The 57,671-nt window shown below is 42.9% G+C and carries 56 protein-coding genes and 3 pseudogenes (1 of these 59 cut by a window edge); 34 read left to right on the top strand and 25 right to left on the bottom strand.

Going from position 1 to position 57,671, the window contains the following annotated elements; genetic code table 11:
- The 4 genes from ACM0OZ_RS06195 to ACM0OZ_RS06180 all read left to right on the top strand — a co-directional run.
- A protein-coding gene (locus tag ACM0OZ_RS06195) for a PQQ-dependent sugar dehydrogenase (protein ID WP_414581919.1) crosses the window boundary here: on the top strand, positions 1–86 show its final stretch. The gene continues 1,354 nt to the left of window position 1, outside the view; the window shows 86 of its 1,440 coding nt (coding positions 1,355–1,440); its start codon lies beyond the left edge, outside the window; the stop codon is at positions 84–86.
- On the top strand, positions 28–1,716 hold the full coding sequence (locus ACM0OZ_RS06190) for an iron uptake porin (protein WP_414581918.1): 1,689 nt from the start codon (positions 28–30) through the stop codon (positions 1,714–1,716). Before ACM0OZ_RS06195 ends, ACM0OZ_RS06190 begins: the two co-directional genes overlap by 59 nt.
- A gap of 318 nt (positions 1,717–2,034) precedes the next feature.
- Positions 2,035–2,880 carry an SMP-30/gluconolactonase/LRE family protein gene (locus tag ACM0OZ_RS06185; protein WP_414581917.1) on the top strand — a complete coding sequence of 282 codons (846 nt, stop codon included), beginning with the start codon at positions 2,035–2,037 and terminating at the stop codon, positions 2,878–2,880.
- Positions 2,870–3,886 (top strand): hypothetical protein, encoded by a 1,017-nt coding sequence (locus ACM0OZ_RS06180; RefSeq protein ID WP_414581916.1) that lies wholly within the window; start codon positions 2,870–2,872, stop codon positions 3,884–3,886. Before ACM0OZ_RS06185 ends, ACM0OZ_RS06180 begins: the two co-directional genes overlap by 11 nt.
- 27 nt (positions 3,887–3,913) lie before the next feature.
- On the opposite strand, the gene crtW is transcribed toward ACM0OZ_RS06180, so the two are convergent.
- Complete coding sequence (crtW, locus tag ACM0OZ_RS06175; protein ID WP_414581926.1) at positions 3,914–4,681, bottom strand: beta-carotene ketolase CrtW; 768 nt, start codon at positions 4,679–4,681, stop codon at positions 3,914–3,916.
- A gap of 372 nt (positions 4,682–5,053) precedes the next feature.
- Positions 5,054–5,251 carry a high light inducible protein gene (locus ACM0OZ_RS06170; protein WP_414581915.1) on the bottom strand — a complete coding sequence of 66 codons (198 nt, stop codon included), beginning with the start codon at positions 5,249–5,251 and terminating at the stop codon, positions 5,054–5,056.
- A gap of 289 nt (positions 5,252–5,540) precedes the next feature.
- Between ACM0OZ_RS06170 and ACM0OZ_RS06165 the strand changes: the two genes are divergently transcribed.
- Positions 5,541–6,359 carry an SDR family NAD(P)-dependent oxidoreductase gene (locus tag ACM0OZ_RS06165; RefSeq protein ID WP_414581914.1) on the top strand — a complete coding sequence of 273 codons (819 nt, stop codon included), beginning with the start codon at positions 5,541–5,543 and terminating at the stop codon, positions 6,357–6,359.
- A gap of 34 nt (positions 6,360–6,393) precedes the next feature.
- On the opposite strand, the gene ACM0OZ_RS06160 is transcribed toward ACM0OZ_RS06165, so the two are convergent.
- Complete coding sequence (locus ACM0OZ_RS06160; RefSeq protein WP_414581913.1) at positions 6,394–6,843, bottom strand: SRPBCC family protein; 450 nt, start codon at positions 6,841–6,843, stop codon at positions 6,394–6,396.
- A gap of 181 nt (positions 6,844–7,024) precedes the next feature.
- Positions 7,025–7,207: a hypothetical protein gene (locus ACM0OZ_RS06155; protein ID WP_414581912.1), complete on the bottom strand. Its 183-nt coding sequence runs from the start codon at positions 7,205–7,207 to the stop codon at positions 7,025–7,027.
- 57 nt (positions 7,208–7,264) lie between these two features.
- On the opposite strand from ACM0OZ_RS06155, the gene ACM0OZ_RS06150 reads away from it, so the two are divergent.
- Entirely contained in the window at positions 7,265–8,653 is a 1,389-nt protein-coding gene (locus tag ACM0OZ_RS06150) for an RNA-guided endonuclease InsQ/TnpB family protein (protein WP_414581925.1), read from the top strand.
- 77 nt (positions 8,654–8,730) lie between these two features.
- Here ACM0OZ_RS06150 and ACM0OZ_RS06145 read toward each other — a convergent pair whose 3' ends face one another.
- The gene (locus ACM0OZ_RS06145; RefSeq protein ID WP_414581911.1) at positions 8,731–8,919 is read right to left on the bottom strand and encodes a CPXCG motif-containing cysteine-rich protein; all 189 of its coding nucleotides are present in this window, start codon (positions 8,917–8,919) and stop codon (positions 8,731–8,733) included.
- Between the two features lie 104 nt (positions 8,920–9,023).
- On the opposite strand from ACM0OZ_RS06145, the gene ACM0OZ_RS06140 reads away from it, so the two are divergent.
- Positions 9,024–9,167 carry a hypothetical protein gene (locus ACM0OZ_RS06140; protein ID WP_414581910.1) on the top strand — a complete coding sequence of 48 codons (144 nt, stop codon included), beginning with the start codon at positions 9,024–9,026 and terminating at the stop codon, positions 9,165–9,167.
- Between the two features lie 11 nt (positions 9,168–9,178).
- Here the strand turns inward: ACM0OZ_RS06140 and ACM0OZ_RS06135 are convergent, their stop codons facing one another.
- The 7 genes from ACM0OZ_RS06135 to ACM0OZ_RS06105 form a co-directional block, all read right to left on the bottom strand.
- Positions 9,179–10,825 (bottom strand): B12-binding domain-containing radical SAM protein, encoded by a 1,647-nt coding sequence (locus ACM0OZ_RS06135; RefSeq protein WP_414581909.1) that lies wholly within the window; start codon positions 10,823–10,825, stop codon positions 9,179–9,181.
- A 21-nt stretch (positions 10,826–10,846) separates the two neighbouring features.
- Entirely contained in the window at positions 10,847–11,101 is a 255-nt protein-coding gene (locus ACM0OZ_RS06130; protein ID WP_414581908.1) for a SemiSWEET family sugar transporter, read from the bottom strand.
- Positions 11,102–11,136: 35 nt separating this feature from the next.
- The gene (locus tag ACM0OZ_RS06125; RefSeq protein ID WP_414581907.1) at positions 11,137–11,961 is read right to left on the bottom strand and encodes a DUF4037 domain-containing protein; all 825 of its coding nucleotides are present in this window, start codon (positions 11,959–11,961) and stop codon (positions 11,137–11,139) included.
- A gap of 54 nt (positions 11,962–12,015) precedes the next feature.
- Positions 12,016–12,435 (bottom strand): (2Fe-2S) ferredoxin domain-containing protein, encoded by a 420-nt coding sequence (locus ACM0OZ_RS06120; protein WP_414581906.1) that lies wholly within the window; start codon positions 12,433–12,435, stop codon positions 12,016–12,018.
- Between the two features lie 337 nt (positions 12,436–12,772).
- A complete protein-coding gene (gene aroC, locus ACM0OZ_RS06115) occupies positions 12,773–13,861 on the bottom strand; it encodes a chorismate synthase (protein WP_414581905.1) in 1,089 nt (362 codons plus the stop codon).
- Positions 13,862–14,562: 701 nt separating this feature from the next.
- Positions 14,563–15,645 carry a photosystem II q(b) protein gene (gene psbA / locus ACM0OZ_RS06110; protein ID WP_073635504.1) on the bottom strand — a complete coding sequence of 361 codons (1,083 nt, stop codon included), beginning with the start codon at positions 15,643–15,645 and terminating at the stop codon, positions 14,563–14,565.
- A 213-nt stretch (positions 15,646–15,858) separates the two neighbouring features.
- The gene (locus tag ACM0OZ_RS06105; protein ID WP_414581904.1) at positions 15,859–16,893 is read right to left on the bottom strand and encodes a hypothetical protein; all 1,035 of its coding nucleotides are present in this window, start codon (positions 16,891–16,893) and stop codon (positions 15,859–15,861) included.
- Between the two features lie 379 nt (positions 16,894–17,272).
- Between ACM0OZ_RS06105 and ACM0OZ_RS06100 the strand changes: the two genes are divergently transcribed.
- From ACM0OZ_RS06100 to ACM0OZ_RS06075, 6 genes are all read left to right on the top strand, one after another.
- A complete protein-coding gene (locus ACM0OZ_RS06100) occupies positions 17,273–17,899 on the top strand; it encodes a helix-turn-helix transcriptional regulator (RefSeq protein WP_414581903.1) in 627 nt (208 codons plus the stop codon).
- A gap of 183 nt (positions 17,900–18,082) precedes the next feature.
- Positions 18,083–19,129 carry a 7,8-didemethyl-8-hydroxy-5-deazariboflavin synthase subunit CofG gene (gene cofG, locus ACM0OZ_RS06095; protein WP_414581902.1) on the top strand — a complete coding sequence of 349 codons (1,047 nt, stop codon included), beginning with the start codon at positions 18,083–18,085 and terminating at the stop codon, positions 19,127–19,129.
- 436 nt (positions 19,130–19,565) lie between these two features.
- Complete coding sequence (locus tag ACM0OZ_RS06090) at positions 19,566–20,891, top strand: ATP-binding protein (RefSeq protein ID WP_414581901.1); 1,326 nt, start codon at positions 19,566–19,568, stop codon at positions 20,889–20,891.
- Entirely contained in the window at positions 20,888–23,194 is a 2,307-nt protein-coding gene (locus ACM0OZ_RS06085; protein WP_414581900.1) for a tetratricopeptide repeat protein, read from the top strand. Before ACM0OZ_RS06090 ends, ACM0OZ_RS06085 begins: the two co-directional genes overlap by 4 nt.
- A gap of 84 nt (positions 23,195–23,278) precedes the next feature.
- Positions 23,279–23,617, top strand: a complete 339-nt coding sequence (locus ACM0OZ_RS06080) for a DUF2281 domain-containing protein (protein ID WP_414581899.1) — start codon at positions 23,279–23,281, stop codon at positions 23,615–23,617.
- A complete protein-coding gene (locus ACM0OZ_RS06075) occupies positions 23,610–23,975 on the top strand; it encodes a type II toxin-antitoxin system PemK/MazF family toxin (RefSeq protein WP_414581898.1) in 366 nt (121 codons plus the stop codon). Before ACM0OZ_RS06080 ends, ACM0OZ_RS06075 begins: the two co-directional genes overlap by 8 nt.
- A 16-nt stretch (positions 23,976–23,991) precedes the next feature.
- Here the strand turns inward: ACM0OZ_RS06075 and ACM0OZ_RS06070 are convergent, their stop codons facing one another.
- Positions 23,992–24,621 carry a Uma2 family endonuclease gene (locus ACM0OZ_RS06070; RefSeq protein WP_414581897.1) on the bottom strand — a complete coding sequence of 210 codons (630 nt, stop codon included), beginning with the start codon at positions 24,619–24,621 and terminating at the stop codon, positions 23,992–23,994.
- Between the two features lie 167 nt (positions 24,622–24,788).
- On the opposite strand from ACM0OZ_RS06070, the gene hflX reads away from it, so the two are divergent.
- The 3 genes from hflX to gshB all read left to right on the top strand — a co-directional run bounded on the left by hflX (position 24,789) and on the right by gshB (position 28,432).
- Positions 24,789–26,582, top strand: coding sequence for a GTPase HflX (gene hflX / locus ACM0OZ_RS06065; RefSeq protein ID WP_414581924.1), 1,794 nt, complete (start codon positions 24,789–24,791; stop codon positions 26,580–26,582).
- Between the two features lie 314 nt (positions 26,583–26,896).
- Positions 26,897–27,169 carry a glutaredoxin 3 gene (grxC, locus tag ACM0OZ_RS06060; protein WP_041037915.1) on the top strand — a complete coding sequence of 91 codons (273 nt, stop codon included), beginning with the start codon at positions 26,897–26,899 and terminating at the stop codon, positions 27,167–27,169.
- Between the two features lie 294 nt (positions 27,170–27,463).
- Positions 27,464–28,432: a glutathione synthase gene (gshB, locus tag ACM0OZ_RS06055; protein ID WP_414581896.1), complete on the top strand. Its 969-nt coding sequence runs from the start codon at positions 27,464–27,466 to the stop codon at positions 28,430–28,432.
- A gap of 444 nt (positions 28,433–28,876) precedes the next feature.
- Here the strand turns inward: gshB and ftsZ are convergent, their stop codons facing one another.
- From ftsZ to ACM0OZ_RS06035, 4 genes and pseudogenes are all read right to left on the bottom strand, one after another.
- Positions 28,877–30,166 carry a cell division protein FtsZ gene (gene ftsZ / locus ACM0OZ_RS06050; protein WP_414581895.1) on the bottom strand — a complete coding sequence of 430 codons (1,290 nt, stop codon included), beginning with the start codon at positions 30,164–30,166 and terminating at the stop codon, positions 28,877–28,879.
- A gap of 913 nt (positions 30,167–31,079) precedes the next feature.
- Complete coding sequence (locus tag ACM0OZ_RS06045) at positions 31,080–31,334, bottom strand: hypothetical protein (RefSeq protein WP_414581894.1); 255 nt, start codon at positions 31,332–31,334, stop codon at positions 31,080–31,082.
- Between the two features lie 201 nt (positions 31,335–31,535).
- The gene (locus tag ACM0OZ_RS06040) at positions 31,536–32,387 is read right to left on the bottom strand and encodes a cell division protein FtsQ/DivIB (RefSeq protein ID WP_414581893.1); all 852 of its coding nucleotides are present in this window, start codon (positions 32,385–32,387) and stop codon (positions 31,536–31,538) included.
- 1,157 nt (positions 32,388–33,544) lie between these two features.
- Positions 33,545–33,730: pseudogene (locus ACM0OZ_RS06035) on the bottom strand (IS4 family transposase); the annotation flags it as partial.
- Positions 33,731–33,752: 22 nt separating this feature from the next.
- On the opposite strand from ACM0OZ_RS06035, the gene ACM0OZ_RS06030 reads away from it, so the two are divergent.
- Entirely contained in the window at positions 33,753–33,956 is a 204-nt protein-coding gene (locus ACM0OZ_RS06030; protein ID WP_414581927.1) for a hypothetical protein, read from the top strand.
- A 99-nt stretch (positions 33,957–34,055) separates the two neighbouring features.
- Here ACM0OZ_RS06030 and ACM0OZ_RS06025 read toward each other — a convergent pair whose 3' ends face one another.
- On the bottom strand, positions 34,056–34,406 hold the full coding sequence (locus tag ACM0OZ_RS06025) for a hypothetical protein (RefSeq protein WP_073634240.1): 351 nt from the start codon (positions 34,404–34,406) through the stop codon (positions 34,056–34,058).
- A gap of 937 nt (positions 34,407–35,343) precedes the next feature.
- Here ACM0OZ_RS06025 and ACM0OZ_RS06020 point away from each other — a divergent pair.
- From ACM0OZ_RS06020 to psaI, 14 genes and pseudogenes are all read left to right on the top strand, one after another.
- On the top strand, positions 35,344–36,177 hold the full coding sequence (locus tag ACM0OZ_RS06020) for a photosystem II manganese-stabilizing polypeptide (RefSeq protein WP_414581892.1): 834 nt from the start codon (positions 35,344–35,346) through the stop codon (positions 36,175–36,177).
- A gap of 161 nt (positions 36,178–36,338) precedes the next feature.
- Positions 36,339–36,521 carry a hypothetical protein gene (locus ACM0OZ_RS06015; RefSeq protein ID WP_414581215.1) on the top strand — a complete coding sequence of 61 codons (183 nt, stop codon included), beginning with the start codon at positions 36,339–36,341 and terminating at the stop codon, positions 36,519–36,521.
- A gap of 292 nt (positions 36,522–36,813) precedes the next feature.
- Positions 36,814–37,116, top strand: coding sequence for a hypothetical protein (locus ACM0OZ_RS06010; RefSeq protein WP_414581891.1), 303 nt, complete (start codon positions 36,814–36,816; stop codon positions 37,114–37,116).
- Between the two features lie 129 nt (positions 37,117–37,245).
- Entirely contained in the window at positions 37,246–37,641 is a 396-nt protein-coding gene (locus tag ACM0OZ_RS06005; protein ID WP_414581890.1) for a transposase, read from the top strand.
- Positions 37,642–37,851: 210 nt separating this feature from the next.
- Positions 37,852–38,322 (top strand): hypothetical protein, encoded by a 471-nt coding sequence (locus ACM0OZ_RS06000; RefSeq protein ID WP_414581889.1) that lies wholly within the window; start codon positions 37,852–37,854, stop codon positions 38,320–38,322.
- A 649-nt stretch (positions 38,323–38,971) separates the two neighbouring features.
- Positions 38,972–39,748 carry an RNA polymerase sigma factor SigF gene (locus tag ACM0OZ_RS05995; RefSeq protein ID WP_414581888.1) on the top strand — a complete coding sequence of 259 codons (777 nt, stop codon included), beginning with the start codon at positions 38,972–38,974 and terminating at the stop codon, positions 39,746–39,748.
- Between the two features lie 166 nt (positions 39,749–39,914).
- On the top strand, positions 39,915–40,979 hold the full coding sequence (locus tag ACM0OZ_RS05990) for a hypothetical protein (protein WP_414581887.1): 1,065 nt from the start codon (positions 39,915–39,917) through the stop codon (positions 40,977–40,979).
- A 2-nt stretch (positions 40,980–40,981) separates the two neighbouring features.
- Positions 40,982–41,227, top strand: coding sequence for a hypothetical protein (locus ACM0OZ_RS05985; protein ID WP_414581886.1), 246 nt, complete (start codon positions 40,982–40,984; stop codon positions 41,225–41,227).
- A gap of 273 nt (positions 41,228–41,500) precedes the next feature.
- A pseudogene (locus tag ACM0OZ_RS05980) lies at positions 41,501–42,160 on the top strand (VWA domain-containing protein); the annotation flags it as partial.
- A pseudogene (locus ACM0OZ_RS05975) lies at positions 42,159–45,077 on the top strand (tubulin-like doman-containing protein); the annotation flags it as partial. The pseudogenes ACM0OZ_RS05980 and ACM0OZ_RS05975, both read left to right, overlap by 2 nt.
- Positions 45,078–45,150: 73 nt before the next feature.
- Positions 45,151–46,791: a hypothetical protein gene (locus tag ACM0OZ_RS05970; protein ID WP_414581885.1), complete on the top strand. Its 1,641-nt coding sequence runs from the start codon at positions 45,151–45,153 to the stop codon at positions 46,789–46,791.
- A 60-nt stretch (positions 46,792–46,851) separates the two neighbouring features.
- Positions 46,852–47,511, top strand: coding sequence for a flagellar motor protein (locus tag ACM0OZ_RS05965; protein WP_414581884.1), 660 nt, complete (start codon positions 46,852–46,854; stop codon positions 47,509–47,511).
- A gap of 180 nt (positions 47,512–47,691) precedes the next feature.
- Positions 47,692–50,103 (top strand): hypothetical protein, encoded by a 2,412-nt coding sequence (locus tag ACM0OZ_RS05960; RefSeq protein WP_414581883.1) that lies wholly within the window; start codon positions 47,692–47,694, stop codon positions 50,101–50,103.
- A 392-nt stretch (positions 50,104–50,495) separates the two neighbouring features.
- On the top strand, positions 50,496–50,642 hold the full coding sequence (psaI, locus tag ACM0OZ_RS05955; protein ID WP_332987987.1) for a photosystem I reaction center subunit VIII: 147 nt from the start codon (positions 50,496–50,498) through the stop codon (positions 50,640–50,642).
- Positions 50,643–51,460: 818 nt separating this feature from the next.
- Here the strand turns inward: psaI and ACM0OZ_RS05950 are convergent.
- The 6 genes from ACM0OZ_RS05950 to ACM0OZ_RS05925 all read right to left on the bottom strand — a co-directional run bounded on the left by ACM0OZ_RS05950 (position 51,461) and on the right by ACM0OZ_RS05925 (position 53,728).
- Positions 51,461–51,580, bottom strand: coding sequence for a photosystem II reaction center protein J (locus ACM0OZ_RS05950; protein ID WP_069350721.1), 120 nt, complete (start codon positions 51,578–51,580; stop codon positions 51,461–51,463).
- 74 nt (positions 51,581–51,654) lie between these two features.
- Complete coding sequence (locus tag ACM0OZ_RS05945) at positions 51,655–51,774, bottom strand: photosystem II reaction center protein L (protein ID WP_332987989.1); 120 nt, start codon at positions 51,772–51,774, stop codon at positions 51,655–51,657.
- 9 nt (positions 51,775–51,783) lie between these two features.
- On the bottom strand, positions 51,784–51,921 hold the full coding sequence (psbF, locus tag ACM0OZ_RS05940; protein ID WP_041036302.1) for a cytochrome b559 subunit beta: 138 nt from the start codon (positions 51,919–51,921) through the stop codon (positions 51,784–51,786).
- Positions 51,922–51,930: 9 nt separating this feature from the next.
- Complete coding sequence (psbE, locus tag ACM0OZ_RS05935; protein ID WP_041036305.1) at positions 51,931–52,182, bottom strand: cytochrome b559 subunit alpha; 252 nt, start codon at positions 52,180–52,182, stop codon at positions 51,931–51,933.
- Between the two features lie 103 nt (positions 52,183–52,285).
- Positions 52,286–53,308: a photosynthesis system II assembly factor Ycf48 gene (locus ACM0OZ_RS05930; RefSeq protein WP_414581882.1), complete on the bottom strand. Its 1,023-nt coding sequence runs from the start codon at positions 53,306–53,308 to the stop codon at positions 52,286–52,288.
- Between the two features lie 84 nt (positions 53,309–53,392).
- The gene (locus tag ACM0OZ_RS05925) at positions 53,393–53,728 is read right to left on the bottom strand and encodes a rubredoxin (RefSeq protein WP_414581881.1); all 336 of its coding nucleotides are present in this window, start codon (positions 53,726–53,728) and stop codon (positions 53,393–53,395) included.
- 195 nt (positions 53,729–53,923) lie between these two features.
- Between ACM0OZ_RS05925 and ndhC the strand changes: the two genes are divergently transcribed.
- From ndhC to ACM0OZ_RS05910, 3 genes are read left to right on the top strand one after another with little or no spacing between them, the layout of a single operon-like run.
- Positions 53,924–54,286, top strand: coding sequence for a photosynthetic/respiratory NAD(P)H-quinone oxidoreductase subunit C (ndhC, locus tag ACM0OZ_RS05920; protein ID WP_414581880.1), 363 nt, complete (start codon positions 53,924–53,926; stop codon positions 54,284–54,286).
- Entirely contained in the window at positions 54,277–55,014 is a 738-nt protein-coding gene (locus ACM0OZ_RS05915; RefSeq protein WP_414581878.1) for an NADH dehydrogenase subunit K, read from the top strand. The genes ndhC and ACM0OZ_RS05915 overlap by 10 nt, the downstream gene beginning before the upstream one ends.
- A complete protein-coding gene (locus tag ACM0OZ_RS05910; RefSeq protein WP_414581877.1) occupies positions 55,007–55,543 on the top strand; it encodes an NAD(P)H-quinone oxidoreductase subunit J in 537 nt (178 codons plus the stop codon). Before ACM0OZ_RS05915 ends, ACM0OZ_RS05910 begins: the two co-directional genes overlap by 8 nt.
- A 325-nt stretch (positions 55,544–55,868) precedes the next feature.
- Here ACM0OZ_RS05910 and ACM0OZ_RS05905 read toward each other — a convergent pair whose 3' ends face one another.
- Positions 55,869–57,275 carry a response regulator gene (locus tag ACM0OZ_RS05905; protein WP_414581876.1) on the bottom strand — a complete coding sequence of 469 codons (1,407 nt, stop codon included), beginning with the start codon at positions 57,273–57,275 and terminating at the stop codon, positions 55,869–55,871.
- Positions 57,276–57,671 lie beyond the last annotated feature (396 nt).

The raw sequence follows: 57,671 nt of genomic DNA, 5'->3' as shown, positions 1-57,671 counted from the left end.
CTAAGAGCGATGGTAAAGTGAGAAAACTTGTCCCTTCACCAGAATCACCTAATTATAAAAACCAGCGTCAAAGTAGCAAATTATAATTTTTTAGGTAGCAGCGATCGCAAGTTGAAAAAAATTAGCGAAAATAAAATTCTTGTTCAGCAGGTGTTACAAACTTTTAGAGTCATTAATCCGTTAATTTTAAGCATTGTTATTGCTCTTGGCGCTCCAGTAAAGGCATCTGAAATTGCAGTGGAAGCAGAGATTCTGAATGAACAAGCATTAGATAAAATGACTTCAGTTTCTCAATTATCTGATGTCAAACCAACGGATTGGGCTTTTGTCGCACTGCAATCTTTAATGGAACGATATGGTTGTATTACAAAATATGCAGATAATACCTATAAGGGTTATCGACCGTTAACTCGTTATGAGTTTGCCGTCGGATTGAATGCTTGTATTAACACAATTAATCAACAGCTTCAAAACCAACTTCCCCAAAGTCTAGAGGCAGACATTACGACTATTAAACGTTTACAAGATGAGTTTGCCAGGGAGTTAGCGTCTTTGCGAGATCGGGTAGAAACTTTGGAGGCGAATTCTGCTGTTTTAAAGTCCCAGCAATTTTCCAGCACAACTAAATTAAGCGGTTCCATTGTCGTTGTTGCTAGTGGTATAGCCGGAGATAGTGCAGACAGTAACCTTGATACGAGAATTGATTCTAACGTGGCATTAAATCATCGCACTCGATTAAATTTTATCAGTAGTTTTACAGGTAAAGATAGGTTGCTTGTGCGTCTTCAGTCTTCTAATAGAGTGCCAAACTTCAACGGTGCTTCTGCTACCAATATGACGCGTCTTTCCTTTGAAGTGGGAAATAATGACAGCAGCGTTGATTTAAATTTACTGGAATATCGCTTTCCTGTAGCAGAAAACCTAAACATTTACCTTTACGGTAATGCTGCATCTCACCATTACTACGCCACAGTTGTGAATCCTTATTTCGCTAGCTTTGGTGGCGCACAAGGTTCTCCCTCCCGTTTTTTAGAACGTAACCCTATTTATCGTATTGGCTTTATCAGTCCGGCTGGTGTAGCAGCAGTTTATAACAACAAAACAATTCGTTTGGATGTGGGTTATTTGGCAGAAAATTCTGAGGTTGCTAATCAAGGACTATTTGGTGAAACTTATAGCGCTTTAGCCCAACTTTCGCTAAAACCAGCACAAAACCTGGAATTTGGATTGACTTATGTTCACAACTATTCTCCTGATGGCAATTTGCTACATCGAACAGGTAGTAATTTTGCCAACACTCCCTTTGGTTCTGGTGTACCCTTGGTATCGAATGCTTTCGGTGTGGAAGCTTTGTGGAGAATTTCGCAAAAAATAGCTGTGAGTAGTTGGTTTGGATACATCAATGCTGTCCGGGTTGACAGTGTGGAGGGTAATGCAGACATTATCAATTATGCAATCAATCTAGCTTTCCCCGATCTGTTTAAAGAAAATGCTGTTGCTGGATTAGGATTTGGGATGCCACCTAAAGTCATATATAATACAATTGATAACCGTGAAGATAGTGCGACTGGCTTACACTTTGAAGCTTTCTATCAATATCCTCTTACAGAGAATATCACGGTAATACCTGGTATTATCTATCTCACCAATGCAAATCATAATGAAGCTAATGGTGATATTTTTGTGGGCACTGTTAGGACAGTATTTAACTTTTAATCGTAATAGTTCATACTATAGCGGTTCAGGCGTTGAGTGCAATACACCAAGAAATAAGAACCACTCATGGAACACTCATGGAACACTCATGGAACACAGATAAATATGTACTTCATTCAAACGAGAAGCCCTATAATAAGCGTCTTTGCAAACTAAACTACTAACGTGGTATTAAAATTAACGAGAACAATGTTGGCTTCAAGTCGGTAGGCAACCGTGAAACAATTTACTTTACAAATATCTCTGTGCAGTTTGTTACTAAGCTTTTTGTGCGTACAACAGAGCAAGGGAAATAGCGTTCCTAGTCTACAAACCATCATGAGCAGCAACGCCAAGATAGAAAAGTTGTCTGATGGCTTAAAGTTTACAGAAGGACCCGTCTGGCATCCACGTGGCTTTTTACTCTTTAGTGATATTCCCGGCGACACTATCTATAAGTGGACAAATGACGGTAAGATTTCCATTTATCGTCGTCCTGCTGGGAATCCCAACGGTAATACGTTCGATACGCAAGGACGGTTAATTACCGCTGAACATAACCGCCGCCTTGTACGTACAGAAACAAACGGTCAAATAACCGTCTTGGCTGAACGCTACCAGGGCAAACGTCTCAATAGCCCAAACGACATTGTAGTTAAGTCAGATGGTAGCATTTACTTCACTGACCCGCCCTATGGTATCAGTAAGGAAAAAGAAGAACTTGGCTTTTACGGTATCTATCGCTTAACACCGGATGGAACCCTGACTTTGCTTAGCAAAGAGATGGTGCGTCCCAATGGACTCGCTTTCTCTCCTGATGAGAAAAAACTCTACGTTAGTGATTCTGAAAAAGGATACATCCGTGTTTTCGAGGTCAAGTCAGATGGCACATTAACAAATAGCAGAGTTTTTGCAGAGTTAACTGGACCCACAGACAAAGGTGTACCCGATGGCATGAAGGTAGATGTCCAAGGCAATATCTACTGTAGCGGTTCAGAAGGGGTGTGGGTTTTCTCACCAACAAGTCAACTTCTAGGTAAAATTCTTGTGCCAGAAGTGGTAACAAATTTGGCTTGGGGTGATAAAGACTACAAAACACTTTATATAACAGCAGGTCAAGGGGTTTACCGTATCCGCCTGAAGGTGGCGGGGGTGCAACCAGGAAGGATGAAGGATGAAGGCTAAAACGTTGGCGCTGTTTTGCTTCGGGTTATTACTAGCGGTTTTTATCGTAGGTTGGAGACAAGTAACTGCGAACATCCCGAACCAAAAAGCTCGATCACAGGATGCACAAATTACGGTAGTAAAGACTAGTTACCAAGGCTGGCAAGACTCCTGGGTTTTAAGTAATGGTCATGTTGAAGCAGTTGTGGTGCCAGCAATAGGGCGGGTTATGCAGTTTCGATTCAAAGATGGAGAAGGTACATTCTGGGAAAATCCGAAAATTTATGGCAAAGCCACCAACCCCACATCGACGGAGTGGGGTAATTTCGGTGGTGATAAAACTTGGCCTGCCCCCCAGTCCGACTGGGAAAAAATTACAGGGCGAGGTTGGCCCCCTCCACCCGCATTTGATAGCATGCCAGTTCAGGCTAGGGTTGACGGTAATAATATTACGCTTATCTCCCCCATCGACCCGTTCTACGGCATTCGGACTTATCGAACGATTCGACTTCATCCGCAAAAACCCGTGATGACCATTTCCACAACTTATGAAAAAGTCAAGGGCAAACCAAAAGAAGTTGCGGTCTGGGTGATTACACAGATGCGCGATCCAATCGGTGTATACGCTGCCCTACCCCAACCTTCGATTTTTCCTCAAAAGTATAAAAAACAATCCGACCAGTTACCAGCCAACTTAAAGGTAGAAAACGGGATACTTTCATTGACACGCAATCCAAAACAAAATCATAAGATAGGCTGCGATGCCAGTACGTTGTTGTGGGTTGGGGAAAAAGTCGTAGTCCGTATTGACTCACCTAGAGTGACTGGGGTGAGTTATCCCGACCAGGGAAGTAGCTCCGAAATTTATACTAACTCCGATCCAGATGCTTACGTAGAACTAGAATTTCTAAGTCCACTAAAAACACTCTCGAGCGGGGAAAGAATTAACCTTACCACTACATATACTTTAATTCCACGCAGAACCGTGAACGCTGAACAGGAAGCCAGGAAAATTCTTGGACGATAAGTCTAGAGAGTTTATATGTTTGATGTCTTAGCTGTTGTTATTTGTTGGCTGTCTCAACATATAAATCTCTGGCAATTTCCACCAAGGAGCATGAGGAGACTCGTGATGTTCTTCGTGATAACCAAAGTGATAGCAGGTGATAAATGACCACCAAACTGGACGTGAAATAGTTTGAGCGCGATGAGGATCACTATAACCGCCTTCTGGTTCTTGGTGGGGTAGGAAGGTGCCGAAATAGAATAACTGGACTGAACTTAAAAGCGACGGTATAGCCCAAAAGTAATTAAGATTATGTTCCGGTATATGGAGCGTGTAATGAACAACGTTATAGATAACCATTAAGGCGATGATTTGTCGCCAGCTCCAATAATTCTTCATGAAATTCAAATACCAGGCAAAGAAATTTTTATGTTTACCGTCGTGAAAATCGGGGTCTAGTTCACTAGCAGGACGGTGGTGATGTATCCAATGCTTTTTTATTAATTTGTTATAGGATAAACAACCATAAAGTAATAGAGATAGCGAACCAATAAAATGATTTATCTTGCTGTTGCGAGGATACACGACTCCATGCATGGCGTCATGAGCGGTAATAAACAATCCCGTGTAGAGAAATGTCTGCCAAAGTATCGCCAGCCATAAAGTTAAGATATTAAAGTTAGAGATATCTACTGAGAGTAATAAAACTAAGCTGGTTGCCCAAATTGCAATAATGACAATAGCAATGACAAGTCCTGTAGTAGATTCACTCGTAAATTTTATTTGATGAGTGGGTGGCTTTTCTAATTGTTCGATCACGGTTCTACTCTGTCTTAGGTAAAAAATTCACAAAAATAAGGTCATGACAAGATACACTAACCACCTAACAGAGCAACTCCATTATTGGTTAGTGCTGTGCCTTAGGCAACACTAGCCTGAGATTATGTAGAAATATTAATTTACTTTAATAATAATTACATACATAACTGCCATACCGAAAACTTTTTTCGTGTGGAGGTTGGTATGGGCGTGATCCAGGCAAAATTCTTGAGAACAATTTATTTAGAACCCAGAACCTGAAATACAGAATGGGTTGGCTGTTGTGTCTACTCCATTCTGCATTATCTGTACTGTCGGCTTAAGTTCCGAAACTGATTTCTCACTGCTGAGTTCTGGGTTCTTTCAAGACTAGTGAGTGAGGTTGAGGACGTCGCGCACAACGCTGAAGCCGTTGAGGTCCCAAAGTAGGTAAGCAATAAAACCAATCATCGCTAAACGACCTTGCCAAAGTTCGGACTGTGGAGTAAATCCAAACTTAACTGCATTGCGATCGCTGCCATTATATGCTTTTTCAGTTGCATCAGTAGGAAAAGGTCCCTTAGTCATTGTTAACTTTCCTTAAGTATCTCAATTACACTTTTTATAATAGTCACCCACCTTGTCAGTGCTATCTGTCTGTAGTGCCAAAGCGTCAGCTAGTCCAAAGGATGAGATTTTGAGAAAATTCTGTAAATTTTTGTATCACATGGGTGAATGAGTGTTTGGTGAGCGGATTGAGTAGTAGTCAGGTATACCAAGAGAATTTATAAATTGAAAATCTAACGTTAGTCAGAAGGTTTCCTAGATTTTGTTCCTCAAACTAATAGACAGGTAATAAAGTTTTTTAACTGAAAATATGGCTCCTACAGTACTCATTACAGGTGCTTCTCAAGGCATTGGGAAAGCAACAGCTCTTTTATTTGCTCGCAAAGGATACGACCTAGTACTAACTGCCCGTCACCTTGACCGCTTAGAAACTGTAGCGCAGGAGGTACAAAGCCTTGGTTGTCCAGCGCCATTGACGGTTCCTTGTGATGTCACAGATCCATCGCAGGTAGACACACTAGTGGCAAAGGCTTTGGATCATTATGGCTATATCGATGTACTGATTAACAATGCAGGCAGGTTCGCAGAGGGACCAGTGGACGGGTTCTCGCTCAGCGATTGGCATCAAGTGATAGACCTGAACCTGTGGGGATATATCCATACAATTCATGCCCTACTGCCTCATTTCCTCCAGCGCAAATCTGGAACGATTGTGAATCTAAGTTCCATCGGTGGCAAAGTACCTACCCCATATGTAGTGGTTTATTGCACTAGTAAGTTTGCTGTTACAGGGTTGACGGAATCACTGCACGCGGAATTAAAGCCCAAAGGTATTCATGTTTGTGGCATTTACCCAAATTTAATCAAGAGTAGTTTAATGGAACGGGCAGTTTTTCGCGGCAGCGATGACCAGGATGCTCAAATCCGTCGTGATCAGCTCGAAAGTGTGCTGAAAACCCCCGCCGTGGAAAAGCCCGAGGATGTGGCAAATGCCATCTGGGACGCAGTTAAAAATCAGAAGTCTGAGGTCATGGTTGGTTCGGCGAATTTTTCGCAGGGCTTTTATCGATTGTTTCCTGGTGCCCTTCAGTGGGTTTCTCGGCAAGCTTTGAAGAATAAAGATAAGTAAAAGCTGGGGCTAGCAACAAATAGAAGCCATTGACTTAACTTGACTCGCACTCCCGTGCTGTTACGTGGTGGCGGTAGCGAAACATAGCTTCTAGCTGGACTTGCACAAGCCAACCACTGACAAATTCTACTGGTTGTCCACCAGGGATCGAAAAGGAAATCTCATCAGTCAACCTGGTTTTGCCATTTTCTGGTTGAAATAGATGTCGATGTACCCAAGAATCAAAAGGTCCGGAAATTTGCTCGTCGGTAAACAGGCAATATTCTTCGTATTCTGTGTGACGCGCCAACCAACGCAAAGGCAATGGTCCTAAGAAAAGGCGAAACTCAGTGATAGCACCCTTGCCGAGTCCCCCTTCGCGGCGGACGACTTGAACTGGTTGCCAAGGTGGAGTCAAAAGTTGCAAAACATCTGGTCTTTCGTGGAATTTCCAAACGACTTCCACTGGTGCATTAATCACTGAGGAATATTTAAACAGCAGCATCTCAACGATTTTCGATTTTGCAAGTGGTCATTGGTAGTTGATGGTTGTTAGTTGTTAGTTGTTAGTTAAATTTTTTAATCACCACTAACTACTAACCACTAACTATTCTCTATCAAAACATAATGGGAGCGCGAGAACCCCTGCCTTTTAAGGAGGGGATGAAGCGCGACTTCTTCGGGCTTTAGCCCTTTGTTTCTCTTACTAATTGTTCAATAATTTCACTAATACTCACCCCTTTTGTATCAGCCAAAGATTTTAATTTCGTCCATGTTGTCGGAGTTAAAACAACAGTGTGCCTCTCCTTAACTTCGTCATAAAATATCGGCACATTTTTTTGTCCTTTGACACCTTTTCTTATTGACATATTTAGCAGTGACGTGTAAGCTAAATTATACTAACAAAGACACAGGAGGTGAGTCAACTGTACAGAACAGTTCCAGTCAAAGCCAAATTCACTGATGAAGAGAAAGCGTTTTGGGTTGACCAGTGTGAACACGCTAATAGTCTTATTAACAGCGCGATTTATCACACCAAACAGACTCATTACAGCAAATTACAAGAACAAGGCAATGCCTTTACGATTTACTGGCGTGGTGACGAATTATGCTACGGCTGGAAGACATATAAATGCAGCACGACTTACCCTGAATTGGACAAGGCTTTAAAAGACAGTCCACATTACAAAGCAATGGCTGCACAGTCAGCACAGCAAACACTTAAGACAGTAGGCGAGTCAATCACCAGTTACAACGGGTTGGTTAACGCTTATTACAAGGGTGAGGTTAATAGACCATCATTACCCAAGTACAGAAAGCGTGGTGGACTTGCACCTGTAACATTTCCACGTCAAGCACTCAACTACAAAGATGGTTATTTCTGCCCGTCAATTAGCCGCGACACAAAGCCGCATCTACTGTCTGAGATTGCATTGCAGTTACCTGAATTCATTGATTCAGGCTGGGTTAAGGAAGTGACAGTACGTCCTTATCTTGGGGAATTGTCGATTGACTGGGTGATTGATGATGGCAAGGAGCCAATTAGCAACAATCCAAATCTTGATTACAGGCAAGCATGGTCATTTGACCACGGTGGTAGCAACTGGTTAACAGGTGTTTCAACTCGTGGTAAAAGCTTGATTATCGATGGTCGCAAGCTTAAAGCGATGAATCAAGGTTATTGCCGTCTGGTTGCCAAGTACAAGCAAGGAAAATCAGACTTATACTGGGATTCTAACCTTGACCGGGTACAGCGTAAACGGAATAACCAGATGAGGGATGCTGTTAACAAGGCTGCACGATTCATCATCAATCAATGCCTTAATGACCGCGTAGGAAATCTTGTTATTGGCTGGAATGATGGTCAAAAAAATGGCTCTAATATGGGCAAACGTGGCAATCAAAACTTTGTGGTCATTCCCACAGGACGACTGATTGAACGCTTAAAGCAACTGTGTCCAGAATACGGAATTGCACTCACAATCACCGAAGAAGCGTACACAAGTAAAGCGTCTTACCTGGATGGCGATAGCCTCTACAAGTATGGTGAAAAACCCGCAGGATGGAAACCGTCAGGTCAAAGAGTAAAGCGCGGATTGTACAACACTTCTCAGGGATGGCTAATCAACGCCGATTGTAACGGTGCAGCCAATATAGCCAGAAAAGTAGCCACACAGCTAGGTTTAAACCTGGTCGAGGTGGGTAGGGCATCTTTGACAGTGCCACAACGAATTGATTTGTTCAGTCGCTTGAGTAAATCATATCGTAGAAGTTGCGTAGATGGGCTTTTAGCCCTCGAAGCAACATCAGTTTAGAATCCCCGTACTTCCAGTGAGGGGAGATGTCAAGACCTACTACCAAAAAATCTTAAATTTAAAATCAGTAGAAAAGTTTATTCATCGTATTCAGTATCTATCTCTACATCAAGTGTATCTTCATCAATCCGCACGTAGAGAAGATTAGGGCGGCAGCAAACTTGACAATCTTCTACGTAAGATTGTTGTCCACCTGCACTTAAATCAACAAAGGTCGTATTTGCTTCGCCGCAATAGGCGCAGTAATATTCAGCTGTTGTTTGCATATACAGTCATTATCGTAATATTATCGAATTATAAAGACGCAGAGAACGCAGAGGAAGAATCTAATTTTGCGTTCCTCTGCATTTCAAAAATTAACTTTTCGGCTATGAGTTTAACAGTTACCAGTTATCAGTTACCAGTTACCAGTTATCAGTTTTATCGTTGGGGGAAACACCACACCAATTGGACCGAAAGCGTTGGTGGCGGGTTTAAATCCCCCACCAGCCCGCAGGCGTCACTGCGTAGGTAGCTGTTCACTGTTCACTGATTTAATGGTTGTAATTCTTTTTGGGTCGAGTCGAAATGACTGGTGGCATCAGCCAAATGCTTTAGTAGTGTAGACTGTGGCAAGGGTCCTTGCAAGTGGTTCCAGGGTAAGACTTGATCTGTTGACCAATTGGCGTGAACGTAGAAATCTAAGTCGGGGATTTGTCCCTTGAGTTGTTTGAAAGCACGTTTGTAACTACCCAAAGAATCACCGAAGTCGCGGGTGAGTTCTAAAAGCTGGGAGAGTCGGCGATCGCCCCTCGACAATAAGCCTTGAATAATCGACCAATTGTAACTTTCTGGGCGAAAATCTATCCCTTGAGGCTTGAGTTTTTTCTGTAAAAACTGCAACCTCTTTTCTGCTTGAGGATTCACTCCAAACCACTGAAATGGTGTGTGTGCCTTGGGAACAAAAGTACTACATCCTAGAGTTAACCGCAGTCCAGGAGCCGCTTTTTTGACATCACGCATCATCGCCACGGTTGCATCCACATCCTCTGGTTCTTCACCAGGAATTCCTACCATTCCGTAGAGTTTCAAACTAGATAATCCGCCAGCCTTAGCATTTACTGCAGCTTGGATAATTTCGTCGTTGTGCAACTTTTTGTTAATAATTTGTCGTAATTTTTCCGAACCGCTTTCTACGGCAATGGTAAGCGATTTCGTGTCTCGTTTTGCCAAAGTTTGCGCCAACTGCACCGTAACGGTGTTCGTTCGCACCGAGGCGATACTCAGACGTACATCATCGTACTTTGGCTGACTGATGTAATCCAGCAAAGCTTCAAACTCTGGATGCTGGGTAACTGAAGCCCCCAATAATCCTAAGCGATTTGTGACTGATAACCCTTTTTCAATCGCTGGAATCAGCGAATCTTCAAAACTAGCAGTTCTAAAAGGTAGTGTGAGATAACTAGCCAAACAGAAGCGGCACATTTCTGGGCAACTTCTCACCACTTCCACCATATAAATATTTTCCCATGCCGCTTTTTCCGTCACCACTGTTGATGCGGAGAGGACGTTTCCCCGGTAAGTTTGCTTTTGCACCACAGCGGGAATATCTGGTGAAATGGGTTGAATTGATTTGACAGCCCCATCTGATGCGAGATATTCCACCTCATACAAACTGGGGACATAAATACCAGGAACTTGTGCTAAAGCTTTGAGTTGGGTTTGTCTATCAGCGTTTCTAACTTGTTTGTAAGCTTCAATAAAATTCCCCAGCAAAATTTCCCCATCTCCCAGCAGAATGACATCAAAGAAATCCGCGAAAGGTTCGGGATTGGCTGTGAGTACAGGACCGCCACCAAAAACTATGGGATGATTATCATCTCTGGCATTTGTTCTGATGGGAATTTCCAAAGATTCCAGCAGGTTCAATATATTCACATAATCCAATTCCCACGACACGGAAAAGCCGAGTAATTCAGGCTTTCTTGGAAGTTGTTCGTGAGTGTCGGTGAACAGACGGCTTACCTGCACATCAGAACGTATTGCCAAAGTTGCCCACACTACCTGATAGCCAAGGCTAGTAATCCCCACGGTGTACTCGTTAGGAAAGGCAAAGATGGTGGGGATAGCGTCGGTGTCAGGGGTAGCAGGGGTAAATAAAAGGCGTTCAGCAGCAAATACAGAGGATGTCACAGGTGTTTGTTAATTGCAGGTTCATCTATATTTAATTTTAAGCCATAAAATTATGAGGTTAAAAACCAAGGTTACGCCGTTAGCAACAATAATCGGCAAAGCTCTTAAAGAAATTCCATACATTAACCATAAGAATAAACCTGTATTGAAGGTTATCAGCATGGCATAGGAAACATCTTTTGCAGATTTTGTTTGCCATGTTTTCAACATTTGCGGCAAGAATGAGAATGTGGTTAATGTCGCAGCAACTAATCCTAAAATTGTAATAAAATCCATTAGATGCAACCCTTTTAAGAACTTACCTGGCTCATTTAATCACTGATTAAATTCTCGGCACGCAACAATTCATCCAGACAATCAATCAAGTGATTAGCCTTGTCAAGAATGCCTTGGTCACTAAATGGATATGCAATACAGAAAATAAGACAGTTGATATTTTGTTCCATATGCATAGGCAACTTTTGACATAGCTGCTTGGCAAATTGTATCAAGCGTTTCTCTCCTGGTGATGGTACATAGTTGATAGCAAAAATAATATCAAAGTAACTTGCTATTAATGCTGCTATCCGATGGTTGATACTCACAAAGTCATGACGAATAATTGCCAATTCTATCTGATGCAAGTAGGAAGAAATGTTATTTCTTAAAATCGGATAATTTTTGGCAATGATAGCTTTTCTTAAAGGTTCGGGATAAGGTACATTAGCTTTCTCTTGCAACTGTTTAAACCAATCGTTTCGGTCATACAAGGACGTTGAGTGCAAAACGTTCCACCAAAAGCAAGTCGAATAGCCAACCGATGCTTGATGCTTCACAAGTACAGATTCTAACTGCGCCTCAATCCAATCCGGTGAACGGTACATGATATCAATACCACGTCCAGAATTGGTCTCTATCCATTCATCTCCTGGTTCCCAAAATTGATTATTTATTTCGCTACGAGTCGCGAATTTTCTGCTAATTTCAGAACGAATATCTACTGGAATTTCTTCTTCAACGTAGACGTAAAAATCCAAATCGGATAATTCATCGGAAACATTAGCTGATTGAGAACCACCTAAAGCAACAGCTACAACTTGAGGCAGTTTACTAAATTCTGAGGCTATAGTTTGAGCTAAAGAATTATGTTCAGGCATAATTTATACTTTCAAATGCGATGCACCCAATTGAATATGCTAGCAGTGAATTATTTATTCTCTGTCTTCCTCAGTTTTTTTATGCACTCCAACTTGAATAAGAGGATTCTTTGCAAACGCAAACTCTTCCACGGGCTGACCAGCTAGCAAGTGTTCCTCAATGATACGCTCACATACCTCAGGCGTGACGCTGTGATACCATATGCCTTCTGGGTAAACGATCGCAAGCGGTCCGCCTTTGCAAAACATCAAACATTCCGCTTGTGTACGGTAAAAGTACCGTCCGTTTTTTTCCAGTTCTTTGAGTCTCTTACCCAAATATTTCCAAGTTTTCTCGCCATCCGCACTTGCACAACAAGTGTCACCTGTCGTTCTCATACCTGTGCAAAGCAGAATATGACGTTCATATCCTCCTTGTCCATCGGTTGAAATCCGACGCGATTTTGCTTTGCGCTTCAGTTGTTTTGGGTCCATAATCGCGTTCTTATGGTATGGCTGGGTTTCGTTCCTCAACCAGCGCTTACGCAATTTTAGAATTACAGCCGTTTTCATTTAAATAGACCACATTGTAATGAAAGTGCATGCAGTTTCATTACAAAAATTGAAATTTTAGGTATGTAATTCATTAGACTTCTTGCATTCATTCCAAAAAAAAGAATAATGAACCACAGATGGACACAGATGGACACAGATGGAATCAAAAAGATGCAATCTTGTCTATTGACTTGAAAAGTGCTGTCATTCAGCACCATTCAAACATAGGGTGCGTTACCTTCCACTAACGCACCCTTATAGTATTTTGTAAAATATATTACAAAACTTTACATTGCCCGTGATGGCGCAACAGATGATCGCACAGTACCAGCGCCACCATCGCCTCAACCATTGGCACAGCACGAGGTAACACGCAAGGATCATGGCGTCCTTTGCCTGCTAATGTCGTCTCTTCACCCTCATTATTGACTGTCTTCTGCTCTTTTCTTATAGTTGCCGTTGGTTTAAATGCTACACGCAGGATGATATTTTCACCGTTAGAGATACCGCCTTGTATTCCACCAGAACGGTTGGTTACAGTGCGAATTTCACCATTGTCATCAATATAAAATTCGTCGTTATGCTCAAAACCAGTCAGTAACGTCCCTGCAAAACCGGAACCAATTTCAAAGCCTTTACTAGCTGGGAGGGACAACACGCCCTTAGCAATATCGGCTTCCAACTTATCGAAAACTGGCTCACCTAGGCCTTTCGGCACATTTCGCGCCACGCATTCTACCACGCCACCAACAGAATCACCTTGTCTGCCAGTTTGTTCAATTAATTCAATCATCCGTTCTGCACATTCAGCATCCGGACAGCGGGCGATGTTGCTTTCAACTTGCTCTAAAGTAACGGTGTTGGGGTCGATTGCGCCTTCTAAATCTTTGATGCGCTTGACGTAACCGATCACTTCAACATTAGCGACTTGACGGAGAATTTTTTTGGCGATCGCCCCTGCTGCAACTCGTCCAATTGTCTCCCGCGCCGACGATCTACCGCCACCTTGCCAATTACGAATACCATATTTAGCATCATAAGTCGCATCCGCATGGGAAGGGCGATACTTGACCGCCATTTCATCATAATCCTGAGAGCGCGTGTCTTTATTTCGTACCAGGATTGAAATTGGAGTTCCCAGCGTTTTCCCCTCAAATACCCCAGACAGAATTTCGCACGTGTCAGTTTCCTTTCGAGGCGTCGTAATCTTACTTTGTCCCGGACGCCTTCTGTCTAGTTCTACTTGAATTTCTTCTGCGGAAATTTCCAGTTGTGGAGGACAACCATCAATCACGACTCCCACACCGCCACCGTGGGACTCGCCGAAAGTTGTGATGCGAAACAGATGCCCAAAAGTATTGCCCATGATGTTGAGGAAGTATCGCCAAGCGCCTGTGGTTTACTTAAGTGTATTTTCTCACTACAAAGCAATAAATGCCATGATTGTCATTTAGTCATTTCTTTGACTTTTTTTGCTTATTACACATATCTTGTGAGACATATCTTGAAAATAGAGAAAAACATCTGTCTTAAAAGTTTACTTTCCAGACAGCTTGGAACAGCACTTCATCGGCATCTCTTGCAAAAGGTAAATTTTTTGAATATCAAACCACAGATCTAGGCGTAAGCCGTGCGGTAGGCTACACAGATGCACACAGATAATTTATTTGCGTACATATGCGGTTCCAAATACGCGCGTTGCATTCATGACTTACACCTCACCCCGCCCTTACAGGCACCCCTCTCCTTACTAAGGAGAGGGGCAGGGGTGAGGTTTTTACCTAATAATTGTATTAATAAATACAATTAAGTTAAGGATTAGCGTGTCGCAAAGCGACGAGCGCGTGTCCGTAAGGACTCAGGGACTCACCGTGGTACGAATATGCTATACATTGCACACGTGTAGAGACGTTGCATGCAACGTCTCTACATTGGCATCCTGATAATGGTTTTGGTCTTATCTGAACTGTATTGTGGTATAAATCTGATTTTTGTTAAAAATCTGTTATTCAAACCAAAAAGCGCCTCCCCATAAGGGAGACGCTTTTATTTAGCTAAGCAAACTTATTAGCCGTTGATAGCAGGAGCAGACAGAGCTACAGGAGCAACTTCAGTTGCAGCTAAGTCTAGAGGGAAGTTGTGAGCGTTACGCTCGTGCATTACTTCCATACCCAGGTTAGCGCGGTTGAGGATGTCCGCCCAGGTTCCAATCACACGACCTTGTGAATCAATCACACTGGAGTTGAAGTTGAAACCGTTGAGGTTGAACGCCATGGTGCTTACGCCCAGTGCGGTGAACCAGATTCCAATCACAGGCCATGCAGCCAGGAAGAAGTGCAAGCTGCGGCTGTTGTTGAATGAAGCGTATTGGAAGATCAAGCGACCGAAGTAGCCGTGTGCTGCAACGATGTTGTAGGTTTCTTCTTCTTGACCGAACTTGTAACCGTAGTTCTGAGATTCGGTTTCGGTTGTTTCACGAACCAAGGAAGAGGTTACCAAAGAACCGTGCATTGCACTGAACAAGCTACCACCGAATACACCTGCTACACCAAGTTGGTGGAAGGGGTGCATCAGGATGTTGTGCTCTGCTTGGAACACCAACATGAAGTTGAATGTACCAGAGATACCCAAGGGCATACCATCAGAGAAGGAACCTTGACCAATGGGGTAAATCAAGAATACTGCGGTTGCTGCTGCTACAGGAGCAGAGAATGCTACGCAGATCCAAGGACGCATACCCAAGCGGTAGGACAGTTCCCACTCACGACCCAAGTAGCAGAATACCCCAATCAGGAAGTGGAATACTACCAACTGGTATGGACCACCGTTGTACAACCACTCATCCAAGGAAGCTGCTTCCCAGATGGGGTAGAAGTGCAAACCAATAGCGTTGGAAGAAGGAACAACTGCACCAGAGATGATGTTGTTGCCGTATACCAATGAACCTGCAACAGGCTCACGGATACCATCGATGTCAACGGGAGGTGCTGCTACGAATGCGATGATGAAGCAGGTGGTTGCTGCAAGCAGGGTGGGGATCATGAGGACGCCGAACCAACCGATGTAGAGGCGGTTTTCGGTGCTGGTGATCCACTCGCAGAAGCGACCCCAGACGTTGGCGCTTTCGCGACGCTGTAAGGTTGTGGTCATCGTTTTATAAGTGCGTTACTTACGTAATGTGTATGTATTTGATGTGGAGGTAGGTTTCTTTACCTCTCTGTAAATATCTTAATGTCTTTATTTACTTTTGTAAAGTCTTTTCAGAAAAATTTATTTCTCTGAGTAGGTCGTCAGGTGTCGGGTGTAGGTGAAAAGAGGCGGAATCGCTTGTACCACAACACTTTGCGCTTGTTCAGGGCTTTGTCAATCCAATGGCAGAACTGACAGTGCTTGTTCAATATTGAGAGCCAAATACTTATCTAGCGGTACATACATCCAAAACACGGACGGCTGGGAATTGTAGCTGTTTTTCTGAAAACCCAATGCTGAAGCGAGTTGTTCATTAGCTGGATCTATGGCAATTGTATACATATCGCAAAGATTGGGAAAGTCAGCTTGCATCCGAATTAATGTCTTTTTTGAATCCTCTAAGAATTGACAAATGTTAACTCGCTGTTGATAGGGGGTATCTATTTGCCAAACTCGATTATATATAGATGTACAATTTAGGTCGCCTGGTAGAGCGATTTTGAAAGGGTCAGTTTCTCTGGTGGAGCTAAGAAGGTAAAGGCTTTTGTTTGGCGGAAGAAAGAAATTCTTTTCAGATTCCGTGGCTGTGGGATGGAAGGCGTAAAAGCCAACGATATGTTGATTGTCACAGCGACGTAGCACTCGCATACCAGTGGGATATAGCTCAGCCCAGCGCCGCAGTATTCTAGCAATTCTATAAGGTGCAGCAGCCGTCCTTTTGTTCAAGACAAAGGCACGAGCCAGAAAATTGGCAACGGGAATTGTGTCAATTCGGTGATCAAAGTCATCTGGTACAAGCTGTATAGCTTCTTTAGCATGAGCAGATTCGTCAGGATTTGGTAATGAAGAGCGAATGCGAATGCATGTCGTGTTCCCATCAAAGTCTTTTTCAATCAATCCCAAAGCGACGAGTTGATCAATCATCAGACCCGCCGCGCGATCGCTCCCCCGCCCATTATTTTTTTGACCATAGAAAATCTCATAAGCTTCCCGATGTGAGCAAGGAACAAACCCTTCTGGTAACTGCAGTTGAGTTAAGGGCGCTACACGCTTACCCAATTCTTGCTGCTGTTTGAGTAATAAGTAAGCCCACAATCTCACGAAATATTCTGCCCGACGGCGTGTGACACCAACCCGTCCTTTAAGCAAAGCGATGTACTTGAGTTGTTGCTCCACTGGAAACCATTGATCAATGGTTACTGGATTCATGTGACGGGACTCCTGGCAGAATTTCCCAAGGTTGTACAGATCCCTTGCACTTGCGTTTACATCAAAATAGCCATGAGTCAATAGCCAACAGGAAACAAGCTATCGACTATTAACTACCAACTCTTGACGAGCCGGGACAATACCTTATTATTTCGCAATTGCGATCGCCGTCAGACTTTTTGTAGAAAAACTTCACCCTGCTTCAGGTAACTTCCACAAACTTCCATCAACAAAAATTTGCTTCAGTGCTTTTGGTGAGCATACACGTTACGGCATAGACACTACAGAACCCAAAAAATGACAATTCGGACAAAGCACCAGATTCATTCTGACTGGTGCTCATTTTTGTCGCGTGTGCTTAGTTGTAAAGGAGATTTGCATGTACCTTCCGTATGAAGAACCAAATAATAACACTCCATCTACTGGAGGAAAACAATCTAAATCACATTTAAAAAGTGAGCAGTTGCAACCTGAGTCCCAGGTTGACTTACTGCAAGCTGTCATTGAAAGCTTTGTAGACGGCATTTTGATACTGACTACTGAACGTCAGTTACTCCATACTAATGAATGCGCTCGTCGAATTTGCCAACAATTAATCTCAAAGGGAAATTCTCCTGATGGTATACCAGAGGAAGTTTGGCGCGTTTGTGAGTCTTTGATTGAGAGCCGCGAACTCTTCCCTGGGGAAAAAATTGTCATCGAGTCCGAATTAGAAACTGATAGAGGTGTACAATTACGTATTCGGGCGAGATGGTTACCACTTGCTAGAGGTAAGCAGAATTTCTTATTGGTGATTTTGGAAGACCGCAATCAGATGAGTCAAAATATGGCATTGTCCGATGCCAAAAAGTTGGGTTTGACTAACCGCGAGGCAGAAGTTTGGCTACTGCGTCGCGCCAACCTTTCATACAAAGAGATTGCGGGTCAGCTTTACATTACCATCAACACCGTCAAAAAGCACTTGAAGAGCATTCACGCGAAGCAACAGGAAATGCTGTGGTCATAATAGGTAGTGGTTAGTGGTTAGTAGTTAGTGGTTAGTAATAATTAGTGGTTATGAACACGAAAAACAACTATCAAATGTACAGACGCGCCATGGCGAGCCAGCGCTGCAGGAGGGTTTCCCTCCGCAGGCGACTGGCGTCGCGTCTCTACAACTATCAACCAACAATTGCCACTCCTTACTTTTATGCCAACTTCTCATTCCCGAATTGTTACCTACAGCCCTGCTTACACAATTGTTCCGACTTACGAGTGCTTCAATCGCTGTAGCTACTGTAACTTTCGCACAGATCCAGGCAAAAGCCCCTGGATGACAATCTCAGAAGCAGAAACACTTTTAAAACCACTTCAAGGCAAAGACGTTTGTGAAATTTTAATACTAAGTGGCGAGGTGCATCCCCATTCCTTACAACGTCAGGCGTGGTTTCAGCGGATTTATGATTTGTGTAAATTAGCTCTTGCAATGGGATTTCTGCCACACACCAATGCAGGACCGCTGAGTTTTGAGGAAATGCAACAATTGAAGAAAGTTAACGTTTCAATGGGGCTGATGTTGGAACAGTTAACGCCAGAATTATTAAAAACAGTGCATAAACACGCACCCAGTAAATTACCAGAAGTGCGTCTACAACAACTACAGTGGGCGGGAGAATTAAAGATACCTTTTACCACTGGGTTACTATTAGGAATTGGCGAAACAGAAGACGATTGGTGGGAAACATTAGAAGCGATCGCCCAAATTCATCAACGTTACCATCACATTCAAGAAGTTATCCTGCAACCCCACAGCCCAGGAAATCAGCAAAGTTTTGACGCTCCACCCTTTGACCCTCATCAACTGCCAAGAGTTATTTCTCAGGCACGTCAAATTTTACCACCAGATATTACGATTCAAATACCGCCGAATTTAGTCAAAGATGCCAAATGGTTACTCGCTTGTATAGAAGCTGGTGCGAGAGATTTAGGCGGAATAGGACCAAAAGATGAAGTCAATCCTGATTATCCTCATCCTGATTATCAGGCATTGCAAGAAATATTAGAGCCAGCTGGATGGGAACTCGTTCCGCGTTTACCAGTCTATCCCCAGTTTGATAATTGGTTGTCGGAGGAATTGCAGACTGCTGTTAGGCGGTGGCGAAAGAATTTACACCCAACCGCTCTTGTGCAAGGAGAAGCGAGTACCCTCGTTCCCAGGCTGAGCCTGGGAATGCCTAAAAGGAGGCTCAGCCTCTAAGAGTGCTGCTGAGTAAACGAGGCAGAGCCTCTATAAACTGCGTTCCCAGCCTGAGAGTGGGAACGAGAGAAAATTTTCACTTTTCCTGTTAGTTCTTTCGCGCACGAGTGTTTGAGACTCACGCACGAGTGTTTGAGACTCACGCACGAGTGTTTGATACTCACGCACGAGTGTTTAGGACTCGTGGACGAGTGTTTGAGACTCGCGAACGAGTGTTTGAGACTCGCGAACGAGTGTTTGAGACTCACGCACGAGTGTTTGAGACTCACGCACGAGTGTTTAGGACTCACCGACGAGTGTTTAGGACTCGCGCACGAGTGTTTGGAACTCAAAGACGAGTGTCAGAGGTTATCTGGCTCGTAGTAAGCGCTTTAGCGCTAAAGCGCTTACTACAAACTAGACTTAGTATGAGAAAGATGGCAATATTTTTGAACCTATGCTTGATAGTCAAGAATTACTCACAAATCTATACAACGCTTTTAACCCATTTGAACCCTTACCTGCAGATGATCTGAGGTATGTAGATTGTCAGGATGTGCGGGGAGATGCGGATATCTTAAATGAGTTGGGGAACCGCATACAACGAGCAAACACAAAGACTTGCCAATTGTATTCTGGACATCGGGGGGCAGGGAAGTCTACGGAACTACTTAGATTAAAGCAATATCTGGAAAATCGCAAATTCTATGTCGTTTATTTTGCCGCTGATGAAGAAGATATCGACTCCGAAGATGCCCAATATACAGATATTCTCCTTGCCTGTACCCGCCGATTGCTCAAAGATTTACACAAAATTGCCAATCCTCGTCCTATACTCAATTGGCTCAAAGAACGCTGGCAAGACTTAAAAGACTTGGCACAGACTGAGATGGAGTTTGAGGGCATGGAAGTAGAAACACAACTTTCGCAGTTTGCCAAGCTAACAGCAAATTTAAGAGCCGTTCCCGAATTACGCCAGCAGATTCGTAGAAAAGTCGATCCCCATACTGTCACCTTAATTAAGGTGTTGAATGAATTCCTGGCAGATGCAAAAAGCAAGCTACCAAACGGCTATACTCAACTGGCGGTGATTGTCGATAACTTAGACCGGATGGTATTAGTTAAAGATGGGGAAAACACAAATCATGAAGAAGTTTTTTTAGACCGTAGTGAACAACTCAAGGCTTTGAATTGCCATTTGATTTATACTGCCCCTATTTCTATGTTGTATTCTAAACGGGCGACAGACATTAGAGATATCTATGGTGAATGCTTGATTTTGCCGATGATTATGGTCAAAACTCGCACAGGAGAAGCTTACGAACCAGGACTCAAGAAAGTCAAAGAAGTTATTCGTAAGCGAGTTCGGCAAATTGAACAAGAACTTCCCTTGGAAAACGGAATTTTTGATAGTCAGCAAACCTTAGAAAGATTGTGTTTGATGAGTGGAGGTCATGTCAGAAATTTGCTATTGTTAACTCAAAGCGCCATTGGACGGACTGAAGAATTACCAATTACTGAAAAAGCAGTGCGACGAGCAATCACTCAAGCCAGAGATGACTATCATCGTGCAGTGGAAAATCATCAATGGTGTCTGCTGGCGGAAGTCTCCCGTTCTAAACGCATCGTTAATGATGACCAGTATCGCAGTTTGATGTATAACCGCTGTCTTTTAGAATATCGCTATTTAGATGATGATGGAGAAATGCAGCGTTGGTATGACATTCACCCACTGATTCAAGGAATTTCCGAATTTAAAGAAGCTGTGGCGAAACTTCCATGAACCCAAATTTAACTGATTGGGAAAGTGATTGGGATGATGATTTACCTCCGGAACCGGAGGAAGTTTATCAAGATTTGGTTCGCGCATTGAAACGCAAGTCAGGATTCGGCTTGTTTTTTGTGCAGTGTACACCTGCGGAATCAGACCGCTTGATTGCCAAACTTCCGCAGGATATTCCACAGAAAAAGGTTGCAGCCTTGCGCTTAGTTGAGGCGATTGATAATTTATATCAGCGGGTAGCTGAGTTTGTTAAAGAGAAGCAAGTTGATATTTTATTGATTAAAGGACTGGAATATTCTTTATATAAGTATGAGAAAAGAAGTTTTGGCGAAATCACAGAAGGACAGTTTAGCAATTTAACTCGTGTGCCGCCAATTTTAAACCACCTTAATCAACAGCGAGAACGATTTCGAGATGATTTTCAGTTTTGTTTTGTTTTTCTTTTACGGTCATTTTCTATAAACTATTTAATTCATCGCGCCCCAGATTTTTTTGACTGGCGATCTGGAGTTTTTGAATTACCCACGACACCAGAAGTGGTAGATGAAGAATCATCTCGCCTCTTAGATGAAGCAGACTATGAGGAATATTTTAAACTCAGTCAAGAAAAAAAGATAGAGAAAATTTTGGAAATTCAAGATTTTCTGACAGAAAAACATCAGACAGAAAGTCGAAAGGCTAGCCTACTACGTGAACTGGGAAGGTTGTTAGTTACTGCTAAGGAATACGAAGCAGCACTCACATCTTACGACCAGGCAGTGAAAATTAAACCAGACTACCACTATGCTTGGAACAGCCGAGGTATTGCGCTGGAGAATTTAGAACGCTTTGAAGAAGCGATCACCTCTTACGACAAGGCTTTGGAAATTCAACCAGACTACCCCTATGCTTGGGACAACCGAGGAAATGCGCTACGGAATTTAGAACGCTTTGAAGAAGCGATCGCCTCTCACGACAAAGCTTTGGAAATTCAACCAGACTACTATGATGCTTGGGACAGCCGAGGTATTGCGCTACGGAATTTAGAACGCTTTGAAGAAGCGATCGCCTCTCACGACAAAGCTTTGGAAATTCAACCAGACTACCACTATGCTTGGAACAGCCGAGGTATTGCGCTGGAGAATTTAGAACGCTTTGAAGAAGCGATCGCCTCTTACGACAAAGCTTTGGAAATTCAACCAGACTACCACTATGCTTGGAACAACAAAGGCAATGCGCTGAGGAATTTAAAACGCTACGAAGAAGCGATAGCTTGCTACGAACAAGCACTGAAGATTCAACCAGACTACCACTATGCTTGGAACAACAAAGGCAATGCGCTGAGGAATTTAAAACGCTATGAAGAAGCGATCGTCTCTTACGACAAAGGTTTGGAAATTCAACCAAACTACCACTATGCTTGGAACAGCCGAGGTATTGCGTTGGAGAATTTAGAACGCTTTGAAGAAGCAATTGTCTCTTACGACAAAGCTTTGGAAATTCAACCAGACTACTACTCTGGTTGGAACAACCGAGGAGATGCGCTGGAGAATTTAGAACGCTACGAGGAGGCAATCGCCTCTTACGACAAAGCTTTGGAAATTCAACCAGACTACTATCAGGCTTGGAAGTCCCGAGGCTATGCGTTGTATAACTTAGGTCGCTATGAAGAAGCTGTCATCAGTTTTGATAAAGTCTTGGAAATCACACCCGATGACTACCAAGCTTGGAATAACCGAGGTTATCTATTGCTTAAAAAATACTCCTATGAAGGAATGACTGTTGTTTACGAAAAAGCCTTAGAAATCGGATTGAATCCCCACAATGTTTGTAACAATCAAATCTCCACCTTACATTACTTACAGCTCTATGAAGAAGCCCTTAGCAATTTCAACAAAGCTATAGAACTTAAACCAGATTTTGCATTAACCTGGGCAAATCGAAGTTTTCCATTGTATTACTTAGGTTGTTATGAAAAGGCACTTGCTAGTTGCAACAAAGCCCTTGAGTTAAAAGCTGATGGCTCTGTAGCTTGGTCTAATAAAGGCTTTGCACTGATGAGCTTACAGCGCTATGAAGAAGCAATTACCAGTTTTGATAAAGTACTAGAAATTCAACCTAACAATCATAGTGCCTGGTACAACAAAGCTTGCTGTTATGCCATTCAAGGTAACATTGAGCAGGCAATTGAAAACCTCGAACAAGCAATTCATCTCAATCCTGATGAATGTCGGCAAAGGGCAAAAACCGATTCAGATTTTGACAGTATTCGTGAAGATGAGCGCTTGGTGGCATTGATTCAAGAACAGCACACAGGCGATTAATTAAAGTTATTTTAGAAAGGGGATGTTGAGTATCATAATGAATAATGCTACAAAAGCTAACTAGTTTTAGGGAGGTAAGCTTGGATGTCAGAAACAATCAATATCGAACAAGCAGTATTAAATAATCTGCGGATACTCCCAAACGAAAAACAAAAGGAAGTACTGGATTTTGTAGAATTTCTAGTGCAAAAAGCAGGTAACCTAAAGCAGGTAAGCAGCGAAGATTCAGATTATAGTATTTCATCAATAACCCAGGAGAAAAAACAGTTATCTCTGCAAGAAATTGCTAGACTTCCTGTGGAGGAACGTCACAAACTACTAGCACCTTATATAGCTGCAACAACTGAAGATTTTTTAAAAGACCCAGCATTGACAGAGTTTTCTGTTTTGGATGGGGAAGACTGGGAAACTGAAAATGACTAATCCCAGACGAGGTGAGATTTGGCTTGTGCAACTTGATCCTACCAGAGGGCAAGAAATTCAGAAAACTCGCCCTGCTGTTGTGATTAGTTCCGAGATATTTAGTGCTATCCCCATGCGGATAATTATTCCTGTAGCAACTTGGCAACCTAAATTTCAAAATCGCCCCTTCATGGTTCCAATTCAGCAAACTGATGAAAATGGTTTAGACTCAGATTCAGCAGGTAATGTTTTACAAGTTCGTAGTGTAACGACAGAGCGATGCGTTCGGTGTTTGGGAAAAGTGTCTGAAGAGGTTATGCAAGAATTACTAGCAGGTTTAATTATCTGTATTGATTATTCTCCCAAGAGCAACAGTTGACTTATTGCGCTATTACTTAAATCTGTTTCCTCACCCAATGACGAAAATTTCGCGTCATTCCCATCACCCCAATTCTTTGACTTTCCTCTAAAAAACGAGAAATTTCAATTAAAGGTAGTTGTGCAAAAGTTGGTGAATTATTACACTGAACATATTCGCCTTGTTGCAGTTGGTAAATGTGCAGAACACCTTCGTCATAGCGCCAAAGTTCAGGAACAGCCAAAGAAGCATAAATCTGGAATCGATCCAGAGATGAACTAGTCAAGTCTACTTCTACCACTAAGTCCGATGGTGGATCATTACTCAAGTCAGTTGCTATTTTGTTTCTCACCCGTGCTTCATTCCGGATGTAGTAGCTGCTATCGGGTTCAGCAGCACGCCGCAAATCTTTACGTTTAAGAGTCGTCGAACCTGTAGGAAAAATTTCTAAATTCAACTCTTCCCCAAGAACAAAAATCAGACGTTCAATTAATCTGTTCCAATACTCATGAGGCAAGAGTGGGGCCATAATTTCCAGCGTACCTCTGTCGTAAGCCATTCGGGAGGCTCGGTCATTTCCCATTTCTGCTAGCATGGTTTCAAAGGTCTGCCAGCTGATGTTTCTTAAGACAACCCTTTGTTCTGAAGAAGCGCGTGTCGTTACCATTGCTCGATTGGGTACAGGCTTATACTATAAAACATAGCGTCAGAGAAAAACTTTGAAAGCAGAGAATCAAAAAGCATCTATCTTAAGTATGAGTTGAGACACAAAAACAGTGTTCTAAAATAGAAAGAGCAGGATTCGGGGGACCATTTAACTGGTCATAGGCGCTTATAGAGACTATCTTCGGTAATCTCCAAGGTCTAAAGTCAAGTCAGCTGAAGCAACTACAGCGACTGTATCACCAGCGCATACCGGGCGATCGCATCACCACGCCCGAGTTTTCCCAGCGACTGGCAGCAATTAGCACTGAAATCAATCAGCCGGTGTGTGCCTACCTCAACCGTCGCGGACAGGTGATCCGCGTAGGGGTAGGCACGCCGCGTCAAACGCAAATTCCACCGTTGGAATTGCCCCGTTATGGCGCAGAACGATTGAGCGGTATTCGTTGCATCGCCACTCACTTGAAGCCAGAACCGCCTAATGAAACGGCGCTGACGGCTATGGCATTGCAACGGTTGGACGCTCTAGTGATGCTGAACATTACCGGAACGGGATTTCAACGACGCGGTGGTGGCGCAACTGGGTATGTCAAGCAAGCTTACCTAGCTCACCTGACACCCCAAGATGCTCGCGCCCTGATCACCAGTCCAGCCGTGCAAAAAGTTTCTGCGGATCTTCCCGCTGCTAGCGGGGGGAATCAGGGGGGTAGAGAACAAAAGAGCAACCTCCCATACACGAGCTGGAGCATTTCACCACCGATGAGTGTAGATATGCTGACACAGCAGGACTTCATGGATTTGGTGGAAGCACTGGAAGCGGAGTTCCGGCGGGAATATGTCGCCCAAGAAGTAGATGCCGACCACGATCGCGTCCTGATTGTTGGGGTGATGACTGATGACATGACTGCTCAACAATTCCAAGACACCTTGGATGAATTGGGACGGTTGGTAGATACTGCTGGCGGAGAGGTATTGGAGATGATGCGGCAAAAGCGATCGCGCATTCATCCTCAAACAGTGGTTGGTGAAGGTAAAGTCCAAGAAATCGCCATCACCGCCCAAACTCTGGGAGCAAATCTTGTGGTCTTTGACCATGACCTCTCACCCGCTCAAATTCGTAACTTAGAATCGCAAATTGGTGTCCGGGTTGTTGACCGCACCGAAGTCATTTTGGATATCTTTGCCCAACGCGCTCAATCACGTGCTGGTAAATTGCAAGTTGAACTCGCACAACTAGAATATATGTTGCCGCGACTGGCTGGTCGAGGTCAGGCAATGTCCAGGCTGGGGGGTGGTATTGGTACAAGAGGTCCTGGTGAAACAAAACTAGAAACAGAACGCCGTGCTATTGGGCGACGGATTGCTCGACTGCAACAACAAGTCAATCAACTACAGGCACATCGGGAGCGGTTGCGCCAGCGGCGACAACATCAAGAGGTTCCCTCAGTGGCGATCGTTGGTTATACCAACGCTGGTAAGTCTACCCTGCTCAATGCTCTCACTAACGCAGAAGTTTACACGGCAGACCAATTGTTTGCCACTCTCGACCCAACCACACGCCGCCTTGTTGTTCCCCATGCGGAAATGGGTGAACCCCAAGAGATTCTAGTGACAGATACAGTAGGGTTTATTCACGAATTGCCCGCATCTTTAATGGATGCCTTCCGCGCCACCTTAGAGGAAGTCACGGAAGCTGATGCCCTGCTGCATTTGGTAGATTTGTCTCATCCTGCTTGGCTGAGTCATATTCGCTCTGTCAGGGAGATTTTGACACAAATGCCAGTCACTCCTGGTCCGGCGCTGGTTGTTTTTAACAAAATTGATGAAGTAAATAGCGATACTCTAGCATTAGCACAGGAAGAGTTTCCTCTAGCGGTGTTTATCTCTGCGAGCCAGCGTTTAGGATTAGAAACCTTACGTCAGCGTCTCGGTCAACTGGTTGAATATGCTGCTTCCTATCGCTAAATATAGAGAGAGCTTCATATCTCAGTACCGTTGAGATAACAGCGCTGTTTTATTTTCCAAAGGTTTTTGTAGGGTGGGAGTACCCGCCTTACAAAAAATCGCTGTTACCTAAGATAATAACTGTAGATATCTGACAGGAGAAGAAATAAAAATAAGGTACTGTTTGTTACCTATAACAGTATCTTATTTTATTTTGATTGCTAGAAATTGACTTTGCAGTCGATAAGAACAGCAGACACAAGATGACCAACTATCCACAGTCAACAACAACATTATTTTAAAATTAAGAAACATTAATGAAAGTTGAGGATGTTATGGCTGCAAAAGTAGAAATTTACACTTGGAGAACTTGCCCATTTTGTATCCGTGCCAAAAATTTGCTGGCAAGAAAAGGGGTGGATTTCATCGAATACAGCATTGATGGAGATGAGGCTGCACGGAGTCAAATGCAAAGAAGAGCAAATGGCAGGCGCACTTTGCCGCAAATTTTCATTAATGAGCGTCACATTGGTGGTTGTGATGATATCTACGCTTTAGACTCTCAAGGTAAGCTAGATGAGTTATTAGTATCAACCAACAATGTCTAGGTTGATGGTATGACAGCGGTTTTCAGTAAGGTGGGCATCGCTGACCAATATCTCAAATGTCCATCACATTAAGTTACAGGCAATGCCCACCCTACGATTTGTGGTCTAATTATTGGAAAAGCGCTGTAAGAGTGAAAAGCAAGGAAAAAAGTTAGGAGTTAAGAGGAGCCAGCGCGTTGCCCAGATCAGCAACTGCCGTTGAGCAATTAGCAATAAAACTTATAACTCGTAACTGTTCAAGAGATAATCAAAATTAAATAATCTTGGAATTTCCTGGCAATTGAGGCAGAAAGCGTGAAACTGGCTTTTATTATTGATCCCATCCATCAGCTCGACCCGTGTCATGATACCAGCGTTGCTCTTATGGAAGCTGCGCAAATCCTAGGACATGAAATTTGGATAACTCAAGCTAATCTACTTAGTGTGGTGCAAGGCAAAGCTTGGGCAGCCCTAGAAAAAGTGGAACTTGTACCAGTGCAGTTAGTGGAGGGACGTTATCAGGCGGCGAATCCTTGGTACAAATTGAGCCAACGCGCCGCCTTTTGCTTGGAAACAATGGATGCCGTATTCATGCGGACAGATCCACCAGTCACAGTCCCTTATCTCTATGCCACATACATTCTGGACTACATTGACCAAAACAAAACCTTGGTGATTAATAGTCCTGCGGGTATCCGAGCAGCAAACGAAAAAATGTATGCCCTGCAATTTACCGAAGCGATTCCCGAAACTATCGTCACTGCTGATAAACAGTTGATTCGGCAATTTGTAGAAGCCAAGGGAAGAGCGATACTCAAACCACTAGGAAACAAAGCAGGAGAAGGAATTTTATTTTTAGAACCAGGCGATCGCAACTTCAACTCCATAGTTGAACTCAGTACCCTTCAAGGTCGAGTACCAGTTATGGTGCAAATTTACTTACCGGAGGCAAAAGACGGAGACAAGCGAATTATCCTACTTAATGGCGAACCGATTGGTGCCCTCAATCGCCTTTCATCTGGCAGCGATTTTCGCAATAACATGGCGACTGGTGGCACAGTTGCCCAAACTAAAATCACTCCAAGGGAAGATGAAATTTGTGCGCAAATAGCAGATACGCTACGTAGAGACGGCTTAATATTTGTCGGGATCGACGTTATCGGTGGATACATGACCGAAGTTAACGTCACTAGTCCTACCGGCGTGCGCGAGATAGATCGACTAGACGGCACTCGCCTTGGTAATCAAGTTATTCAATGGGTCGAGCAAGCAAAAAAATCATGAATGATAACCATTGCTATAAACCCAGACTGTCACAGTTATACAGTGACATCCTGGTAATGGCTTCATCAGCAGCAACACCAGTCGTTAAAAGTTTGGGTTATATTCCGTGTAATTTCCCTAGCACCCTGGCAATCCTAGATAATTACAAACAAGTTGGAAATTACACTAAATACCAGGTAGCAAAATTCAGCCTGGTTACGTAGAACCGTGAAAGCTCTCCGCCCCGCTTTTTTGTACCAAATGCAGTGGCGGACATCCGAACAAAGGAACTCTAGCCCAAATTAATTCAGTCTCTGGGTAGGGTAGACGAACTTTAGTCATTTATAAGCGGAACTGCTCACGCCAGTAGCTGGCGAAACCCTCCAATTATATATGGTATGACTTGTGGATCATGAATCCTATAACATTTTTCAAGGGCGATTGCATTCATAATTCATCATTATTTTAATTACGGGGTGTGCGTCGGTTGCGGAGAAAATCCGGTATATCCAATCCTGGTTTTTCTTTAGGTTCCACAATAGGCGTTGGCGGGTTAACTGGTGGTGTCTGTGGTAATGGTCGTTTTGTTGATTGTTGAGGGACAACCCGTGGTTGATTGACGTTTTGCTGTGGTGCGGCTTGTGCTTCACCTGTAAATCCTGTGGCAATTACGGTCAGTCTGACCTCACCTTGCAGCCTATCATCAATCACCGCTCCAAAAATAATATTGGCGTTGGGATCAACAACTTCATAGATTGTTTCTGCTGCAGCGTTAACTTCATGCAGGGTAAGGTCACTACCACCAGTAATGTTAAAGACAACGCCTCTGGCTCCTTCAATCGAAGACTCTAGTAACGGCGAAGAAATGGCAGCGATCGCTGCTTCTCTGGCTCTTGATTTTCCTGAGCCAATACCGATCCCCATCAATGCTGATCCTGCATCTGCCATCACAGCTCGCACATCAGCAAAGTCAACGTTGATCAAACCAGGGATTGTGATGATATCGGAAATACCTTGTACCCCTTGACGCAGCACATCATCTGCATAGCGAAAAGCTTCTTGCATGGGTGTCTGCTCTGGGATCACTTCCAACAGCTTGTTGTTGGGGATGATGATCAGCGTATCTACCCGACTTTTTAGACCTTCAATGCCTTGCTCTGCTTGAGAGGTGCGGCGACGCCCCTCAAAGATAAATGGACGCGTGACCACGCCAACAGTCAGAGCGCCCATTTCTTTTGCGACTTCAGCAACAATCGGAGCGGCACCCGTACCAGTACCTCCTCCCATACCAGCGGTGATAAACACTAAGTCGGCACCCTCTAAAGCGGTGGCGATTTCGTCTCGTGATTCCTCAGCTGCCTTTTGACCAATAGCAGGATTGCCACCTGCTCCTAAACCCCGTGTCAACTTCTGTCCAATTTGTAGTCTCCTAGGAGCATCTGCCAGAGTCAAAGCTTGGGCGTCGGTGTTGATTGACCAAAACTCCACCCCAATCACATCAGAAGCAATCATGCGGTTAACAGCATTGCTACCGCCACCACCTACGCCAATTACTTTAATATTGGCGACTCGACCAGGAACAATGTCACCAATTCGACTTTCTTCACTGGAAATCTTCTTACTGTCATGATTTTGCCCGTAGTTTACCCCAGTATTATTAAAGGGATTGGTGGAGTTAATTGCCAGCGAGAACCCCTGCTGTCCGGGAGACTGGGAGTTTTTATAGGTAAGCCCTTGGTTATTATCAAGTGTCATCGGAGTTGCGAGCATGTAGATAAACGACTTTTTAAGGTGTTATTCACCTAGGAGTCAACTATAGTTTGACGCTGCCATCATCTATGGCATTTTTGTTTATTGTTCTTTCTACTTCCAACCCTTAGAGGATTGGAGGTGCGAAAGTCAGGTATAGGGTAAGCCCTGACGGCACCCAGTCCCACAGCTAATTCTAGTGAAGTATACCTATATTCACCTAAAATTGACCTGTGTAACTTCCACCAGACATTAATATCTTCACTGGTATTTTGCTGATTTGGTTCAGTACACCTTTGGTATTTCCAATAATATCTCCGTGTTTCTGCTATTGATTTCCAGCGGACATTGATTTTACGACTGGGGCTACTGGTTTTTTTTTGGCTATCCGCCCTGTATATAAATAATATATTTTGATACTTTTGTATCCTGAAAAAATACTTAAACCACTGATATGACCAATTTTTTCCTTTTTCAATACGGTTGCCTCGGAATAATTGTAAGTAATTTACTATACACAATTGTTGCAATCCAGAAATTCTGTACACAAAATTCTCAAATAACTGTATAACTTGTAAAGACGCGCCGAGGCGCGTCTCGTTTGTTATCAAGATTTCCTCAATAGGATTTACCATTTAAGACACAAAACACAAAATTTATCTTTGGCTTACCTTTTACTTACCTATACCTAAACTGGAAATCACCGAGAAATTGCGAGCTTAGGTAATAGAACACCCTTGTTGTTTTGCTGTTAGGTTGGCCTCAATAGGAGGGACGTGCAATCAACAGATTTGACCTTTGCTTTGCAATTCTCCTTCGGGCTAGTACCAATGTCTACGGGCTTTTAGAGGAATCTACAAAAACCAGCCTCTGATTGCGTTTGTTACAGTACCTTCACTCTCGTTGTTGCAGGTTTTACCTACGGGGATTCGCCTTGAGGATGTCTGATATATATGTGTACAATATGCAGTTGATTGCAGCACCAACCGTTCATCCTTACGGGAAGCCGTTGTAAACAGGGGTTTTCCTTGCATACAACACTGCTTTCTCCTTGTGAGTCAGCAGGGAATAAAAAGCTCATGAACTCAAGTTGGTAAGCTAATGCGCTCTGTGGAATACCAGGTACGCAATAGCCGTTTTCCAGCCCAGACGCCATCATCAGGTTGTCTAACATCTTGCACCCCATAATGAGATGTTAGGGTAACAACAAGCTTAGCTTTAACTTCCAATGAGAAGTTTTTATGATTATTCTTCCCATTGTAATTAGAAGTTAAGGCGGATTTTTACTTGGGTTACTGCAATATCAGAAAATACTATATTTATCAGCATAGAACTTCTTTATTAATTAAGTGTGTTTTAGACATCAAACACACCATTACTTTTTAGGGAGTTGAGGAGTTAAGCTCTTGTTCTTTTGGTTCATTTGTACTAAGGGAGACTCTGGATTTTTCAGATCAATGTACTCTACCTGATTAGGATTGAGTTGTGCGGGCAAATGGCGCATTTGTGCCATGACCTTAATTTTTTCAGCCAACAAGGAACTTGGAGCGCCAAGATGTATATTGCCCAGTTCTGTTTTCAAAATTAAATTTGTTGGGTCTTGGAAATCAATTTCCATGACGTTAACAGAACTCTGGATGAGAGCGTGATAAAGTTGATCCCAATAGGGGCGGTACTGCTCTGGCAAGCCAAAAACCTTGAGACTGGGCAATCTCAAGTTGGGATTGAGTGATGTGTATTTTTCTAGGGGTATCCAAACGCCACTTGCATCTAGTAACCCCACAGATACTTTTTTATGACCATTGTCAGTGTTTGGTTGCTCCCGGCGACTTTGGGCGATGGCTACAGGGACTCGTTCGTTAATCTGGACTATTAACCCAGGTGGAAACAAGCGACGACTGACGGTCGCTTCTGCTATTGTCGGTTGTTGTTTGAGAGATTCAGCGATTGCATAAGGTTCTATCCGCCATAAAGACTGAGGATAAGAAACCACGAGCAGTGACTCAATTGCCTCCCGAGAAAGTAAGCGATTACCTGAAATATCAATGTTTTTGGGAGTTGTTAGTACCCAAATCGGTTGGGTAGCCATCCACAGCAAACCTCCCGCCAATGAACTCACGGCAAAAGTTTGCCAAATAGTCTGAATAATTTTCATCTGCCGCTTTTGACGTAATTTTTTACGGCGACCTTCTAAATCTGCGCGGGAAATCGATACAATGCCAGCCATTCAAACCCTTCCACACTTTCAGTCCAAGTCGTTGTTGCGCTCGTACTATTATGTAATTTTAGTAAACCCTACGAAGCTTTGTAGACCTGCTCTTCAAAAGACTTTTTTCACTTTTACTAAAACTTTACAGCAGCCATATAAACCATCTCCCTGAATTGTACGGATAATGATATTTAACTAAGTATATGGGCGTTATTAAACATCACTTATTGGAGTCACGAATGGTAAATTGGGAATGGTTTATTTCTACTGCCTCCCTATTGCCAGCCCCTAGAAGTTAGCTTTGTTTGTGCCGACCAGCTTATTAGAGGCCCCTTAGAGTTTGTAGCGAAGCTTCTTAATTGAATGTAGGCTTTTGACTTTGTTATGGCAACCATTTCTTACTGAAAAAAACAACAAAAATTATTGACTAATTACTTTAAACATGGTATAGAATTTTTCATTGTCTGACTTACAAACAAATCAACACTCAAAAAACACAACAGAAATTAACAGACGAAGCAATTTTGCACCAAACCTCTGCCACAGGGTATTGAGTAGTTCTAAATTCTAAGTTCTCAGTGCTGCTCATAAAGGTTGTACACAGAAGCTGTCAAGGTAGAATTGCCATCTTAGTTGGTTTTATCAACCAATATTTTGTGTCCTTAAGGAAATCAACAAAAAATCTAGCTCCTAAATTGTGGAAATTGGTAATTTAGATGACCAATAACACGGATAAAATTTGTTGCTGATAATTGCAAAAATTAACGAAGGCATTTACACTAAGGTTTTTACAGCGCTTTCTTGTAAGGTGGGCATTGCTCACCACTATCTCAAATGTCCATTGCCCAAGCTTTTACGGGCAATGCCCACCCTACGATTTGTGGTCTAATCTTTTGAAGGGCGGTGTAATAAAATTTTTAAATAATAATATTACCATAATAAAATTGCTTAGCAAGTTGCTATAACAAACAACTGTCTAAGCATATGAGCAGGTAGAAAACAAAGGATTATACTTGCGATCTAAGTAAGAATCAATACGGTTCACTTAAGGCTATGCAGTACTTAGAACAAGGAAAACAGGAGGCTTCGTTATTGTCCCAGTACCTCTGTGTTTGACTTTTTCCCTTGCGAAATTTTGATACAGGCTTTTTCACAACCCTTGGATTTCTATAAACCTTTTTTCTGAATTTGCCAGATGGATAAATCCAACTCAAATATGACCCATCCTCTAAAGGTTTTTCGTGTAACAATTTAAAGTTGGCAGGAAGTCTACCTAAATAGTCACAGCGTTTACTTACTGTTGCTTGCACCATAGCGTAGGAATGTAAACCCCTGTCCCACATCAACAACATTCCTGATGTACTGGTCGTAGTTGGCGGGGCTATGCCCATCGCTTCTTGGGCGGGGACTTGTGCCAATGCCCAAAGGACACGCAAAGAGCGTGAGTCCCTGAGTCCTTACGGACACGCTGAGCGCAAAGCGCACGCTACGCGAACGCGAACGGGACACGCGCAAGGGACGCGCAAACAGCACACTGCCCTTACAGGCAATCATACCCTTTGTGATGGCATCACTAGCAAGCGTTAGAGATGGTTTTGGGGATTGGTTAGTCGTTTGTAGTCAAGAACAACTTACAAAAAACAACTAACAATTCCCATTTTCAAATCTAAAATCCACGCATTGGTACTACCAGCTCAACGAGCTATCGTTTTCCAAAACTTCACTGTTGTTTTCAACAGCTGCCTCTTGTTCCAAATTTGTTAAAAAGGCTTGCAGTCTCATACGTTCAATATAAGGCCACCCTCCCTCAGCTTCAATATCGCGAAGCAGTGAGTAGAGGGCTTGACGGTTATCGGGCAAACTCTGTTGAAAAGCCCCATCTCGGATCTCTCGGTGTAAGCGCTCTAACTGTCGCAGTAAGGCTAAAAGAGCCTTCGCATCCCCTAGACAATCTTGTTGTGCATTATATACCGCAGATGCGATCGCTTGCAGTTCACAAGACAATTTCGCAGACTCTAGCTTTTTGCCGTTGCTCATACCCCCCTATCCCTGTGAATCAGGTCTGATCAAATTTACTGGATATTTTTTGCTTTGACGTCTTACCAGTCAACCTTACGTTGAAAAGTTTAATTGATTTATTAGGTGTTGCTGTGACAAATTTATTTGCATATCTCAACAAAAAGTAGGTTTTTGCTTTGTGTTTAACTTTGGGGAGTAGCCTGGGGAGACAAAGACTCACTACCCTCATAGCGTCCCACTATTAATTATCCTACTGGCACGGCTATCCCACAGTCGTCCATGATAGAGCTTGGAATTGATTGAAAAATTTCGATTCCGACTATCCTGAATGCACTCATTTAAAGTAGCGACGCCACTAGTGAAGGCAGAGCAATGATTTCAGTCTCTGTATCTGTAGAAAAACTTGATACATTTTAAACATCTATGTTACCAATAAGTGTTAACCAAGAGTTAAGAACAGGTTAGAGACTCTAAGTATTGAGCGCTATGTAAAAACCACATGATTGTCAAATATTTTACATTAATTAGCCCTCATTCCTAGAGAACTACCTGTAGAGTAACAGTTGAAGTTCTTACGACTTACATAAAAAAGCTGTGACGCATGAGGCGTGCCTCTGAGGAACGCGAAATGCGATCCCGGCTTTGTTGGTCAATATCAGAACGCTTTGATTTTAAGTTAAAAAAAATCGTATGATCTGGCTGATGAGCGCTTTGATTTCCCCATAAAACAAGGGGCTGTATGTAAAACTGCTGGTTCTTTTACCACCTGATCGCCATGCATTGCAATAGCGTGCAGTGGACAGAGCAGGGTAGCTTGGGGTTTAAAGCTTCAGGCTCAAAAAAGCGACACGTTTAAAAACGTTTAGCTACAAGAAGTTTGAGCGGCGCTCCCGCTTATCAAAGCTTCGGTGCAGTTTTACTAGTTAAATATTAATTTTTGAGATTGAGGTTAACTATGAGGTTTCGCGCTTTAATTGTTGCACTCTTGGCTTTGTGCTTGGGGTTCCTAACTGCTTGTAGTGAAGGCCCATCATCGACGAGTACAGAATTCCTGACTTACGAGCAGATTAGAGGCACCGGCTTGGCTGTCAAATGCCCCGTATTGGCAGAAACAAGCCGTGGTTCCATCCCCATTGATAATAGCCAGTCCTACACCATAAAAGAACTGTGCATAGAACCTACCCAATTCTTTATCAAAGAAGAACCCGTTAATAAACGGCAACAAGCAGAATATGTTGCCGGTAAATTGTTGACTCGCCGCACCTACTCCTTGGATCAAATCATCGGCGATCTAAAGGTCAATCCAGATAATAGCCTCACCTTTGTGGAGAAAGATGGCTTTGACTTCCAAGCAATTACAGTCAAACTGCCTGGTGGTGAAAGCGTACCTTTCCTGTTTACCGTCAAAGGTTTGGTGGCTCAAACACAACCTGGCTTGACCAGCATTAACACCTCAACTGACTTTGAAGGTAGCTTCAAAGTCCCCTCGTATCGTGGTGCTTCCTTCCTCGATCCCAAAGGTCGCGGTGTTACCAGTGGGTATGATAACGCAGTGGCTCTTCCCGCCCAATCTGATGATGAAGAACTCAGACGTGCCAATGTCAAGCAAGCTGAAGTTCTCAAAGGTAAAATCTCTCTGCAAGTAGCGAAAGTAGATAACTCTACTGGCGAAATTGCAGGCACCTTCGAGAGCGAACAGCCCTCTGATACCGATTTAGGCGCTAAAGAGCCTGAGGAAGTCAAGGTTCGCGGTCTGTTCTATGCTCGTGTAGAACCGGCTCGTGTGTAGATTCTTCTAAAGACTGCAACTGACTGGCACTTAGAGCTTCTATTGCGTTTATGAGGTAACTTCTTACCTTCTGACAGGATATTTTCTGGAAGGAGGGTTTGGAGTTACCTCTGTCCGTATCTCGTTAAATGATAAGTAGATAGGTAGAAATAAACCGAACTATGTTAAGAAATGTAAAAGCCTCTAAAACCCTTACTAATGAACGGCAGGTGACGCCAGTCCGCTCAAGTCGGCAGAGCCGCCCACGCGGCTGGCTCCTTTATGCCGGGGAACCCTTTCGCCAGTTCCTCAACGGGGGGAACCCCCGCACCGGACTGGCTCACCACCGCACTGCCTCCCAATGACTAATGACTAAGGACTGCCGAAACTCGTTAACTTTATTTGTACCGACCTACTTAAAACTACTGACTCTATACGTAAGTGCAACAAGCGGCGTCTCGCCCTTTTCATTGCTGGTGTGAATATTTTGACTTTTTTAAATTTAGATTCTTAACTGGACTTTAGACTAAAGCAGGCGATCGCATAGGGATACCGATGCGTAGGAATGGGTATAAAAAATGAAGGAGATGCCTGTTGTTAAAACAAGCATTCCCCAATGGAAGATGAGAGAAGCACTACCAACTCACATCAACCACTATGGATGTTTTTGGCAGATTAAAGGCTTTCCGTCAAGCAGTGTATGACAATATGTGTCGAGCGCACGATGCAACGTTTGAACTAACAGATGCTGTAATGCTTACACGTAAAGCGTATTGTCTTGCTGATCTATCTCAATGCCCTATATTTCGACGTAAATGGTCAAGTATTTATGAGGCATTGCAGGATACAAGACCTCAACGGCAAAAGTTGATGAGACTTTACATAAAACAAATGCCGACATCTGGTCAAATTATACTAGCAGGAGACCATACAGCGCGTGAGCGAGACCAAACGCTGTAACGCTTAAAGACCGGACAATGGAACACCACGCTCATTGGTGGAGTAGCAGCAAACAAACCAATTACTTCGGGTCAAGGCTATAGTAGTATTGCTTGGATACCGGAAAGGGAAGGTAGTTGGGCTTTACCTTTGAGACACGAAAGAATTACTTCTTGGGAGAGTCCTATCAGTAAAGCTGTGTGGCAACTGCGACAAGTATGTAAGTTCTTGCCATCAAGACCAATTTCTTTATGGGATAGCGAGTATGGATGCGCCCCGTTTGTCTTAAAAACTGCTGGTATAAATGCAGATAAATTAATGCGTTTACGCTCAAACTTATGTTTGTGGAGCGCACCTCCAGTATATTCGGGTCGGGGAAGACCTCGCGTTCACGGTCACAAATTTAAACTCAATGACCCTGAAAGTTGGATTGATTCCGCTCAAACTATTGACGTAAATGACTCGAAATTAGGCTTGCTAAAAATTCGTGTATGGCATGATTTACCGAAGAAGAACGAAGGTGTCAGTCGTCATCCGTCAGAATGACTCCTGTACGACTGGCGATACGGTGAGGGTTTAAAGCCCCTGCTTTCAAGTATGGAGGAATAGAAATGCGGGGCGCATCGTATCTGAAACCCCCGGTACAGAGCGTGGGGTATTCTGACCAATGTATTCTGAATTCTGACTCCTTCTCATATTTTCGCTCATCTGCCAAACACCCAATGTCACTAGTACTGGTTGAGCGTTTCAAAGAAGATGGGCCAGCACGGGTCGCGCTCACCTTTATGGCTGGCATGGGTCGGAGAACAAATGCCAACCCTAGATGAAGTTTGGCGAGTTTACCTCAGACGTTTTGCTGTTGATCATTGGTATCGATTTCTCAAACAACGCCTGCATTGGACATTGCCTAAAATTGCCACGCCCAAACAGTGTGAGCGTTGGAGCGACCTAATGCCGATAATAACTTGGGAGTTGTGGTTAGCTCGTGATATTGTGTCAGACAATCCTCTGCCGTGGCAAAAATCAATTGACAAGCTAACTCCTGGAAGGGTTGCTCAGTCTATGGGAGGAGTTTTAGCGAGGATTGACACCCCGGCTAAAGCTCCAAAACCCCGTGGAAAATCTCCTGGCTGGGAAACTGGACAGCCACGCCAACGTAGAATCACATATCCTATTGTCAGAAAACGTACTTCTAAACCCCGTAAGCAGGCGGCGAAATCTGCTTAGTTTATCTCTTTTCATATTTTCTGATTTAAATTTCTTTAACTCAGCATCGCTGGGTCATTTTCCATGCCTTAGTCTAAACTCCAGTCTTAATGAAAACATAAGTATTTGTAAAAGATTTAATATTAAGTGTTTTCCCTGATATTATCGATTCCTAATTCAGCTAGATAGTTTCTATTTTCCGTCTATCTCTACTAAGTCCACTGCTGGATTAACGACTCTAATTCAGTAGAATTGCGGTTTTTAATTTAGTAATAAAGTTTTTATTTTATTTTTATATAGTTTTGAAAAACTACAGAACACACCAAAAACTTAACTAAAAAACAAGAAAACCACCTCAAATTTAAATTACACTGCATTGGCAATCCGGTTGTGGTAGGTATTTTCAGCACAAAATTTTTTATCTGCCATAGGAGCTTCTTAGTTATATAGGGCGATGTGATCTCCGCTTTCCGCGGTATCTGGCGCAAGTCCGCTACCTTGCACAAAGGCGTGCAGAGGGCGTTTGCGTGTTTGTTGCCCGTAAAAGTGCTGCGTTCACCATCTAACGGGTACGCTGCAAAAATCTGACTTATAAGTACAATTGCAGTTTGGTTTAAAAGTGAGTATTTATCTGTTTATTCGACCTTATTTGGTCTAGAAATACGGTGCTATGACAACCACACTTACCAATGAACTGAAGCATGAGATTTGGCAGTTGTTGCGAGAATATCAGCAATTTCGCGCAGCTGATGTTCGCAACCAACTGGTGAAACTGAATTTTGGACTTGTGAGAAAAGAAGCTCACTACTGGATCAATCAATGCCAAGAAAGCTATGAGGACTTGCTCCAAGTAGGTTGTTTGGGTTTGATTTTAGCTATAGAAAGATTTGATATTTCCAAGGGACATGCTTTTAGTTCCTTTGCCATTCCCTATATTCGCGGTGAAATTCAACACTATCTTCGAGATAAAGGAGTCACCGTGCGAATTCCCCGACGCTGGTTAGCGCTGCAACAGCAAGCAATCTTGGTTACGCGTTGTTTACGGGAAAAATACAATCGCCAACCTACTGACTCTGAGTTAGCAGCAGCATTGGAAATTTCCCCAGGAGAATGGCAGGAAATTAAATTAGCATGGGCTAACCGCGCTCCTTTAAGCCTCGATGTCCCAGTGCAGAATGGAGATGAAGACGCAACTTTACTGGGAGAACTCGTTCCGGATAACCGCTACCGCAGCTTTCAACTGGCACAAGAAGACCGAATTCGCCTCCAACAAGCATTGGTGCAGTTAGAACAACGCACCCGCGAAGTCTTGGAATTTGTGTTTTTGCATGATTTGACGCAAAAACAAGTGGCAGAACGCCTTGGTATAAGTGTAGTCACGGTTTCTCGTAGGATCAAGAAAGGGCTAGGCTTGCTGAAACACTTAATGTGTATGGCAGAGGATTAACGGCAAAACTTAGTCATCCGCAATCTAACTAAAAACTAGAGTATTTAAAATAACCTTGGCAATGCGGAAAGTTAGGTTATAAAGGTATGGAACTTCGTTTAGTATCTAAATTTCAAGCATATTGACTTGGACAAGCAAATTTTTATATGGCTTTTGAGAACAGCTCATGGGCAGAAATTCAAAAATTGCAATAGCTACTATCCTGGCTTTGGCGATCGCCTCGTGTTCCTCACAAGGTGATGAATCTAGTCATCCTACATCTACTAACACGCCACCAGCGACTCAAAAAGCAGCAAATCACCGGTTTAATAACCCAGTCGTATCTGCCAATCAAAAAGCAGCAAATCACCGGTTTAATAACCCAGTCGTATCTGCCAAACAGACTCCACCAGTTATTACAACTCCTGCTAACTTGATTCAACCAACGAATGCTATACAACGGGTAGGGATCGTCTCAAAAGGTCGGAAAGACCCGTTTGCACAAATTGTGGAACCTTATTCGATTAAAGTAACGAATACGCCTGTAGTGGTAAAACCCGTTTCTAAGTTACTACCAGCAGCTAAGAGTAAACGGCAAAGCAATGTGATAGCTACTAGAACCAAAAACCCTTTAAATCAAAAGAAGCACAGAATCAACAAAACAGCCATTGGGCAAAACGCTGCGCCCCAAAGGGTGATTGGGCAAGCAACAGGGCCGCAAGCAGCAGTGGCAAAGCCAATCGGGCATTCGCGTCGCTTGCGTACCGTGAGCACCGCGCCCCAAAAGGTGATGCTCCCGGAGAACGCCGCGCCAAGGGCGAGCGCATCTGTTAAAGTCAATTCCAAACGTGCTGTTACTCCTGTGCTACCTAAAGTCTTACCCCAAGTTATCCCCAACCCTGCTTTAGCATCTGTATTACCACCACCACAACCAGAGTTAGCCAGAGCAGTTTTTGTTTCTGGTGTGGTTCTCATTGGGAAAGAACCGCAAGCAATTATCAAAGTACCGAATGAGCCAACAAGCCGGTATGTGCAAGCAGGACAGCGGCTAGCAAATGGAGTGCTGATTAAACGTATTGAGATTAATGAAAGCTCCGAACCGAGCGTAATTCTGGAACAATATGGTATTGAAGTTGCCAGAATGGTCGGGGAAGGAATTGCTACCCAAACGCCACCAACTGCTGCTTCTGGGGAAAATCCTGTTTCTTTGACAGAACCACCCCAAAACCCTGTTCCAGGCGGAGCTACTTAAAGATGGAGACAAGAGAAAAAATTGAATTTGCTGGTTTACCTTTAGCAGTCTATCGAGAGATAGCAGCTCATTTACGTCAAGTGGAAGGAGTAGAAGTTCGTTTAATTCCCCAAACCTCCCAAGAGTTTGACTACAATCAAAGCCAAATCAATGGCTTGTGGATTGAGTACACTCCAAACTCTGGCGCTCAAAGTCGGCAACGGGTGCAGCAAATCTTGACTTACTATGGCAGTCGCTACGTTGCTTGACGAATTTTCTCAAGAAATTTAAGTAAATATGCCTATATTTAAGAATTTTTGGGTTGAGGTTTCTCCACCCAACAATTCGATTTTTTTGTTGAGGAAATGCGCTCTACTAGTGTAGAAGTAAAAAACAACGCAAGATAACTCAACTGTCAATGACTTCAATATATCTTAATATATTCAATGCGTATATTTTTTTCAGGAATTTAAAAAACCTAGGGAATACGGATATGATAGTTAATATAATCACATATAAAGAAGATATATAAAGAAATTGTCTTGGCTGAAACTTCTACAACAGTTACACCTGGTCAGAATCTTAACCCTTCACAAAAAATAGGCTTAGAGTTAGTCTCCCGTTTGGATCGAGGACGAGATGTTGTCTTGGCAATTGATTTGACGGAAAGCGTTGGACTGAATGATGAGGGTCGTATTCGCTTACGTCAGATTGTTGAAGATAGCCTGAAACCGGGAGATTCAGTTTACGTTGTTCCTTTCGCCCGAGATGTAGCTTTAGGGGAAGTTATACCTGGTGTAAATCCATTAGGAATACCCATCCAGCTTACCAGTAAAAGTAAAGAAAATATTGATAAAGTTTTAGAAAAGATACCTTTTGTATCTGATCCAAATCGATACGGTGCAGATATTCAAAGAGCCGAGTTAAGTATTTATCAAGGCATTGCTCAAATCAATCAAAATCGCCTGCGGCAAAATCAATCAATCAAGCCACAATCAATTGTTTGGGTTACTGATGCACCTTTACTTACTCAACCAGGAATTACCTCACAAGTGTGGGTTGAAACTCCTGCTGATAGTCCTTTTCGGATAGCAAACTCTTCAGAAAGTCAACGGCGACAGGCTTGGATAAAAGGTTTGCCAATTAGTAAGCGATCGCAGTCAATCACAACCAAAGACAATAAAGAATATAAACTCACTGTATGACCATATTGGTATTTGGTTTCCCCCACAATTACTAAGAAATATTAAAGCAGTGGAAGAAGGCGCAAAAGGCATTAGACCGGTAGGAAGACTAGCATTTTTCCACAATTATCAAAAAATTAAAACAGCAATAGAAACAGCAGAAAAACGCACAAGAGGACATGATTCTGTATTGCTAAAAGCTGGTTTAAGAGTCGAACCAGGACTGAATATTTTTGTCGTGGGTTCTCTTTGTGGCGGTACAGGAAGCGGAATGTTTTTGGACGTTGCTTATAGTCTCAGACATCTTTATGGAAGTCAAAGCGCTCAAATTGTCGGCTATTTAGTGATTAGTCCAGAATTGTATGGCAACACTCCCAGTATGAGCGCCAATACTTACGCCGCTCTCAAAGAATTAAATTATTACAGCACTTCCGGCACAAAATTTGAAGCTTGTTATGATATTCAAAATTTAGTGTATGTTCAGGAACGGCGTCCGCCATTTGACCACGCTTATTTGGTTTCCAGTCAAACGAGAGGCGAATATCAAATCCTGGCGCAAGGGAAGCTGTGTAACGTTATTGCTCATAAGATTGCTCTGGACTTTTCGGGTGAATTAGCACCAGTCGTTAAAGGTAACAGGGATAATTTTTTGCAACACATGATTCAGTCGGATAAGCACCCACGTCAGAATGCCCAGCGTTATTTAACATTTGGACTGGCGGCGATTTATTTCCCCCGCGATACGATAGTACAAATCGCCTTAACTCGCGTCAGTTTAGAACTGGTAAAATTCTGGTTAAACGGCGAAGGTCAAAGTCCAGATCCCCTCAGCTTACTTGAGCAATTCCTCATTCAATACCGTTGGCACAGCGACTTGGCGAAAAAGGACGGCATAACTACCAAACTTGCGGAGTCTGTCCAAGAATCTAACAAGAATTTTAGTAATACAATCTCCACTTGGAGAAATAAATTAGAACGGTTAATTTCCGACTGCCAAAACAGGGATGACCGTAATGGAATTCGTCAACAGTTGCCTAGGGAGTTTCGCGAGCAATTCCGCAAAATCCAACCAGGTGAGACTGAGAGTAGCAGGGGAATTTGGCTGACAAGACTGCAACAGATTTGTCCAAGTATCATCAAAGAACTTAAGTCAAATATTGACGATTTTCTGCTCAGGTTACTCAGTCCTAGTGAACCACATTTTTCGATAAAAAGCACCCGCGACTGGCTAGATGCTTTGCAACATGAACTGAATAACTATCAATGGAATCTCCAGGAGGAAATTAGCAATTTTGGCGGAATGAAACGCTTGGAAGATTTAGAGAAGAAATGGCGGGATGCTGAACAAATCATTGAGGACATTGAGCAGAAACCTGGTATTCCTCTACTCAATACAAAGAATAACCAAGTGCAAGCTGAAGCGAAAAGGGTGGTACGGGAAGTTTGTGATCTGAGCAAGCATAACTTTGATTTGGTAGTCTTTCAGGAAGCGCTACAAATTGTCACAACTTTGCAAAAGCATATTCAAGAAAGAGCAACTCAAGTCGCTGCTTTTAGTGCAAGCGTAGAGATTTTGCAAAGCGCCTATGAGAAACAGGAACGAAACCTTAGACAACTGAATTTTGATGAAATGAGCGGTGAGGCAATATTTGATAGTGAAGATATTGACCGCTGTTACCAAATTATTTTGGCAGAAAATGATGTGCGCCGCCAGTTAGTGTTAGTGAGTTCAGCAATTACAGAACCAACTGGTCGGGGACAATCTTTGGCAATTTTTATCGACAGGGAACGCACGACTCCATACCAGTTGCAAAAAGAGGTTGATGTCAAGGTTGACAGCTTATTTGCTTCTCGCGGTAGCAATATTGTCAACTCTGTGATTAAGCGCTTCATGCAAAACTACTCAATTTCAGCACGTTCAACGCGCTTAGCACAAATTATGCAGGAAGCTGAACCCCTGTTGCATCTTAATTTGAGTGACCCCTACTTCCATGATGACCCTGCTAAACATAGTAAATTAATAGGATTTAAGGATACAGATGAGTTAGAAGTACAACAATTTAAAAGTTTGCTGGGAAAGGATTTGGGAATTACTACAGATAAATTTAAACCGACTCAAGCTGACGACGAAATTTTAATTGTGAATGAGTACGCTGGGTTTCCTCTAAGACTGATAGCCAATTTAGAAAGGATGAGGAACCCTTACATTCGCGACCAGAATTCCGCTACATCTTTTCTCCACAATGACTATCGCGCTTCTTTTCCTGACATCATCCCTCCTGATGCAAGAAAAATGGAAGAATTGGAAGATATTTTTTATCCTTGTTTAGCGTTGGGGTTATTGGAGAAAAACCAGGAAAATCACGAATTGGAATTTCAATATTATGATGCATTGCAAGACAATTATTACACTGCTTCTCTAAACCCAGAGTGGAGTCAAGCTTTGGAGGAACTTGTAAACAACCGTGGAATGACTGAAACTTTAAAGAAACTTTTGGATATGGCGATCGCAAAAATTGCCAGCAACCCAGATCTCTGGCAAAATGACTATTTACCCAAACTGCGGCAATTTGTCGAACAAATTAAAAACTTACCAGAAGACAGTCCCAATTATCCCTACAAAGCCGCATTATACTCACCTCCAGGAAGCACTGACCCTATAGCTAAAGAGGGAATTATCAATCGCTTTTGGAGAAAGATGGATGAGCGATTTCAAACCAGCCTACAGCAAAATTTGCCTTCACCCACAAATCTAGTAAATCAGAAAGTTATTCCTGGGGAGATACTCGTAGATTCTCCTGTAGATTCTCATGACAACAGAGCAAAACGGCGCTTAGAATTGGAGCGGCTACAACAAGATTTAGGTGATGGTTCTCTAACTGAAGAAGAGTATGATCGCGAGCGTCAAAAAATATTTCAAAAATACCCTCTATGACATTATTGTTCTCTCGTTTCTTGGCTGAGCTAGTTAACGAAAAATATACTTTTAAACAATCAAAACTGTTTTCATGCCACCAGTACCACCTTACTTAATTTTTTTCACTCTTGTACTTGTAGTTCTGCCATCTATAACTGTTATTTTCTTACGCTTGGCTCTATATCGACATCTTGTAGAGGAAGCTGACAAAGTGAAAATGCTAATTGATGGAAACAAAAGTGTAACAGAACCTCCGATAATCAAAATCCTAAAAAGCAGATTTCAAGAAGCTAGTAGTAGATTAGACCATGTTAATACAGCAGCTTTAATAGAGCAAGTTTATAGTCAAAAAAATCTGAAGTTTAATCTGATAATTTTTACGAAACAAATCGGCTGCGAACAAATTGATTACTTCTGCCGCATTCTGCCAAACTTACTGCTAGCATTTGGTTTGCTGGGGACTTTTTTAGGTATCACAATGAACTTGTCAGCACTCAGTCAAACCATCAATCAAACGACTGCCAGCAATGTTAACAGTTTAGTGGCTGAATTAGAAAAACCATTACAAGGCATGAGCATTGCCTTTACCACTAGTTTAATGGGAATATTATTTAGTGCTTTGTTAACAGTGTTTAACTGGAGTAAGAATACTAGTCTAGCTAAGTTTCGACTTATTAGTTCCTTAGAAGATTACCTAGACAATATTTATCAACCAACAATAGATGGTCATACTCGCCTTGATAAAGCTGTTGACAGAATGGCTTCTCTACAAAATGATTTTTTAACTAATTTTGGTAACAATGTTCGGGATGTGGTTGAGAAATCTTTAGGAAAAGTAGCCAAGGAAATTGCAGAAGAAAATAAGAGAGCCAATGAACTAGCAAGGCAAGTTTACGAGAGTTTTACACAATCTTCTGGCACTATATCTGCTGCTGCTACTGAATTTAAGTTTGCCAGTGAAGAACTGAAAGAAAAAGCGGAGATATTTAAACAGGCTGCTGAAATATTTGATAATAGCCAGTTTCCGCAAAGATTATCAGAGGCGACGGGAGATTTGGCTAGCACGCAGGAGAGATTTTCTCAGTCTGCTGCAAGTTTAGCTGAAACAGTAATATCTATTGCAACAGCAGTGAATGAAGTTCAGCGTTGCAGTCAGGAGTTAATCAAGTTGGGAGAAGAAATCAAGAGCGTTAACCAAACTTCAGTCTCTGTATTAGAGTTACATCAAAGTAATCAAACCTCTCTTGGGAATATTATTCCCCAACTCAAACAAGGAGCTAATAGTTTTTCAAAGGCGATTAACAGGCTTGATAATTTAGAGCAAATAATTGTCAATAAAGCCGATAGTTTGAATGAGTTGGTGGAGACTGTAGTAACCTATACAGAACAGGTAAATTCAGCGATTGAGTCTTTAATCGGTACTAACAACCAAAAAGTTGAAACTGTTATCGACAAATTTGAAGGATATGCCAATCAGTTAAACGTCAAAATTGACACATTTAAGTTAGATTTAATGCAATTAATAAAAGACAACGATATAAAAGTCATTTCAGAATACAAAAAGATGGGCGATCGCTTGCTTGGTGGTCTTGAAGAAACAACTGAATATAACATTAAAAGCTATCAATTTTTAATTGACAAGCTGATTCAACAAGCTAGTGAAATTAAGCAGGAAATTTTCCAGCTAAGAAAGGCACAAATTAATGATAACTACAATAAAAATGATAATTAGATGAAATGCAATCTAAAAAAATATATAAATTTAGCCAAAATTAATGTAATTTAAAATTTTATGGCTCGGCGATCGCGGCATACTGAGTACAATGAAGACCTAAACATTTGGCAGGCTTTTACGGATTTAATGTCCAATGCCTTTATGATACTTCTGTTATTGCTGTTAATAACTAGCACAAAGTATGCAATATCGCAAATATCTAATAATAAAAATACAGGTACGCCGCCAATTCTGCTGATTAAAGATGAAAATTACAGATTTGATCCAGGCAGCGCGGCAATTACCTCGGCAATGTTAAATTACATCACAAATAAAATAGTACCTGACATTGAAAAAACTACAAAAGATTTCAACATAAATACCGTTGAAATTATTGGTCACACTGATGAGCAAACTATTGGTAGTGTAACAAGCAATCTAGACAACAATTTAGAAGCAGCAGTTAGTAGTGAGGGTTCGCTAAGGAATTTGAATGCCGGCTCTAACGCTGACTTGGGACTAATGCGTTCCTTGGCGGTAGTTAAAGAACTGCTTAAAATCCAGAAACAACAGGGTAGAATGCCAGGAGTTAAGTTTCGCGCCTATTCGGCGGCGCAGTTAATATTACCGAATGGGGAATTTGCCCCAATTCCCAACAACCAGCGTCAGCCAGATGCGACACGGCGACGCATTGAAATTCGCTTTACTCGCCTGGGTAAAGAGCGAGAAGTCAAGTAGGTAAAAGTGCGCAATTCTCATAGCTCAGCCAGCAGCTTGCTACACGTAATGCCAATTTTGCCAATGTTTGAATCAAAACAACATAATCAGGTGATAAATTTTCAAATTGCTGGGTTAAACTGGCAAGCAAGATAATTCAAACATCACGAGAGCGCCTCCACGGTTTGGGCATCACTCAAAATGGAACACTGGCAATTTCTGATACAGAAGCAGGGCGATGCTCCCAAACAGAACCCCCCAAGGGGCGATAGGCAAACCCCCGCCAAGGGCGATCGCTCTTGGCGTCCCTTGGAATCGCCAAATGTGGAAATTATAGAAGGTCGGTATAGAGTTGTCGCTTGTTCTAACCTTGCTAACGTAGATGTGGAAGTACAGATCACTCATACCTCAACGTTGGAGGTTCCACCGAAGCGGCGAATTCAGGTGCGATCGCGCCGCACAAACTCTGAAGGCTTAATACCTGTCATTCCCTATACCTACCTCAAGCCAGGAATTTGGGAGTTACGCTGTTCTGGTAAGTTGATGTCTGATCGTGGTAAACCCTGGCAACACAGTATCCAATTACAAGTCCTACCTAAAGTCGCTGCAGAGGTAGGACGAGGAAAAAACGAGGAATTACCTGTCTTAACCGCTGAGTTATCTCAACAAGAAGCGATTATTGAGCAACCGATTAGTCCAGTCTGGCTTAAAGGTGAGACAGCAGAACAGATTTTACAAAACTTAATAGAACTGGCTTTACCTGCTTCTGAATTGTTGCCCGAAGATGACAAAACGGTTGAGGATTCTCCAGCAGATACAGAAGCTGCACCCCTTGCTGTGAAACTTGAAGAAGAAATCTACATTGCTCGTTGGGGAGAAACTCTCACAATTAACGGGCGTGTGGAGGAAAAAGAAGCGACGCTGGATCTGAGCCAAACATCAAATTATGAAAGAGTTTACGGAGGAGAAATAAGAATAGAATTGCACTCACCCCAAGGTTCTGAAATTATCAGGCGAGTGCGGCAATCCTTACCAGAAAAGTTAATACCGTTTCCTATCAGATGTTCAATAGAGATTCCAGCTGATTGTGAATCGAAGCTGATTTTGGGAGAAATCAGTTTGTATGGCGTCCTCACAATTGGTAGTAAGGCGGTACTCTTAGCGAAGGAGTCTTTCACAATTACAGATGTTACAGAATTACTAGCAACCAGTGCTGTATTCACCAAAAGTGAACCACTGGCGACTTGTGAAGCCCAAAAACTATCGATACCTCTAGATTTAAAACTTTTCAATCTGGTAAAAACTCCAAACAAAGCGCGATCGCTTCTGTTGCATCCATCTCCAAAAAAATCTCTACCACCCAAACTTAACCGGCAATCACTTCGTAAATCAGCAGCGATTTCACCTCAATTACCGAGGTTTGCTCAGCACCAAAATCAGATGATCAGTCCTGCGGTTTCAGAACCTCCTTTAAAGTCGGAGAATTCAGACACGAATAGCACGGTAACTGCTGTTAGTTATGTTATCAGCAAGGGTACGGCTTTTCCCTACTTAAAACGACTAAAAGCATCGCAGGATGAAATAGAAGTCATTAAGCGCTATCCGCCAGAGATGTTTGACTGTCCTGCGCCTGTTGAGTCGCAGCAGCACACGACTGAGATTGATCATGAATATGCAGCGTTATCAGTCGCAAAAGATGCCCAATCCCAAGACACATCGTTTGTCAAATTAGTGGGTCCCTCTAGTTCTGAATTAATCACGACAAGCAGTCCCTACATATCCCCCTTAATTAGAAAGTGGATGCATACTCAAGGGTACTCTTTGCCTGAACCCATCAATTTGCAAAACCAAGACGACTATACCTATATTGTCCCTAGCCAAGAGCAGGTATATGAGGAGCTTGACACACACACGCAGGGAAATGGCGACGCTGAGAATCCACAGGACACAAAGGTAGAAGAACAAATTGCCACACACACTCAAGAAGACAAGCAGATAAATTCTTCCTCCCTCCCTCACTCCCTCCCTCCCTCCCTCCCTCACTCCCTCTCTCCCTCCCTCCCTCACTCCCTCCCTCACTCCTCCCCTCATGAGGAGATGTCGTCGGCTTGGTTGGTACAGGAAATCGTTGTAGATGATACATCGAATGAAGCGGAAGCTGATACTTTCAAAAACCAAGCTTCCAAACAGGAAGAAGCATCAGTATCAAATGTATTATTTTATTTGCCTTTAGAAAAAGAAATCACGGAGGCATTACCAGTTCCGCAATTGCATTTGCCACCAGGCGAACTTGTGTGTGGAAAATCTGTTAGGGTACGCGTACAGTTAGCGCAAGTCTGTCCGGAAGTGGCTGTCAAGTTATGGATTGAGGATTGCCAAACTCGCTGCTTGCTGGAAGATCCGCTTTGGTTGACAAATTTACTACCTAACTGTTCTGGAGGATTGGAAGAAACCACTCACATCATTGTTCCTTTTGGGTGTTTGGAAATTCGCTTGGAAGCGATCGCTGTGAATACGGTTACTCAGCAGGAAAGCGACAAAGTCACTATCCAGCGGGCTGTGATTCCTCCGGACTTACCGAGTTTGCAGTTAGATGAACTTTTAGATCTTTAATTTAGGGCTAGCCATCGATCCCATTAATTGCATTCTGAGTTTTGAGTTCTGATATCATGTCCGGCTAATTAGTTATGATTTCCACGTTAACTGCACCCCACCCCGCGCCGCCCCTCCCCGCATGCGGTGAGACCAGTGCTGGAGGAGGGTTTCCCGACAGCCAGGCAACTGGCGTTCGCGTAGCGTGCCGAAGGCATACCCGAAGGGGGAGGGGACGTGAAGCGTAGCTTTACGGGGGTGGGGTTCTTAGGGGAATGATAAGTCTTTAAGCGAACATGATATGAGTTCTAAATTCTTCTTCTAACTGTGTTAAAAATCTTTAGAATTTAAAAATTTAGGGGAAAAATTGCAGTAAGCTCTTGTTGAATTGTAGTTTGTTTCATAGGAATCTTATGTACACAGCTTCATTTATGCCTTCCATTCTGATGTACGCAGCTTCATTTGTGCCTTCGATTCTTGTTCCTGTAACTGGTCTAGTTGTTCCAGCTGTGACATTTGCGTTTATGTTGTTATACATTGAACGCGACGATATCGGCTAAACTTGTCCACCGACTTAATCATGAATGAAAAATTGACCGCCCATCTGATAAAGACGGGCGGCTTTTTTATGCTGATTTTTAATCGATTCATGAACTGCCCCAACCCGCTTTGCTGAGGTTGGGGTTTCCAAAGTCCCAACTTGCGGGGAGTGCTTCTGACGCTTCGCTTGGTAAACTTACCTGTTTGAGTCCTGACGGCTCTAGTGGATAGAGGTTTGACCATCTGCGTCTGACGACGCTAGTTCCTAACGCCGTGGCTAAATATTTGATTTAGCCCAGAAATATCTAAGGGGACGTAGCCACTATTAGATGCTGATTCTGGTATCAGGATACTGCCGTTAACTGTATCGATTGGGTTGACTATTGCCGACCAGTCGCCTAGTTGCCTTTATGCTACGGGTAGTCTTCCTTTACGGCAAAGCGGGTACTTTACGTTTATGCCTCGCAAAACCTAATATACACTAAAACGCACCCCAAAACAAAAACATCCAAGCAGGCGCTATCCTTCCCCACCCGGCGTTGCTGAGGGTGGGGAAGGATAGCGCTATTTGTTCAACTTGTGTTACTAGCTAAATCTCGCTTACAGCTACTAATTGCTAATTGTGTATTGCCATAAGAGGATGTTTGTGAAGTACCGAGTTGTATCGAGATCCCCCCTAGCCCCCCTTTTTAAGGGGGGAAAATAGTCTCAAAGTCCGTCTTATTAAGGGGGATTTAGGGGAATCGAAAAGTTTTTGATACATAACTAACCACTTTTAAAACATCCTCTAAGTATGCAAACAAATAGCAATTAGCAATTGTGTCGGCTCAAACTACCATTAGATTGAAGAACCGAGTCCAGCGTAGGCTCCGTAAAAGAAAATACCTACAACGGTAATTACACCTAAGCCTGCGATTGTTGCAACAATCCACAGGGGAATTCTGCCACTTCCAGACACAGTCTTTCCTCCCTTGATAAAAAATTAGCGACGAAAGTTAAAAAATAAACAACAGTCAATAGCTGTCGTTCCAGTTAGTTAAAGAAGTAACTGGAAAACAGAATCCCCAGAACAAAAACGAGTAGCAGTCCCAGGTAAAGCGAAGTCCGGTTGAGTTCAACCGGCTGATTATTGGGATTGTCCTTTCTTTCCATGATTTTCTCCTAGCGCTGAATAAACTGCATGGAAGCGATCGCACCCAAAAAGAATATAGTTGGCACAGCTAGGGTGTGAACTGCAAGCCATCTGACCGTAAAAATTGGATAGGAAACTGGTTGATTGATGTTATTGCCGCTAGTCATGATTTCAAACTACTTTGTGTTACTAAATTGTTCTACTTGTTGTTTTGCTTGATAACGGTTATTTACAATTGGCAATTCCTGCCGTGCTGGTGTGTAATACTCATCAGGGCGAGGTGTACCAAACACATCGTATGCCAAGCCAGTGCTGACAAACAACCAACCTGCAATAAACAGTGCAGGAATGGTGATGCTGTGGATCACCCAGTAACGAACGCTCGTAATAATGTCCGAAAATGGACGTTCTCCAGTAGTACCTGACATTTATACCCCTACCTTGAGCAAGATTGTTATTGAGATCATTATCCTACAAAGTTAAGAAAGAGTTACACCTCGTAACTTGTTTCTCATAAATAGGAATAAATACTTAGCCAGCTTCTGATTTAGAAGCGGCTGCAATATTGGGATTGTATTTGAGTAAAACACCGCGATCGCCAATCACAAATCCCTTTTCTGGGTTGAGAAAAACGATTTTGTAAAAATTAGTCGGAACTCCTTCAACATCACGGTCTTTTTCCCAAGTTTTGCCGCCATCAGAACTGTACAGCAAATTAGCGCTACCGCCACTAACCCAAATTTCATCGGGTGTACGATAAGCCAAATCAAGTAAGCCCCAACTGGTCGAGAGTTCTGGATATTGAGTTTCCAGCCACTTATCAGGTTCAGCTGGGTTAGTAAATTGTACCTGACCACCTCGTGCTAACATCCACATTTGTCCCTGTTCGGTAAATCCCATATTTTCTACCCGTCTGGAACTATTGCGGTTATGAGGTACCCAAGCATTTAGCCCTGGTTCCCAAGTCGAGTAGAAGTTACCTTTTGCAGAAACAGCAACATATTTGCCATCAGGAGAACGTTCGATGTTACGAACCACACCAACGGCTTGTTCCACCTGCGCTTTCCAGTTTTGTCCACCATCTGTGGTTCTGTATATTGCTCCCACATCAGTAGCCATCTCAGCTGTGTTTTGTGCCAGTGCCACAATACTCACAGGGTTACCTGGTAGCTTTTCACTCAGGGGAATGCGTGACCAAGAACGACCTTCATCACTGCTGTGCAACAGTAGAGAAGGTTCTCCAGCTATCCACCCCTCTTGATCGGCAAAACTGACAGTGTTAAAACGGTACCTTTGGTCATCCAGTTTTAATTCTAGAGGCTGCCAAGTTCTGCCACCGTCTTTTGTTTCCAACAGAGTGGCATTGCTGCCTACTAAGAAACCATGCTGGGGGTCATTTGTAAAGGCAATATCCAGTAGTTTTGCATCTGTTGGGACGGAAATCACTTCCCAAGGATTGTAGCTGGTCGAAGGGACATTACTACAACCAACACACACAAGGATAACCACGAACAAAGCGAGTATTCGTTGGTAAATTTTTACAATTGAGCGCATCTTTATCTGTTAGTATCTGTTAGTTTTTTTGAATTTGTGTATGGGTTTGGTGTAGGTTTATTGCCCACCCTATTGCTAAAAGCGTTATTGTACGCCGTAGAGGCTCATAAAAAACAAGAAGGCAAGAGCCAAAGCCCCGAAAATCAGCAGGTTCTTCTGACCTGGTGTCAGGTTATTGACACCAACACCATATTTCAGATTTTCTTGGAAACCGGATGCTGTACCAGCAGGACCAATGTTTGTAAAACCATTCTTTTTGACACCGCAAACTGGGCAGCGCCAAGTAGAAGATAATTGCTCAAAGGGTATCCCTGAGGGGATGTCATGCTGGTCATCCCCCTTCTCGGGTTCATAAATGTAACCGCAGGCACGGCACTCGTAGCGGTCTAACGCGTTCGTCTCAACAGCTTGTTCGCTCATGGCTCTTGGCGTCGGTGAGAGGCAAATCTTAAATATACGTTAAAAATTATGACATAAGTGTTAGGTTTTTCTATCTTGAGCAAAAACGAATCAAATCGTCTCCAGCTCTATTTTTCAGGATTCAAAAAAGTCAAAGAGATATAATGTAAAAGAAGGTTACAAGTTTATTAGCACCAAAAGCGGTAGAAATTCATTGTGTTTGTCCTTAGCGGTTACGAGTACCTTCTAGGCTTCCTCATCCTCTGTAGCCTAGTGCCTGCCTTGGCTCTATCAGCGTCCAAGCTCCTGCGACCGAGTGGTCGCAACCCAGAACGGCGCACAACATATGAATCCGGCATGGAACCCATCGGTGGAGCTTGGATTCAGTTCAATATCCGCTACTACATGTTTGCGCTCGTCTTCGTCATTTTTGATGTAGAGACTGTATTTTTATACCCTTGGGCGGTTGCTTTCCACCGTCTTGGGCTATTGGCATTTATTGAGGCGCTAATTTTTATTGCAATTCTTGTAATTGCCCTCGTGTACGCATGGCGTAAAGGAGCTTTGGAATGGTCTTAGATACTAACATAGAGCAGCAGCAAAAAGAACGCATCCTCAACCCGATTGAGCGTCCTACAGTAACCCAAGAATTGTCAGAAAACGTCATCCTAACCACGGTTGATGACCTCTACAACTGGGTGCGGCTTTCTAGCCTTTGGCCCATGCTGTTTGGTACCGCTTGCTGCTTTATTGAGTTTGCAGCTTTGATTGGTTCCCGATTTGACTTTGACCGCTTTGGTCTGATTCCCCGTTCTAGCCCCCGCCAAGCCGACTTAATTATTACGGCAGGCACAATCACCATGAAGATGGCACCTCAGCTCGTGCGTCTTTATGAGCAAATGCCAGAACCGAAGTACGTGATTGCTATGGGTGCTTGCACGATTACTGGCGGAATGTTCAGCGTGGATTCCCCCACAGCAGTACGTGGAGTCGATAAGCTGATTCCAGTGGACGTTTACTTACCCGGTTGTCCGCCGCGTCCAGAAGCCATTATTGACGCGATTATTAAGCTGCGGAAGAAGATAGCAAATGATTCAATCCAAGAGCGGAGTCTGATTAAGCAAACTCACCGCTACTACAGCACAACTCACAACCTCAAGCCTGCAGAGCAAATTCACACGGGTAAGTATTTGCAAACTGAGTCTCGCGCCACACCGCCGAAGGAATTAACCGAAGCGATCGGTTTACCAGTCCCACCTGCTCTTTTGACTCAAAAGGCACAAAAGGAGGAAACCAACCGTGGCTGAAGAATCGAAACCAGCGCCAGCAGAAGAACAGTCAGAACAACAGTCAATAGTCAAAGCGGGTGAAGTTTCTCAGTGGTTGACAGAAAATGACTTTGCTCATGAGTCTCTCGAACCAGATCATGAAGGTGTAGAGGTCATTAAAGTTGAGCCAGATTTTTTGCTGCCACTTTGCACTGCACTGTATGCTTATGGGTTTAATTACCTCCAGTGTCAAGCTGGCATTGATTTGGGACCAGGACAGCAGTTGGTTAGTATGTATCACTTGATTAAACTCAGTGATAATGCTGATCGTCCCCAGGAAGTGCGTCTCAAAGTGTTCCTACCACGGGAAAATCCTAGAGTTCCCTCAGTTTACTGGATTTGGAAGGCAGCAGACTGGCAAGAACGCGAATCCTACGATATGTTCGGCATTATCTACGAAGGGCACCCGGATCTGAAGCGGCTTTTGATGCCAGAAGATTGGGTAGGTTGGCCTTTGCGTAAGGATTACGTGTCACCTGACTTCTATGAGTTGCAGGACGCTTATTAGAGCGATCTTGCACCTTATCCTTAGCCCCTCTTTGTGGTTCAAAGAGGGGTAGTTTTTTATATATTTAGCACCAACCCTTTCAAGGTGGGTAAAAATTTTGGTCAAAAAACTCTTTTTTAACCTCTTTACTCTGTGTAACGCCAGTCGCCTGCTGTCGGGAAACCCTCCCGCAGCGCTGGCTCCTCTGCGGCTATGTGGTTAAATAAATTACTTAGAAACCGCACCAGACACAGAGACCGCAGAGAGAAAAGAAGAGATTTTACGAGTCACCTTGAAAGGGCTAGTCCTAATATTTACTCTCTAGGCTAAACTGAACCGTATTGCTTTATACTGGAAGTCTAATGAGTAATTCTGTTCCATGCCCGGGTTCTGAACGACAAAGTAATTGACCGCGATGTTGCTCGACGATGATGGAGTGACTGATTGATAACCCTAATCCAGTGCCTTTGCCCACAGGCTTTGTGGTAAAAAAGGGGTCAAAGATACGGTTTTGAAGTTGGTAGGGGATACCAGTGCCATTGTCAGTTATACGAATCTCAACCCATTTTGAATTTTTGTCTTGGGATTCTTTGCTGTTATAACTCAGTTTTGTACTAATTTTTATAGTTGGTTTAAAAGTGCCTTCATTTTGCTTTTCCTCTAAAGCACCTATTGCATTACACAAAAGATTCATAAAAACTTGATTGATTTGCCCTGAATAACAATTCACCAAGGGAATTTTTCCGTAGTCTCGCTTGACCTCAATTGCTGCTTGGTTTTTTTGCGATTTCAAACGGTTTTGTAAAATTATCAAGGTGTTATCAAGCCCTTTGTGAATATCAGCAGGCTTTGCATAAGCCTGGTCGGAACCAGAAAAATAGCGCATCGACAGCACAATGTCTCGAATTCTCTCTGCGCCTTCTTTCATCGATGCGAGTACTTTTGGAAAATCTTCAACGACAAAATCGAGTTCATTGGCTTGTATTGCCTGTAAAATTTCTACATGAGGCTGAGGATAATGTTTAGTATATAGTTTTATAACCTGTATCAAAGCTTGCATATACTGGGAAGCGTAATCAAGATTGCCATATATAAAGCTAATGGGATTATTAATCTCGTGAGCTACCCCAGCCGCCATCTGTCCCAAACTAGACATCTTTTCGCTTTGCACAAGCTGCGCTTGAGTACGCTTGAGGTTATCAATAACCTGCTGGAGTTGCTCTTTTCCAGCTTGTAATTGGGCTTGTGAACGCCGCAGTTCAGCTTCGGTTTGCTGACGAATGTTGATTTCTGTTTTTAACTGGTGATTCTGCTGACTGAGTTCCTGATTTTTCTGCTGAAGCTGAGTTTGCAGGGTGCGAATTGTCAGTTGATATTTGATTCTTGCTAAAATTTCTTCAACTTGAAACGGCTTGGTGATATAGTCTGCTCCCCCCACTTGAAAAGCTTTCGCCTTGTCTACCCCTCGAACCAACGCACTCAAAAAAATGATGGGTATATCGCGAGTTTTAGGATCGAGTTTCAACTGCTGACAAACTTGGTAACCATCTATTTCCGGCATCATAATATCCAGCAGTATTAAATCTGGTAGTTGTGCTTGCACAGCTCTAAGGGCTACGCTTCCACTAATAGCTTGTCTTACCTGATACCCGTAAGACCGAACAAGTGTAGATAAAACTCGCAAGTTATTTGGCTCGTCATCAACAATGAGAATATCGCCATATGGATCTGATTCTTGAGGGTTGCACATCATAACTTAGATGATTTTCCAGCGGGTTGATGATCATCCCCTGGTTTAGAATTTAGTGTTTTTTTGCTAATTTAATGTATTATTAATTATATGAAAGCAGTCTTTTGAATCTCGGTATACCTAATCAGAAAAACCGCTCAATCAAAATGATATATTACAACATTACGACAGGCAGGATGAAGGGATTGCAGCGGGATTTGCAGAATTTATTTTAAAGCTTTAGTAACTCTTTAATAAACATTATTGTTATAAAATTATCCTGTATAAAAGCTTTTCAGTGGCACGTTGAAAATTCGTTCCCAAGTGGAACCTGGGAACGAGAGAATAGCAAATCTGGTTTTTTACCCCTGAATTTTTTAGCCCGCCCAGGCGGTGAGACTAGTAATAAAGCACAGCGGT

The organism is Scytonema sp. PCC 10023 (genome assembly GCF_963920835.1).
Classification (GTDB): Bacteria; Cyanobacteriota; Cyanobacteriia; order Cyanobacteriales; family Nostocaceae; genus Kalymmatonema.
Note: the sequence above shows the minus strand (reverse complement) of the source record. Positions and strands in the feature narration are given on the sequence as shown.

Bases quoted from the DNA above. Each gene is read 5' to 3' on its own strand.
- ACM0OZ_RS06185 (WP_414581917.1), top strand. From the start codon at position 2,035: ATGAGCAGCAACGCCAAGATAGAAAAGTTGTCTGATGGCTTAAAGTTT.
- ACM0OZ_RS06180 (WP_414581916.1), top strand. From the start codon at position 2,870: ATGAAGGCTAAAACGTTGGCGCTGTTTTGCTTCGGGTTATTACTAGCG.
- ACM0OZ_RS06170 (WP_414581915.1), bottom strand. From the start codon at position 5,251: ATGACTAAGGGACCTTTTCCTACTGATGCAACTGAAAAAGCATATAAT.
- ACM0OZ_RS06165 (WP_414581914.1), top strand. From the start codon at position 5,541: ATGGCTCCTACAGTACTCATTACAGGTGCTTCTCAAGGCATTGGGAAA.
- ACM0OZ_RS06160 (WP_414581913.1), bottom strand. From the start codon at position 6,843: ATGCTGCTGTTTAAATATTCCTCAGTGATTAATGCACCAGTGGAAGTC.
- ACM0OZ_RS06155 (WP_414581912.1), bottom strand. From the start codon at position 7,207: ATGTCAATAAGAAAAGGTGTCAAAGGACAAAAAAATGTGCCGATATTT.
- ACM0OZ_RS06145 (WP_414581911.1), bottom strand. From the start codon at position 8,919: ATGCAAACAACAGCTGAATATTACTGCGCCTATTGCGGCGAAGCAAAT.
- ACM0OZ_RS06140 (WP_414581910.1), top strand. From the start codon at position 9,024: ATGAGTTTAACAGTTACCAGTTATCAGTTACCAGTTACCAGTTATCAG.
- ACM0OZ_RS06130 (WP_414581908.1), bottom strand. From the start codon at position 11,101: ATGGATTTTATTACAATTTTAGGATTAGTTGCTGCGACATTAACCACA.
- ACM0OZ_RS06125 (WP_414581907.1), bottom strand. From the start codon at position 11,961: ATGCCTGAACATAATTCTTTAGCTCAAACTATAGCCTCAGAATTTAGT.
- ACM0OZ_RS06120 (WP_414581906.1), bottom strand. From the start codon at position 12,435: ATGGACCCAAAACAACTGAAGCGCAAAGCAAAATCGCGTCGGATTTCA.
- aroC (WP_414581905.1), bottom strand. From the start codon at position 13,861: ATGGGCAATACTTTTGGGCATCTGTTTCGCATCACAACTTTCGGCGAG.
- psbA (WP_073635504.1), bottom strand. From the start codon at position 15,645: ATGACCACAACCTTACAGCGTCGCGAAAGCGCCAACGTCTGGGGTCGC.
- ACM0OZ_RS06105 (WP_414581904.1), bottom strand. From the start codon at position 16,893: ATGAATCCAGTAACCATTGATCAATGGTTTCCAGTGGAGCAACAACTC.
- ACM0OZ_RS06100 (WP_414581903.1), top strand. From the start codon at position 17,273: ATGTACCTTCCGTATGAAGAACCAAATAATAACACTCCATCTACTGGA.
- cofG (WP_414581902.1), top strand. From the start codon at position 18,083: ATGCCAACTTCTCATTCCCGAATTGTTACCTACAGCCCTGCTTACACA.
- ACM0OZ_RS06090 (WP_414581901.1), top strand. From the start codon at position 19,566: ATGCTTGATAGTCAAGAATTACTCACAAATCTATACAACGCTTTTAAC.
- ACM0OZ_RS06085 (WP_414581900.1), top strand. From the start codon at position 20,888: ATGAACCCAAATTTAACTGATTGGGAAAGTGATTGGGATGATGATTTA.
- ACM0OZ_RS06080 (WP_414581899.1), top strand. From the start codon at position 23,279: ATGTCAGAAACAATCAATATCGAACAAGCAGTATTAAATAATCTGCGG.
- ACM0OZ_RS06075 (WP_414581898.1), top strand. From the start codon at position 23,610: ATGACTAATCCCAGACGAGGTGAGATTTGGCTTGTGCAACTTGATCCT.
- ACM0OZ_RS06070 (WP_414581897.1), bottom strand. From the start codon at position 24,621: ATGGTAACGACACGCGCTTCTTCAGAACAAAGGGTTGTCTTAAGAAAC.
- grxC (WP_041037915.1), top strand. From the start codon at position 26,897: ATGGCTGCAAAAGTAGAAATTTACACTTGGAGAACTTGCCCATTTTGT.
- ftsZ (WP_414581895.1), bottom strand. From the start codon at position 30,166: ATGACACTTGATAATAACCAAGGGCTTACCTATAAAAACTCCCAGTCT.
- ACM0OZ_RS06045 (WP_414581894.1), bottom strand. From the start codon at position 31,334: ATGTTAGACAACCTGATGATGGCGTCTGGGCTGGAAAACGGCTATTGC.
- ACM0OZ_RS06040 (WP_414581893.1), bottom strand. From the start codon at position 32,387: ATGGCTGGCATTGTATCGATTTCCCGCGCAGATTTAGAAGGTCGCCGT.
- ACM0OZ_RS06030 (WP_414581927.1), top strand. From the start codon at position 33,753: ATGCCCATCGCTTCTTGGGCGGGGACTTGTGCCAATGCCCAAAGGACA.
- ACM0OZ_RS06025 (WP_073634240.1), bottom strand. From the start codon at position 34,406: ATGAGCAACGGCAAAAAGCTAGAGTCTGCGAAATTGTCTTGTGAACTG.
- ACM0OZ_RS06020 (WP_414581892.1), top strand. From the start codon at position 35,344: ATGAGGTTTCGCGCTTTAATTGTTGCACTCTTGGCTTTGTGCTTGGGG.
- ACM0OZ_RS06015 (WP_414581215.1), top strand. From the start codon at position 36,339: ATGTTAAGAAATGTAAAAGCCTCTAAAACCCTTACTAATGAACGGCAG.
- ACM0OZ_RS06010 (WP_414581891.1), top strand. From the start codon at position 36,814: ATGGATGTTTTTGGCAGATTAAAGGCTTTCCGTCAAGCAGTGTATGAC.
- ACM0OZ_RS06000 (WP_414581889.1), top strand. From the start codon at position 37,852: ATGGGCCAGCACGGGTCGCGCTCACCTTTATGGCTGGCATGGGTCGGA.
- ACM0OZ_RS05995 (WP_414581888.1), top strand. From the start codon at position 38,972: ATGACAACCACACTTACCAATGAACTGAAGCATGAGATTTGGCAGTTG.
- ACM0OZ_RS05990 (WP_414581887.1), top strand. From the start codon at position 39,915: ATGGGCAGAAATTCAAAAATTGCAATAGCTACTATCCTGGCTTTGGCG.
- ACM0OZ_RS05985 (WP_414581886.1), top strand. From the start codon at position 40,982: ATGGAGACAAGAGAAAAAATTGAATTTGCTGGTTTACCTTTAGCAGTC.
- ACM0OZ_RS05970 (WP_414581885.1), top strand. From the start codon at position 45,151: ATGCCACCAGTACCACCTTACTTAATTTTTTTCACTCTTGTACTTGTA.
- ACM0OZ_RS05965 (WP_414581884.1), top strand. From the start codon at position 46,852: ATGGCTCGGCGATCGCGGCATACTGAGTACAATGAAGACCTAAACATT.
- ACM0OZ_RS05960 (WP_414581883.1), top strand. From the start codon at position 47,692: ATGGAACACTGGCAATTTCTGATACAGAAGCAGGGCGATGCTCCCAAA.
- psaI (WP_332987987.1), top strand. From the start codon at position 50,496: ATGTACACAGCTTCATTTATGCCTTCCATTCTGATGTACGCAGCTTCA.
- ACM0OZ_RS05945 (WP_332987989.1), bottom strand. From the start codon at position 51,774: ATGGAAAGAAAGGACAATCCCAATAATCAGCCGGTTGAACTCAACCGG.
- psbF (WP_041036302.1), bottom strand. From the start codon at position 51,921: ATGACTAGCGGCAATAACATCAATCAACCAGTTTCCTATCCAATTTTT.
- psbE (WP_041036305.1), bottom strand. From the start codon at position 52,182: ATGTCAGGTACTACTGGAGAACGTCCATTTTCGGACATTATTACGAGC.
- ACM0OZ_RS05930 (WP_414581882.1), bottom strand. From the start codon at position 53,308: ATGCGCTCAATTGTAAAAATTTACCAACGAATACTCGCTTTGTTCGTG.
- ACM0OZ_RS05925 (WP_414581881.1), bottom strand. From the start codon at position 53,728: ATGAGCGAACAAGCTGTTGAGACGAACGCGTTAGACCGCTACGAGTGC.
- ACM0OZ_RS05915 (WP_414581878.1), top strand. From the start codon at position 54,277: ATGGTCTTAGATACTAACATAGAGCAGCAGCAAAAAGAACGCATCCTC.
- ACM0OZ_RS05905 (WP_414581876.1), bottom strand. From the start codon at position 57,275: ATGATGTGCAACCCTCAAGAATCAGATCCATATGGCGATATTCTCATT.